54 protein-coding genes and 1 pseudogene (1 of these 55 running past the window's edge) are annotated in these 56,744 nt (G+C 61.5%); 24 read left to right on the forward strand and 31 right to left on the reverse strand.

Features of this window, described 5'->3' with window-relative positions; genetic code table 11:
* Positions 1-165: 165 nt before the first annotated feature.
* Entirely contained in the window at positions 166-570 is a 405-nt protein-coding gene (locus ACODTY_RS13730) for an ACT domain-containing protein (protein WP_488994813.1), read from the reverse strand.
* Between the two features lie 6 nt (positions 571-576).
* Complete coding sequence (locus tag ACODTY_RS13735; protein WP_488994814.1) at positions 577-1,005, reverse strand: Lrp/AsnC family transcriptional regulator; 429 nt, start codon at positions 1,003-1,005, stop codon at positions 577-579.
* Between the two features lie 108 nt (positions 1,006-1,113).
* Between ACODTY_RS13735 and ACODTY_RS13740 the strand changes: the two genes are divergently transcribed.
* The gene (locus ACODTY_RS13740; RefSeq protein WP_488994904.1) at positions 1,114-2,232 is read left to right on the forward strand and encodes a saccharopine dehydrogenase family protein; all 1,119 of its coding nucleotides are present in this window, start codon (positions 1,114-1,116) and stop codon (positions 2,230-2,232) included.
* Between the two features lie 76 nt (positions 2,233-2,308).
* Here ACODTY_RS13740 and lpdA read toward each other — a convergent pair whose 3' ends face one another.
* The 4 genes from lpdA to ACODTY_RS13760 form a co-directional block, all read right to left on the reverse strand.
* Positions 2,309-3,706, reverse strand: a complete 1,398-nt coding sequence (gene lpdA, locus ACODTY_RS13745; RefSeq protein WP_488994815.1) for a dihydrolipoyl dehydrogenase — start codon at positions 3,704-3,706, stop codon at positions 2,309-2,311.
* Positions 3,707-3,770: 64 nt separating this feature from the next.
* Entirely contained in the window at positions 3,771-5,087 is a 1,317-nt protein-coding gene (locus ACODTY_RS13750) for a dihydrolipoamide acetyltransferase family protein (protein ID WP_488994816.1), read from the reverse strand.
* Position 5,088: 1 nt separating this feature from the next.
* Positions 5,089-6,102: an alpha-ketoacid dehydrogenase subunit beta gene (locus ACODTY_RS13755; RefSeq protein ID WP_488994817.1), complete on the reverse strand. Its 1,014-nt coding sequence runs from the start codon at positions 6,100-6,102 to the stop codon at positions 5,089-5,091.
* Between the two features lie 2 nt (positions 6,103-6,104).
* A complete protein-coding gene (locus ACODTY_RS13760) occupies positions 6,105-7,337 on the reverse strand; it encodes a 3-methyl-2-oxobutanoate dehydrogenase (2-methylpropanoyl-transferring) subunit alpha (RefSeq protein ID WP_488994818.1) in 1,233 nt (410 codons plus the stop codon).
* A 273-nt stretch (positions 7,338-7,610) separates the two neighbouring features.
* Here ACODTY_RS13760 and holA point away from each other — a divergent pair, with 273 nt between their 5' ends.
* On the forward strand, positions 7,611-8,654 hold the full coding sequence (gene holA / locus ACODTY_RS13765) for a DNA polymerase III subunit delta (RefSeq protein ID WP_488994819.1): 1,044 nt from the start codon (positions 7,611-7,613) through the stop codon (positions 8,652-8,654).
* Between the two features lie 37 nt (positions 8,655-8,691).
* Here holA and ACODTY_RS13770 read toward each other — a convergent pair whose 3' ends face one another.
* The 5 genes from ACODTY_RS13770 to mnmE form a co-directional block, all read right to left on the reverse strand.
* Positions 8,692-9,567 carry a ParB/RepB/Spo0J family partition protein gene (locus ACODTY_RS13770; RefSeq protein WP_488994820.1) on the reverse strand — a complete coding sequence of 292 codons (876 nt, stop codon included), beginning with the start codon at positions 9,565-9,567 and terminating at the stop codon, positions 8,692-8,694.
* Positions 9,568-9,600: 33 nt separating this feature from the next.
* A complete protein-coding gene (locus ACODTY_RS13775) occupies positions 9,601-10,401 on the reverse strand; it encodes a ParA family protein (RefSeq protein ID WP_488994821.1) in 801 nt (266 codons plus the stop codon).
* 39 nt (positions 10,402-10,440) lie between these two features.
* Positions 10,441-11,070, reverse strand: a complete 630-nt coding sequence (gene rsmG, locus ACODTY_RS13780) for a 16S rRNA (guanine(527)-N(7))-methyltransferase RsmG (protein WP_488994822.1) — start codon at positions 11,068-11,070, stop codon at positions 10,441-10,443.
* Positions 11,067-12,941 (reverse strand): tRNA uridine-5-carboxymethylaminomethyl(34) synthesis enzyme MnmG, encoded by a 1,875-nt coding sequence (mnmG, locus tag ACODTY_RS13785; protein WP_488994823.1) that lies wholly within the window; start codon positions 12,939-12,941, stop codon positions 11,067-11,069. Before mnmG ends, rsmG begins: the two co-directional genes overlap by 4 nt.
* Positions 12,942-13,104: 163 nt before the next feature.
* Complete coding sequence (mnmE, locus tag ACODTY_RS13790) at positions 13,105-14,427, reverse strand: tRNA uridine-5-carboxymethylaminomethyl(34) synthesis GTPase MnmE (protein WP_488994824.1); 1,323 nt, start codon at positions 14,425-14,427, stop codon at positions 13,105-13,107.
* Between the two features lie 82 nt (positions 14,428-14,509).
* On the opposite strand from mnmE, the gene ACODTY_RS13795 reads away from it, so the two are divergent.
* On the forward strand, positions 14,510-16,522 hold the full coding sequence (locus ACODTY_RS13795; protein ID WP_488994825.1) for a thioredoxin domain-containing protein: 2,013 nt from the start codon (positions 14,510-14,512) through the stop codon (positions 16,520-16,522).
* A 28-nt stretch (positions 16,523-16,550) separates the two neighbouring features.
* On the opposite strand, the gene rho is transcribed toward ACODTY_RS13795, so the two are convergent.
* The 3 genes from rho to hemE all read right to left on the reverse strand — a co-directional run bounded on the left by rho (position 16,551) and on the right by hemE (position 19,529).
* Positions 16,551-17,816, reverse strand: a complete 1,266-nt coding sequence (gene rho / locus ACODTY_RS13800; protein ID WP_488994826.1) for a transcription termination factor Rho — start codon at positions 17,814-17,816, stop codon at positions 16,551-16,553.
* Positions 17,817-17,967: 151 nt separating this feature from the next.
* Positions 17,968-18,504, reverse strand: coding sequence for a protoporphyrinogen oxidase HemJ (hemJ, locus tag ACODTY_RS13805; RefSeq protein WP_488994827.1), 537 nt, complete (start codon positions 18,502-18,504; stop codon positions 17,968-17,970).
* A complete protein-coding gene (gene hemE / locus ACODTY_RS13810) occupies positions 18,504-19,529 on the reverse strand; it encodes a uroporphyrinogen decarboxylase (protein WP_488994828.1) in 1,026 nt (341 codons plus the stop codon). Before hemE ends, hemJ begins: the two co-directional genes overlap by 1 nt.
* 400 nt (positions 19,530-19,929) lie before the next feature.
* Here hemE and ACODTY_RS13815 point away from each other — a divergent pair, with 400 nt between their 5' ends.
* The 5 genes from ACODTY_RS13815 to dnaQ are packed head-to-tail and all read left to right on the forward strand — an operon-like array spanning position 19,930 to position 23,583.
* Complete coding sequence (locus ACODTY_RS13815; protein ID WP_488994829.1) at positions 19,930-20,751, forward strand: pyruvate, water dikinase regulatory protein; 822 nt, start codon at positions 19,930-19,932, stop codon at positions 20,749-20,751.
* A gap of 40 nt (positions 20,752-20,791) precedes the next feature.
* Positions 20,792-21,391, forward strand: coding sequence for a Maf-like protein (locus tag ACODTY_RS13820; protein ID WP_488994830.1), 600 nt, complete (start codon positions 20,792-20,794; stop codon positions 21,389-21,391).
* The gene (locus ACODTY_RS13825) at positions 21,384-22,223 is read left to right on the forward strand and encodes a shikimate dehydrogenase (protein ID WP_488994831.1); all 840 of its coding nucleotides are present in this window, start codon (positions 21,384-21,386) and stop codon (positions 22,221-22,223) included. Before ACODTY_RS13820 ends, ACODTY_RS13825 begins: the two co-directional genes overlap by 8 nt.
* Complete coding sequence (gene coaE, locus ACODTY_RS13830) at positions 22,223-22,828, forward strand: dephospho-CoA kinase (protein ID WP_488994832.1); 606 nt, start codon at positions 22,223-22,225, stop codon at positions 22,826-22,828. Before ACODTY_RS13825 ends, coaE begins: the two co-directional genes overlap by 1 nt.
* Before the next feature lie 50 nt (positions 22,829-22,878).
* Positions 22,879-23,583, forward strand: coding sequence for a DNA polymerase III subunit epsilon (gene dnaQ, locus ACODTY_RS13835; protein WP_488994833.1), 705 nt, complete (start codon positions 22,879-22,881; stop codon positions 23,581-23,583).
* Between the two features lie 49 nt (positions 23,584-23,632).
* Here dnaQ and secB read toward each other — a convergent pair whose 3' ends face one another.
* Positions 23,633-24,130, reverse strand: coding sequence for a protein-export chaperone SecB (gene secB, locus ACODTY_RS13840; protein ID WP_488994834.1), 498 nt, complete (start codon positions 24,128-24,130; stop codon positions 23,633-23,635).
* A 96-nt stretch (positions 24,131-24,226) separates the two neighbouring features.
* The gene (locus ACODTY_RS13845) at positions 24,227-24,712 is read right to left on the reverse strand and encodes an FxsA family protein (RefSeq protein WP_488994835.1); all 486 of its coding nucleotides are present in this window, start codon (positions 24,710-24,712) and stop codon (positions 24,227-24,229) included.
* Positions 24,713-24,913: 201 nt separating this feature from the next.
* On the opposite strand from ACODTY_RS13845, the gene ACODTY_RS13850 reads away from it, so the two are divergent.
* From ACODTY_RS13850 to ACODTY_RS13870, 5 genes are all read left to right on the forward strand, one after another.
* Positions 24,914-25,621, forward strand: a complete 708-nt coding sequence (locus ACODTY_RS13850; protein WP_488994836.1) for a Tim44/TimA family putative adaptor protein — start codon at positions 24,914-24,916, stop codon at positions 25,619-25,621.
* A 20-nt stretch (positions 25,622-25,641) separates the two neighbouring features.
* Positions 25,642-26,778, forward strand: a complete 1,137-nt coding sequence (gene mltA, locus ACODTY_RS13855; protein ID WP_488994837.1) for a murein transglycosylase A — start codon at positions 25,642-25,644, stop codon at positions 26,776-26,778.
* Positions 26,775-27,302, forward strand: a complete 528-nt coding sequence (locus ACODTY_RS13860; protein ID WP_488994838.1) for a Smr/MutS family protein — start codon at positions 26,775-26,777, stop codon at positions 27,300-27,302. Before mltA ends, ACODTY_RS13860 begins: the two co-directional genes overlap by 4 nt.
* Positions 27,299-27,679 carry a helix-turn-helix domain-containing protein gene (locus ACODTY_RS13865; protein ID WP_488994839.1) on the forward strand — a complete coding sequence of 127 codons (381 nt, stop codon included), beginning with the start codon at positions 27,299-27,301 and terminating at the stop codon, positions 27,677-27,679. The genes ACODTY_RS13860 and ACODTY_RS13865 overlap by 4 nt, the downstream gene beginning before the upstream one ends.
* A 97-nt stretch (positions 27,680-27,776) precedes the next feature.
* Complete coding sequence (locus ACODTY_RS13870) at positions 27,777-28,403, forward strand: glutathione S-transferase family protein (RefSeq protein ID WP_488994840.1); 627 nt, start codon at positions 27,777-27,779, stop codon at positions 28,401-28,403.
* A 4-nt stretch (positions 28,404-28,407) separates the two neighbouring features.
* Here ACODTY_RS13870 and ACODTY_RS13875 read toward each other — a convergent pair whose 3' ends face one another.
* The 3 genes from ACODTY_RS13875 to ACODTY_RS13885 all read right to left on the reverse strand — a co-directional run bounded on the left by ACODTY_RS13875 (position 28,408) and on the right by ACODTY_RS13885 (position 31,131).
* Entirely contained in the window at positions 28,408-29,997 is a 1,590-nt protein-coding gene (locus ACODTY_RS13875) for a peptide chain release factor 3 (RefSeq protein ID WP_488994841.1), read from the reverse strand.
* Between the two features lie 68 nt (positions 29,998-30,065).
* A complete protein-coding gene (locus tag ACODTY_RS13880) occupies positions 30,066-30,860 on the reverse strand; it encodes a class II glutamine amidotransferase (protein ID WP_488994842.1) in 795 nt (264 codons plus the stop codon).
* Between the two features lie 13 nt (positions 30,861-30,873).
* Positions 30,874-31,131 carry a DUF6356 family protein gene (locus ACODTY_RS13885; protein WP_488994843.1) on the reverse strand — a complete coding sequence of 86 codons (258 nt, stop codon included), beginning with the start codon at positions 31,129-31,131 and terminating at the stop codon, positions 30,874-30,876.
* Positions 31,132-31,242: 111 nt separating this feature from the next.
* Between ACODTY_RS13885 and ACODTY_RS13890 the strand changes: the two genes are divergently transcribed.
* From ACODTY_RS13890 to ACODTY_RS13900, 3 genes are all read left to right on the forward strand, one after another.
* A complete protein-coding gene (locus ACODTY_RS13890; protein WP_488994844.1) occupies positions 31,243-31,710 on the forward strand; it encodes an Lrp/AsnC family transcriptional regulator in 468 nt (155 codons plus the stop codon).
* A 136-nt stretch (positions 31,711-31,846) separates the two neighbouring features.
* On the forward strand, positions 31,847-32,332 hold the full coding sequence (gene dut / locus ACODTY_RS13895) for a dUTP diphosphatase (protein WP_488994845.1): 486 nt from the start codon (positions 31,847-31,849) through the stop codon (positions 32,330-32,332).
* Entirely contained in the window at positions 32,329-32,991 is a 663-nt protein-coding gene (locus ACODTY_RS13900) for an HAD family hydrolase (protein ID WP_488994846.1), read from the forward strand. Before dut ends, ACODTY_RS13900 begins: the two co-directional genes overlap by 4 nt.
* A gap of 118 nt (positions 32,992-33,109) precedes the next feature.
* Here ACODTY_RS13900 and ACODTY_RS13905 read toward each other — a convergent pair whose 3' ends face one another.
* Positions 33,110-33,604, reverse strand: coding sequence for a universal stress protein (locus ACODTY_RS13905; protein ID WP_488994847.1), 495 nt, complete (start codon positions 33,602-33,604; stop codon positions 33,110-33,112).
* Between the two features lie 12 nt (positions 33,605-33,616).
* Positions 33,617-35,131, reverse strand: a complete 1,515-nt coding sequence (locus tag ACODTY_RS13910) for an APC family permease (RefSeq protein WP_488994848.1) — start codon at positions 35,129-35,131, stop codon at positions 33,617-33,619.
* Positions 35,132-36,130: 999 nt separating this feature from the next.
* Here ACODTY_RS13910 and ACODTY_RS13915 point away from each other — a divergent pair.
* From ACODTY_RS13915 to ACODTY_RS13925, 3 genes are all read left to right on the forward strand, one after another.
* Positions 36,131-36,934: an isocitrate lyase/PEP mutase family protein gene (locus ACODTY_RS13915; protein ID WP_488994849.1), complete on the forward strand. Its 804-nt coding sequence runs from the start codon at positions 36,131-36,133 to the stop codon at positions 36,932-36,934.
* A gap of 30 nt (positions 36,935-36,964) precedes the next feature.
* The gene (locus tag ACODTY_RS13920; RefSeq protein WP_488994905.1) at positions 36,965-37,942 is read left to right on the forward strand and encodes a proline racemase family protein; all 978 of its coding nucleotides are present in this window, start codon (positions 36,965-36,967) and stop codon (positions 37,940-37,942) included.
* Between the two features lie 146 nt (positions 37,943-38,088).
* On the forward strand, positions 38,089-39,081 hold the full coding sequence (locus ACODTY_RS13925) for an adenosine kinase (RefSeq protein WP_488994850.1): 993 nt from the start codon (positions 38,089-38,091) through the stop codon (positions 39,079-39,081).
* 281 nt (positions 39,082-39,362) lie between these two features.
* Here ACODTY_RS13925 and ACODTY_RS13930 read toward each other — a convergent pair whose 3' ends face one another.
* The 4 genes and pseudogenes from ACODTY_RS13930 to ACODTY_RS13945 all read right to left on the reverse strand — a co-directional run bounded on the left by ACODTY_RS13930 (position 39,363) and on the right by ACODTY_RS13945 (position 42,160).
* The gene (locus ACODTY_RS13930; RefSeq protein ID WP_488994851.1) at positions 39,363-39,602 is read right to left on the reverse strand and encodes a hypothetical protein; all 240 of its coding nucleotides are present in this window, start codon (positions 39,600-39,602) and stop codon (positions 39,363-39,365) included.
* A 405-nt stretch (positions 39,603-40,007) separates the two neighbouring features.
* A complete protein-coding gene (locus ACODTY_RS13935; protein ID WP_488994852.1) occupies positions 40,008-41,045 on the reverse strand; it encodes a hypothetical protein in 1,038 nt (345 codons plus the stop codon).
* A gap of 120 nt (positions 41,046-41,165) precedes the next feature.
* Positions 41,166-41,438 (reverse strand): annotated as a pseudogene (locus ACODTY_RS13940) (putative quinol monooxygenase); the annotation flags it as partial.
* Between the two features lie 191 nt (positions 41,439-41,629).
* The gene (locus ACODTY_RS13945; RefSeq protein WP_488994853.1) at positions 41,630-42,160 is read right to left on the reverse strand and encodes a dihydrofolate reductase family protein; all 531 of its coding nucleotides are present in this window, start codon (positions 42,158-42,160) and stop codon (positions 41,630-41,632) included.
* Positions 42,161-42,275: 115 nt separating this feature from the next.
* Between ACODTY_RS13945 and ACODTY_RS13950 the strand changes: the two genes are divergently transcribed.
* Both ACODTY_RS13950 and ACODTY_RS13955 read left to right on the forward strand, forming a co-directional pair.
* Positions 42,276-42,992: a CPBP family glutamic-type intramembrane protease gene (locus ACODTY_RS13950; RefSeq protein WP_488994854.1), complete on the forward strand. Its 717-nt coding sequence runs from the start codon at positions 42,276-42,278 to the stop codon at positions 42,990-42,992.
* Positions 42,993-43,081: 89 nt separating this feature from the next.
* Positions 43,082-44,449 carry an HD-GYP domain-containing protein gene (locus ACODTY_RS13955; protein ID WP_488994855.1) on the forward strand — a complete coding sequence of 456 codons (1,368 nt, stop codon included), beginning with the start codon at positions 43,082-43,084 and terminating at the stop codon, positions 44,447-44,449.
* A gap of 16 nt (positions 44,450-44,465) precedes the next feature.
* Here the strand turns inward: ACODTY_RS13955 and ACODTY_RS13960 are convergent, their stop codons facing one another.
* Together ACODTY_RS13960 and ACODTY_RS13965 are read right to left on the reverse strand one after the other, a co-directional pair.
* Positions 44,466-45,674, reverse strand: a complete 1,209-nt coding sequence (locus ACODTY_RS13960; protein ID WP_488994856.1) for an MFS transporter — start codon at positions 45,672-45,674, stop codon at positions 44,466-44,468.
* Between the two features lie 121 nt (positions 45,675-45,795).
* On the reverse strand, positions 45,796-48,075 hold the full coding sequence (locus ACODTY_RS13965; RefSeq protein ID WP_488994857.1) for an NADP-dependent malic enzyme: 2,280 nt from the start codon (positions 48,073-48,075) through the stop codon (positions 45,796-45,798).
* Between the two features lie 167 nt (positions 48,076-48,242).
* Here ACODTY_RS13965 and ACODTY_RS13970 point away from each other — a divergent pair, with 167 nt between their 5' ends.
* Positions 48,243-49,163 carry a DMT family transporter gene (locus ACODTY_RS13970; RefSeq protein ID WP_488994858.1) on the forward strand — a complete coding sequence of 307 codons (921 nt, stop codon included), beginning with the start codon at positions 48,243-48,245 and terminating at the stop codon, positions 49,161-49,163.
* Positions 49,164-49,197: 34 nt separating this feature from the next.
* Complete coding sequence (mutS, locus tag ACODTY_RS13975; protein WP_488994906.1) at positions 49,198-51,912, forward strand: DNA mismatch repair protein MutS; 2,715 nt, start codon at positions 49,198-49,200, stop codon at positions 51,910-51,912.
* A gap of 135 nt (positions 51,913-52,047) precedes the next feature.
* On the opposite strand, the gene ACODTY_RS13980 is transcribed toward mutS, so the two are convergent.
* Positions 52,048-52,917 carry a methylenetetrahydrofolate reductase gene (locus ACODTY_RS13980; protein WP_488994859.1) on the reverse strand — a complete coding sequence of 290 codons (870 nt, stop codon included), beginning with the start codon at positions 52,915-52,917 and terminating at the stop codon, positions 52,048-52,050.
* Positions 52,918-53,145: 228 nt separating this feature from the next.
* Here ACODTY_RS13980 and ACODTY_RS13985 point away from each other — a divergent pair, with 228 nt between their 5' ends.
* Entirely contained in the window at positions 53,146-54,099 is a 954-nt protein-coding gene (locus ACODTY_RS13985) for a ring-cleaving dioxygenase (RefSeq protein ID WP_488994860.1), read from the forward strand.
* A 128-nt stretch (positions 54,100-54,227) separates the two neighbouring features.
* Here ACODTY_RS13985 and ACODTY_RS13990 read toward each other — a convergent pair whose 3' ends face one another.
* The 3 genes from ACODTY_RS13990 to ACODTY_RS14000 form a co-directional block, all read right to left on the reverse strand.
* Complete coding sequence (locus ACODTY_RS13990) at positions 54,228-55,061, reverse strand: aldo/keto reductase (RefSeq protein WP_488994861.1); 834 nt, start codon at positions 55,059-55,061, stop codon at positions 54,228-54,230.
* An 86-nt stretch (positions 55,062-55,147) separates the two neighbouring features.
* Entirely contained in the window at positions 55,148-55,534 is a 387-nt protein-coding gene (gene copM, locus ACODTY_RS13995) for a CopM family metallochaperone (protein WP_488994862.1), read from the reverse strand.
* Positions 55,535-55,576: 42 nt separating this feature from the next.
* Positions 55,577-56,744, reverse strand: the 3' end of a protein-coding gene (locus ACODTY_RS14000; RefSeq protein ID WP_488994863.1) for a heavy metal translocating P-type ATPase. It continues 1,370 nt past the right edge of the window; the window shows 1,168 of its 2,538 coding nt (coding positions 1,371-2,538); the start codon falls outside the window, past its right edge — the gene reads right to left on this strand; its stop codon occupies positions 55,577-55,579.

Here is a 56,744-nt window from a genome sequence, read left to right on the forward strand (position 1 = left end):
GACGCCCTTCCCTGATACCCGGTGCGCACCAGGTCTCCCGCAAGGGCGATGGGAGGGATTATGAGGGAGATGGCGAGGGTGTGGATAAGTGGGGCCGAAGATTTTTGCAGAAATGAGCAGGATCAAGGGGTTGGGCGGAAGCAGGCCTATATCCGATCCACGTTTTCACACGCTTTCCGCCGAAAGCTCGTGCAAGACACGCAGCGCATCGTCCACCCTGTCGGCGGGGACGAAAAGGTGGTCGTGGTAGAATGCCGAAACCGGATTGGACCCGATGCCGGCGACCGAAAGCCGTGCGGTGATCGCGGCGAGGAAGCCGACCCCTTCCAGCGCCGAATGGACGGTGAGCGTGATCATGCGGCAGCGGAACGTGCCGGCGAGGCCTGCAGAATGTGCCTGATCCTCGCGCAGGATCAGCGTCGTACCCTCCCGTTCGCGAAAGATCATGACAGGTTCGATGTCTGTCGGCTGCGGAGACCCGTCTGGCACGGTGACGAAGACATGCACATGCGGCTGGAGTTCCGGCCGCATCGAGGCAAGCAGTTTGCCGAGGTCGGTTTCGCCGCTCATGTTTTTCTACCTGTCGATGCGCGTTGAAAGGATAATCGACGACAAGGTGCGTTCAACGCCCTCCATCGCACCGATGCGGTCCAGCAGTCCGTCGAGATCGGCAATGGACAGCGATTCGACGATAACGATCATGTCGAAGCTGCCGCTGACAGAATGCAGCGTGCGCACGGCAGGCAGGGCCTTCAGGCTGCGCACCACCGTATCGGCCAGCTTTGGCGTGACGGTCAAAAGTACATGCGCCCGGACCAGCCCCTGCTCATAGTCGGGCGAAAGCCTCACACCATAGCCGGCGATGACGCCGCGCGCCTCAAGCCGGTCGATGCGGCTTTGCACGGTGGTGCGCGACACGCCGAGCTTGCGCGCCAGTTCGGCTGTGGAAGCACGCGCGTTCTCACGCAGCAGGGAGATAAGGGCCTGATCGGCAGGGCTTGTCATATCGCCAGACACTATCGTCGTTTCGCCTAAACTATCATATCGATCCGACGAAATGTATCCTTTCTTTCGTCACCCATCCTGCGATGCTTCCGCCAAGCATTTTTCAAGATCGAGGGTATCGCCATGAAGGAAGTCGTTGTCATCGGAGCCGGCAAGATCGGTTCGACCATTGCCGAGATGCTGGCCGCCACAGGCGACTACCGCGTGACCGTGGTGGACCGCTCCGCGGAGCAGCTTGCCGCGATGGGGCTTTCCGGCCAGGTCGCGACGCTCGAACTCGATATCGGCGCCAAGGGCGAGCTTGAAAAGGCGCTTGCCGGCAAGTTTGCCGTGCTGAGTGCCGCTCCCTTCCACCTCACCACGCGCATCGCGGAAGCGGCCGCTGCAACCGGCGTTCACTATCTCGACCTTACCGAGGATGTCGCTTCGACCCGCCGCGTCAAGGAACTGGCCCGCGGCTCCAAGACCGCCTTCATTCCGCAGTGTGGGCTGGCGCCCGGCTTCATCTCCATCGTCGCCAACGACCTCGCCAGCCGCTTCGACACGCTGGAAAGCGTTCGCATGCGCGTCGGCGCGCTGCCGCAGTATCCCTCCAACGCGTTGAACTACAACCTGACCTGGAGCACGGACGGCGTCATCAACGAATATTGCGAGCCTTGCGAGGCAATCGTCGAGGGTGAACTGGTAGAAGTGCCGCCGCTTGAGGAGCGCGAGGAGTTTTCGCTCGATGGCGTGACCTACGAGGCTTTCAACACCTCCGGCGGGCTGGGCACGCTGGCCGAGACGCTGAAAGGCAAGGTGCGCACGCTGAACTATCGCACCATCCGCTATCCCGGCCATGCCGCGATCATGAAGGCGCTGCTCAACGATCTCGGCCTGCGCCATCGCCGCGACGTTTTGAAGGATATTTTCGAAAGCGCCCTGCCGGCGACGATGCAGGATGTGGTCATCGTTTTCGTGACGGTGAGCGGCCGCAAGAACGGACGCCTGCTGCAGGAAACCTACGCCAACAAGATCTACAGCCAGCGCGTTGGTGCGGCCGTCCATTCGGCAATCCAGATCACCACCGCTTCGGGCATCTGCGCCGTGCTCGACATGCTGGCCGACGGCAGCCTGCCGGCCAAGGGTTTCGTCAGGCAGGAAGACATCGCGCTCGACACCTTCCTAGCTAACCGTTTCGGTCGCGCCTATGCGCAGCATGAAATGGCAAGCCGCCTGGCAAGCTGACAAGAATCAACAGTTCTGGGGAGGAGAAGGGCTCGCGACGGCAACGGCGCGAGCTCTTTTTTGATAGGGTCAGGATCTAGATGTGCAGCGCGTGGCCGAGGCCCTTGAGCGCGGCTTCCTGGAAAGCTTCGCCTTGGGTAGGGTGGGCATGGATCGTGCCGGCGATGTCTTCCAGCCGCGCGCCCATTTCAAGCGCCAGCCCGAATGCGGCGGACAGTTCCGATACGCCCTGCCCAACCGCCTGGATGCCGAGGACAAGATGGTTGTCGGCGCGCGCGACGACCCGAACGAAGCCGTCTTCGCCCTGTTTGGTCATGGCTCGGCCATTGGCGCTGAACGGGAACTGGCCGATCTTGAGCTCACCGCCGAGCTTCTTGGCTTCGTCCGGCGATAGGCCCGCCGTTACCAGTTCAGGATCGGTGAAGCAGATGGCAGGGATGGCGCGCTTGTCCCAGCTGCGCTTGTGGCCGGCAACGATCTCGGCCACCATCTCGCCCTGCGCCATTGCGCGATGCGCCAGCATCGGCTCGCCGGTGACGTCGCCAATGGCATAGACACCACGCATCGAAGTGCGGCACTGGTCGTCGATGCGGACAAAACGCCCGCTCATGTCGAGATCGATCTCCTCCAGGCCCCAGCCATCGGTGACAGGCTTGCGGCCAACGGTGACAAGGATCTTGTCGGCCGCGATCTTGCGGTCCTTGCCGTCGGCAGTCTCGACAAGCAGGGCGTCGCCCTTGCTGGAGACACCCTTGGCCTTGGCTCCGGTCAGAACCTCGATGCCAAGGTCGGCAAGCCGTTTCAGGACCGGCTTGGTCAGTTCCGCATCGTATTGCTGCAAAAGGCGCGGCAACGCCTCGACCACCGTGACCTTGGCGCCCAGTTTGGCGAAGGCGGTGCCGAGTTCGAGCCCGATATAGCCGCCGCCGACAACCGCCAGCCGCTCCGGCACTTCGGCAAGCGACAATGCTTCGGTGGACGAAATGACATTGCCGCCGAAAGGCAGGAAGGGAAGCTCGACCGGTGCGGAGCCAGTGGCGATGACCACGTTTTCGGCACGGATCACTTGCGTTCCTGTCTCGGTCTCCACCTCGACCGTCTTGCCGTCGCGGAATGTTGCCCAGCCCTGGACGTACTTCACCTTGGCCTTTTTCAGCAAGCCGGCAACGCCGCTGTTCAGTCGGCTAACGATGCCGTCTTTCCAGGCGACGGTTTTGCCGAAATTCAGCTTTGGCGACTCCACTGAAATTCCGAGTGGACCGGGTTTCCCGGACCAGTGAACGGCCTTTTCGAACTCCTCGGCGGCATGGATCAGCGCCTTGGAAGGGATGCAGCCGACATTGAGGCAGGTGCCGCCGGGCTTGCCGGCCTCGATGACGACCGTATCAACGCCGAGCTGGCCGGCGCGGATGGCGCAGACATAGCCGCCGGGACCGGCACCGATGACAAGCAGCTTGCAGGTAATGTCTTTCATCACCGGCTTCCTTCCTGGGTCGTGAACCTGCCGGCAAGCCGGCTGTCGCTTGGCGAGATCATCGTCATCCCTCCACGAAAATCAGCGCGGGGGTTTCGAGCAGCGCCTTGATGCGCTGAACGAAGACGGCCGCATCCCAACCGTCGATGACGCGATGATCGAAGCTGGAGGAGAGGTTCATCATCTTGCGGGGCACGAACTGGCTGCCGTCCCACATCGGACGGACCATCATCTTGTTGACGCCGACGATCGCCACTTCCGGATGGTTTATGACCGGGGTGGTGACGACGCCGCCCATTGCACCGAGCGAGGTAATCGTGATGGTCGAGCCCGAAAGCTCCTCGCGCGTCGCCGTACCGGCCTTTGCAGCCTCTGCAAGCCGGTTGACTTCAGCAGCGCAATCCCAGAGGTCGCGCGCCTCTGCGTGCTTGACCACCGGCACGACCAGGCCGCCGGGTGTCTGCGCCGCAATACCGATATGGACGCCGCCATATTGATGGACAATGCCCGCCTCGTCGTCGAACAGGGCATTGAGTTGCGATTGCTCGGCGATGGCCTTGACCATCGCCCGCATCAGGAACGGCAGCAGGGTCAGCTTGGGGCGATCCGCGCGCTTTTCCTTGTTGAGGTTGGCGCGCAACTCTTCGAGCGCTGTCACATCGATCTCTTCGACATAGGTGATGTGCGGAATGCGCGACTTGGCGAGCTTCATCTTCTCGGCGATCTTGCGCCGCAGCCCGACAATCTTGATTTCCTCGACCGCATCGTTGCGGACAAGGCCGGAAGCCTTGCCCGTTTGCGGACCACGCTGGATGAATGCCTCGAGATCTTCGTGGCTTATGCGGCCGGCCGGACCGCTGCCCGCAACCTGCCGCAGGTCGATACCGGCTTCCTTGGCCCTCAAGCGAACCGCAGGAGATGCCAGCGGCTTGTCGCCTTCGGCTCGGGGTGCCCCGCGCTGAACGGCTGCAGACGCTGGCTTTGCACTTGAAGCCGCCGGCTTCGCTGGCACCGGGGCTGCTTCGGCGCGTATTGGCTGTGGCGTTGGTTCTGCAGGGACGCTTTGAGCCTTGCCATCATCGCGGGCTGGCGGTTTCGGCGGGGCCGCTGTTTCGGTCCCCGCACCGACATTGCCTTCGCCGGCAACCTTTAGCCGCACAATCGGCGAGCCGATGGCGACAGTGTCGCCGATCTCGGCGCCGAGCCACAGGATCTCGCCATCGACCGGCGAAGGGATTTCCACGGTTGCCTTGTCGGTCATGACGGCGGCAAGCACGGTGTCTTCGCGCACCATGTCGCCGATCTTGACGTTCCATTCGACCAGTTCAGCCTCGGCGACGCCTTCGCCGACATCAGGAAGCTTGATGACGTATTCGCCCATCTCAGGCCTCCATTGTCGAAATCAAGGCGCGGCCAACCCGCGAAGGCCCGGGGAAATAGTCCCACTCCTGCGCGTGCGGATAGGGCGTGTCCCAACCGGCAACGCGCGCCACCGGCGCTTCGAGATTGTAGAAGCAGTTTTCCTGGACGAGGCTGGTCAATTCCGCGCCAAAGCCTGAGGTAAGCGTCGCTTCATGCACGACGACGCAACGGCCGGTTTTCTTCACCGACGCGACGATGGTGTCGAGGTCGAGCGGCAGGAGCGTCCTGAGGTCGATGATCTCGGCGTCTATGCCGGTTTCTTCCACGGCGGCTTCCGCAACATAGACCATGGTGCCGTAGGCAAGCACGGTAAGCGAGGAGCCCTGGCGACGGATAGCGGCCTTGCCCAATGGAACCGTGTAGTGACCATCGGCGACTTCGCCGAGTTCATGCTTCGACCACGGCGTCACCGGGCGCTCATGATGGCCGTCGAAGGGGCCGTTGTAGAGCCGTTTCGGTTCGAGGAAGATCACCGGATCGGGGTCCTCGATAGCCGAGATCAACAAGCCCTTGGCATCGTGGGGATTGGAGGGAACAACCACCTTGAGCCCGGACACATGCGTGAACAGCGCCTCAGGGCTCTGGCTATGCGTCTGGCCACCGAAAATGCCGCCGCCGGTCGGCATGCGCACCACCAGCGGACAGGTGAAATCACCATTCGAGCGATAGCGCAGCCGCGCCGCCTCCGAGACAATCTGGTCGTAGGCCGGATACACATAGTCGGCAAACTGGACTTCGACGCAAGGGCGCAGGCCGTAGGCCGCCATGCCGATGGCCGCTCCGACGATACCCGATTCATTGATCGGGGCATCGAAGCAGCGGCTGGTGCCGTACTTGGCCTGAAGGCCCTGCGTGCAGCGGAACACGCCGCCGAAAAAGCCCACATCCTCGCCGAACACGACGACCCGTTCATCGCGCCCCATGGAAACGTCCATGGCATCGCGAATGGCTTCGATCATGGTTTTGCGCGGCATGTTCAGACTCCCGCCTGCTGGCGTTGATGCCTCAGATGCGGCGGCATCTGCTCATAGACCCCTTCGAACATGTCGCGCATCGATGGCTTGTTGCCGGAATGCAGCGTGCCATGCTGTTCGGCCTCTTTTTGTGCCGCGATCACCGTATCGAGGATTTCCGCTTCCGCTTGTGCATGACGCTCGTCCGACCAAACACCCTTCTGGATGAGGTGGTTCTTGAGCCTTATCACCGGATCGCCAAGCGGCCACGCGTCCGACTCGGCTTTTGGACGATAGGCCGAAGGGTCGTCAGACGTGGAGTGGGCTCCAGCGCGGTAGGTGACGTATTCGACCAGCGTCGGCCCGAGATTGCGCCGCGCGCGTTCAACCGCCCATTTGGCGACGGCATGAACAGCGAGGTAGTCGTTGCCGTCGACGCGCAGAGCCGGAATGCCGAAGCCGAGGCCACGTGCTGCAAAGGTGCCGGACCCGCCACGCGCAATGCCCTGAAAGGTCGAAATGGCCCACTGGTTGTTGACGACGTTGAGGACGATCGGTGCCTTGTAGGTCGAGGCGAAGACCAGCGCCGCATGGAAATCCGACTCTGCCGTGGAGCCGTCGCCGATCCAGCCGGCTGCGATGCGCGTGTCGCCACTGATGGCTGATGCCATCGCCCAGCCCACGGCCTGGATGTACTGCGTCGCCAGATTGCCCGAGATCGAGAAGAAGCCGTGATCCTTGGAGGAATACATGATCGGCAGTTGCCGACCCTTCAGCGGATCGGCCTCGTTGGAATAGATCTGGTTCATCATGGTGACCATCGGGTAGCCACCGGCAATCAGCAGGCCTGCCTGCCGATAGGTCGGAAAATTCATGTCGCCTGGCGAAAGCGCCTTGCGGAAAGCACAGCTTACCGCTTCCTCGCCGAGGTGCTGCATGTAGAACGAGGTCTTGCCCTGCCGCTGCGCCATCTGCATGCGCGCGTCGAAGGTCCGCAACGTCACCATGTGACGAAGACCCTCCAGAAGCTCCTCATCGCTGAGCGATCCGGCCCATGGGCCTACGGCTTCGCCTGATCGGTTCAGCACCCGGATGATGGAAAAGGCAAGGTCGCGAATGGTACGCGGATCGACATCCACTTCGGGCCGAGGCACGGACCCTGCCTTGGGGATCGACACATTCGAGAAATCCGGCGCGCCGCCCGGTCTCACCTCAGGTTCAGGAACGTGAAATCGCAACATCCCAGCATCGGTCATGACCAGTCCTCCAATGTCGCTGCCGCCGATAGTTGCACATTTGCACACACATGATCAGCGCCAATTTCCGCTGCCTTTGGAAGGCCTCGGTGGGTTGCGGGCAACGATCTGGCGATTGTGACAGGAAAACGAAGCAATTTCCCATTTTTCAAGGTCGCTGGCCGGCAACAAACGGAATGGCGAAGTGGCGGGCGGTGGATGAATGCTGCGTATGGGCACGACGGTGCAAATTGAGCCGTTCGCGCGTCGATCCGGCTATGCTAGGAGACGGGTATGGCGCAGAAGAAAGCATTTGAGGTCGAGAACTGGCTCGGCCGCCCCGATCCAAAGATTGTAATCGTGCTGCTTTACGGCCCCGACCGCGGCCTGGTGGCTGAAAGGGGTAAGGCGTTTGCCGAGCGGACCGGCCTTCCGCTCGACGATCCGTTTTCCGTAGTGAAAATGGATGGCGCCGAGGTCGAGCGCGGTGACGGTCGCTTGCTCGATGAGGCTCGCACCGTTCCGATGTTTTCGGACCGCCGCCTTTTGTGGGTGCGCAATGCGGCCGGCCAGAAGGGGCTGGCGGACGACGTCAAGGCGTTGATTGCCGAGCCGCCTCGCGATGCAATCATCCTGATCGAGGCAGGCGACCTCAAGAAGGGCGCGGCGTTGCGTTCAGTGGTGGAAGCAGCGGACGCCGCCATGGCGCTGCCTTGCTACGCCGATGAAGGTCGCGACATCGACGCTGTCATCGACGATGAGTTGCGCAAGGCTGGGATGACCATGCCACTGGAAGCGCGACAGGCGCTGCGTCGTAATCTTGGCGGTGATCGCCTCGCTTCACGCGGCGAGATCCAGAAGCTGGCGCTCTATGCGCAGGGACAGGCCGAAATCACCTTGGACGACGTGAAGGCCATGACGGGCGATGTGTCGGGGCAATCCTTCGACGATGCCGTCGATGCCGTGCTCGAAGGTCGTATCGCGGATTTCGACGCCGCCTTTACCCGTCAGGCGCAGGGTGGCGGACAGGCACTCCTCGCGCTCGCCGGCGCCATGCGCCAGTTCCAGACGATCCACGCCATGCGCGGTGCGATGGAAGAAAGCGGGCGCAATGCCGCTTCCATCGTCGCGAGCCATCGCCCGCCGGTGTTCTTCGCCAAGCGCAAGCTGGTGGAGAAGACGCTGGAAAGATGGAACAGCCAAGCCATCGAACGTGCGCTGGCGCGGCTACAAGCCGCTGTCCTGCAGACAAGAAGGCGGCCCGAGCTTGCGCCGGCACTGGCGCGGCAGGCGCTGCTTGGAATTGCGCTGGAAAGCGCGAGACTCAACCAACGCTAGTTGGTCGCAAAAGCTGTAATAAGCCGGCAAAATATAGCTAGTGCTTGAGACGCCTGCACAGATCGTCGAGCTGCTCCAGGGTACGGTAGGAGATACGAACTTCGCCGCCGCGATCCTTATGCGCGATTGATACCTTCATGCCGACGGTGTCAGACAACAGCTTCTCAAGCGCCTGCGTGTCGGCATCTTTCTCGGCTGGAGCCGGGCGTTTCGTTTCATGATGCGTGGATGCCGGCATCTGGGCCAAAGCCTCGGCCTGACGCACGGACAGTCCCTCTTCCACGATACGCTTTGCGAGACCCGCCGGATCGGCTGCAGTGACAAGCGTGCGCGCATGGCCTGCCGAGAGCGCGCCATCAACCAACATGTCGCGGATAACATCCGGAAGTTTCAACAATCTCAATGTGTTGGCGACATGGCTACGGCTTTTGCCGATGACCTGACCAAGGTCCGCCTGGCTGTAATTGTGCTCGTCGATCAGCTGCTGGTAGCCCAGCGCCTCCTCGACCGGGTTTAAGTCCGCGCGCTGAACGTTTTCGATGATGGCAAGCTCGAGCGCCGTGCGATCATTGACGTCGCGAACGATGATCGGGATCTCGGCAAGACCCGCGCGCTGCGCCGCGCGCCAGCGACGCTCGCCGGCGATGATTTCGAAGCGCCCCTGCTGGGCCGGCGACGGCCTGACGACCACCGGCTGGACAACACCGTGCTCACGGATCGACTGGGCAAGATCGGTCAGCTCGGCATCACCAAAGTGCCGGCGCGGATTGCGGGGGTTGGGCGACACGAACTCAATTGGAGCCTTGCCGTCGGCCCGGGGAGCGTCCTTCTCCGTCGCGGCCGGGCGATCCATCTCGCCGATCAGCGCCGCCAATCCTCGTCCCAGCCGCTTTCTCGATAGGTCTTCGCTCATCGTTTACCCGGATTGTTTCGTTTTCGAATCGACTTATGCGGCGCGGAGCCTGCGCTCCCGCCTGATGACTTCCGAAGCGAGTTGAAGATAAGCCTGGCTGCCGGTGCACTTCAGATCATAGAGAATTGCAGGCTTGCCATAAGATGGAGCCTCCGAGACGCGCACATTCCTCGGGATCACGGTTTCATAAACCTTGTCGCCCATATGCGCGCGCACGTCCTGCACCACCTGGTTCGCCAGATTGTTTCGGCCATCATACATGGTGAGGACGATGCCCTGTATTTCGAGTTCCGGATTGATCGACCCGCGCACCTGCTCGACCGTTTCAAGGAGCTGGCTGAGGCCTTCAAGCGCAAAAAACTCGCATTGCAGCGGCACCAGCACGGAATCTGCCGCAGCCATGGAGTTCAACGTCAAAAGATTGAGCGAAGGTGGGCAATCGATCAGAACGTAGCTGAACAGCGCGGAACGTTCGGCCGAGGCACGCAAAGCATTGCGCAGACGCAACACCCGATCCGGCGCAGAGGCAATTTCCATCTCGATGCCAAGAAGATCCAGCGTAGATGGTACGATCGACAGCCCTGGAACCGCCGTTGGCAACGCCGCCGCTTCGAGATCGAGTTCTCCAATCAGCACATCATAAGACGAAACCGTGCGATCACGCCGATCGATGCCGAGTCCAGTGCTGGCGTTACCCTGCGGGTCAAGATCGACGATCAGTACCCGCTCACCGATGGCGGCGAGCGCGGTTGCGAGATTGATCGCCGTCGTCGTCTTTCCCACGCCGCCCTTCTGGTTGGCGACAGTGATGATTCTCGGGCCAGTCTTGGTCATGCTTTTCTGCCAGAAATTCATTCCGATAACCGAACGCGTTCACATTTTGCGTAGATTGCGGATGTCAAGCACAACGCCTTGTGGGTCGATTGTGCTGGCATGTTCTACCAGATCGAAAATCCAGTGGTGAGCGCTTTCTTCGACTTCCGCCCGATAATCCCGGCCTTTGTGAAAAAGGCCACGGGCTCCATTCGTCAACCAAGGTGCTGCAAGGTCGAGCAGCAGCGGCAACGACGCAAGCGCTCTGGCAGTAACGACCTGCGGCTGGCGCACCAGTTTATGGACATCCTCGATCCGTCGCGCATGAATACGCGCCGGCAGATCGAATTCGCCTACTATCGCCTGTAGGAACCCGGTTTTCTTACGATTGCTTTCGACGAGATCAATCGAGCCGCCGCGCTCGCGTAGCAAGAACGCGACGACGAGCCCTGGAAATCCGCCGCCTGAACCGATGTCCAGCCATTGCCTGGCTTGAGGTTCAAGAGCAAGAAGCTGCGCGCTGTCCAATATATGTCTTTGCCAAGTCTGCCCAAGCGTGGAGGGTGCCGAGAGATTGATGCGCTGATTCCATTTCAGGAATGTGTTCTCGAAGCGCAGCAACATCTCATATGTTTCACGTGAAACCGGCCCCGCAATCGAGCAAAGCTCGTCAAATCGCTGGTTACTCACGCGGCGCCCTTCTGCACCGATGATTCGCTGTTGCGAACATGCGCGACGATGATCGCCAGCGCCGCAGGCGTCATTCCATCAACACGTTGCGCCTCTGCGATAGAGCGCGGTGTACGCTGCTTCATCTTTTGCTTTAACTCATTCGACAGGCCGGGCACCTGCGAAAAGTCGATATCGGCAGGGATGAGACGAGCCTCCTCATGACGCATTCTCTCGACATCAGCTCTTTGCCTGTCGAGATAGACAGCGTATTTGGATTCTGTCTCCAGTGCTTCCGCGGTCTTGTAGTCAATGGATGCAAACTCGTGGCTCACCCGAGTCAACCACGCCACATCGATTCCTGCATAGGCGAGCAGGTCATAGGCCGAGCGTCGAACGCCATCCTTGTTGACATCCAACCCGTGTCGAGCCGCCTCGCTGGGCGTAAGCGTCACGCTGCGCGCCAGTTCGCGCGCCCGATCCAGCGACAGCCTCGATCGCGCAAAGCGTTCGGTCCTCTCGGTCGATGCCACACCCAACCGCATGGCCAGGGGCGTCAATCTCTCGTCGGCGTTGTCTGCTCGCAACGAAAGACGAAACTCTGCTCTGGACGTAAACATCCGATAGGGTTCACTGATGCCTCGGCTCGTCAGATCGTCCACAAGCACGCCGATATAGGCGTCAGCGCGGCTGATTGTGACAGGGTCACCACCGGACGCTGACCGGGCGGCGTTCAAGCCCGCAAGCAAGCCCTGGGCGGCCGCTTCTTCATATCCGGTCGTGCCGTTGATTTGTCCAGCCAAAAACAAGCCTTTGACACGCCTCATTTCAAGCGTTGGATCAAGCTCACGCGGATCGATATGGTCATACTCGATCGCGTAACCGGGTTGCAGCATAGAAGCTCGTTCCAAGCCTGGAATGGTCTTCAAGATCTCAAGCTGGACGTCTTCTGGAAGTGAAGTGGAGATACCATTCGGGTAGACCGTATCGTCATCCAAGCCTTCCGGCTCAAGGAAAATCTGGTGGCCGTCGCGTTCGCCGAACTTGACGATCTTGTCCTCGATGGACGGGCAATAGCGCGGACCTATTCCTTCTATCGATCCGGAATACATAGCCGATTTGCCGAGATTCTGCCTGATAACCTCGTGCGTCGCCGGAGTTGTGCGGGTTATCCCGCACTCGATCTGAGGTGTCGTTATCGCGTCCGTCATCGCCGAAAACGGCACTGCCACATCGTCAGCCGCCTGCATTTCCAACGGGGCCCAATCGATGGTTTTCCCGTCAAGGCGGGGCGGCGTGCCAGTCTTCAATCTGCCTAGCGCAAAGCCCACTCGTCTCATTGTTTCAGACAAGCCGACCGAAGCCTGTTCATTCATGCGGCCGGCAACGATCTTCCGGTCGCCGATATGAATGAGACCGCGCAAAAAAGTACCAGTCGTGAGAACAACCGCGCCGCAGCGGAGCCGACGCCCGTCGGCCAACACAACCTCACTGATTCTATTGTTCTCGAGTGAGAGATCGAACACCTCCCCTTCGATGACCGTCAGGTTTTGCTGCTCTTCGATAGCCGCCTGCATCGCCAGGCGATAAAGCTTCCGATCGGCCTGTGTACGTGGACCCCGGACAGCAGGCCCCTTGCGTCGATTGAGCATACGAAACTGAATGCCGGCCTGATCGGCAATGCGACCCATAAGGCCATCCAGGGCGTCCACTTCCCGAACAAGGTGGCCCTTGCCAAGCCCGCCAATAGCCGGGTTACACGACATCACCCCTATCGTATCGGCGCGAAGTGTAACAAGCGCTGTACGAGCACCTGAACGTGCGGATGCGCTGGCCGCCTCGCAACCCGCGTGGCCGCCTCCAACGACAATGACGTCGAAGATTTGATCCATCAATTCTGCCCTTGAACTATCGCACGACAAATGTGCCGCGGCGTCCGGTCTGTCAATACACGGTTTGGAATTGATGTTTCACGTGAAACACAGATTCCATCTGCCAGCCTCGGCGTCCGCCTGTTTCACGTGAATCATTTATTTCCAACTGCCGCGCGCAACGTCATTTACCGATACAAAACTGCGCAAAGATGACATCGAGCAGATCCTCGACATCCACGGCTCCTACAATTCGGCCCAGCTGATCTGCAGCCAGGCGCAGTTCTTCTGCCCGCAGCTCCACCGCTTCAAGTTCCGCCCTCGCGGCAGATCGCAAATGCCCAAGCGCCTTTTCCAACAACTCAACATGACGCAACTTAGACGGCAGCACGTCACTGCTCACCGCAATCCTCTCCTGCGCATGACGACCTATCGCAGCCAGAAGATCGGCCAACCCGGCACCATTTTGCGTCGAGATACAAAGCTCATATCCCTGCGTTCGAACTGGATCGATATTGAGGTCAAGCTTCGTACCGATATGCATCACCGGGCACGATAACCATCCGGTATCGACTGTGCGAGGATCAGCCAAATCCTCGAGAACCAGCGCCAAATCAGCCTTTCGGCCCTTGGCGCGCGCGCGCTCAATACCAATCGTCTCGACCCTTCCAGCGCCTTCCCTCAGACCTGCTGTATCGGTAACTCGAATCTTAAGCCCATCGACGTCAAGCATGACTTCGAGCAGGTCCCGGGTGGTGCCCGGTTCGTCACTGACGATAGCAGCTTCCCTTTGCGCCAAGGCATTGAACAGGCTCGACTTCCCGGCATTCGGCGCACCCAGGATAACGACCTCAAAACCATCCTGTATGATTTCGGCAGTCGCAAAGCCTTGGATATGTTCAGTAATCTCCTCAATCAGGTTGGAAACCCCGGACCAGACGGAAGCCGCTACCGATCCGGGAACATCTTCTTCGTCGGCAAAATCGATATCCGCCTCAACCATAGCCCGGGCATGGATCAACCTGGTCCGCCAACTCGAATACAGGACACCCTGAACGCCGTCGGCATTCCTGAGCGCGAAACGCCGCTGCGCCTCGGTCTCGGCATTGACGAGGTCTGCCAGCGCCTCGGTCTGTGCGAGATCCATTTTGCCGTTCAGAAATGCCCGGCGTGTGAATTCACCCGGCTCAGCGTGCCGAATTCCCGGTAGAGACGTGATCCTCTTCAGAACCGCAGAAACAACCGCAGGACCTCCGTGCACTTGCAATTCGGCAATATCTTCGCCGGTGAAGCTGTTTGGGCCCGCAAAGAAGATCACAAGAGCCCGATCAATGATCTCGCCGTCGCTCCCAACCAACTTGCGGAAAGCTGCAGTGCGTTCGGCTGGGAACGGTCCGGCAATCGTTTCGACTACGAATCGACTATGCGGGCCGGAGATGCGAATAACCGCCACTCCCGCCGGCAACCGGCCACTCGACAGCGCAACGATAGAATCAGTGAATATCATTTGCTCCGTCCGGCGAACCGCCCTAGCCTCACCCTTCATCCAGCTATCAGGCCGAAAACACGTGACTTTACCGCCACAAAACATGCTTGCAGATGAAGCAAGCCCCTATCTCCAACAACATGCCGGCAATCCTGTCCACTGGCGAGGCTGGTCACCAAAGTCACTCGCCGAAGCCAAACAGCTCGATAAGCCGATCCTGCTTTCGATTGGCTACGCCGCCTGTCACTGGTGCCACGTCATGGCGCATGAAAGCTTCGAAAACCCCGATATAGCCGGCGTCATGAACCGTCTTTTCGTGAATATCAAGGTCGATCGCGAAGAACGGCCGGATATAGACCAGGTCTTCATGGCCGCCCTTTCAGCGATGGGGGAACAAGGAGGCTGGCCATTGACGATGTTCCTGACACCGGACGGGAAGCCGTTCTGGGGTGGAACCTATTTCCCGCCGCAGCCACGCTATGGCCGGCCGGGATTCGTCCAGGTCATGGAGGCCGTGAACAAGGCCTGGAACGAGAAACGCGACAACCTTGTCGACAGCGCCAACGGCCTGACCTCGCACGTAGGCGCGCGGCTAAGCGGCACCGGCTCAAGGGGCCGGCTTACCGGCGATACGCTCATCACGCTCGCAGACGGCATCCACGGCATGATCGACCTGCAGAACGGTGGGCTGAAAGGAGCGCCAAAATTTCCCAATGCGCCGTTCATGCAAGCGCTGTGGCTATCCTGGCTCAGGACTGGAAGCATCCAGTATCGGGACGCCGTCATTCTCAGCCTCGAGAAAATGCTCAGTGGTGGCATCTACGATCATATTGGTGGCGGGCTCAGCCGCTATTCCACCGATGCCCTGTGGCTGGTCCCGCATTTTGAAAAAATGCTCTACGACAATGCCCAGTTGCTGCGGTTCTGCAATTGGGCCTACGCCGAAACCGGCAACCGATTGTTCCGGATACGAATCGAAGAAACCGTCGACTGGATTCTGCGCGAACTGCGCGTTGAGAACGGCGCTTTTGCGTCCAGTCTGGACGCCGATAGCGACGGCGAAGAAGGGTTGTTCTATTGCTGGGACAAGGATGAGATCGACGAGGCTCTAGGCGCAGACGCCCGCCAATTCTTCGATTTGTTCACCCTCGCCGAACCAGCGGGATGGGAAGGCAAGCCGGTGATTTGCCAGACTGATGCACAACGCATCAAGTCCACCGCCGACGCGGAAACCGCTGCCAAGTTGAAGGCCCAGCTACTTTCCGTCCGAGAAAAGCGCGTCCGCCCAGGCCGCGACGGCAAAATCCTTACCGACTGGAACGGGTTGGCAATCGCGGCCCTCGCTGAATGCGGCCGGGCCTTACAAAAACCGGAGTGGATTTCAGCGGCAGTCGCGGCCTTCGATCAGATCGCCAGATCCGCCCTAGATAACCGCCTGCCCCATTCAGCGCTTGGTTCGAAAAAGCTGTTTCCGGCTCTTTCAAGCGACTACGCAGCGATGACCAACGCTGCCATTGCTCTGTTCGAGGCAACCGCCGATCGCATCTACATCGACCATGCGCAAAACTTCGTCACCCAACTCGATCTTTGGCACGGCGACGAGCAAGGCAACGGCTACTATCTGACAGCTTCAGACAGCAAGGATGTGCCTATTCGCATCAGAGGCGACGTAGACGAAGCCATTCCGTCGGCAACCAGTCAGGTCATCGAGGCATTGGTCAAACTGGCGACTGTCACAGGAGAGATTGCGCTGCAGGAAAAGGCCTGGAGCGTTGCCGAACACGCCGCGGGTCGGGCCGAAAAACAGACTTATGGACAGGTCGGGATTCTCAATGCCTGCGAACTGGCCATGGAGCCACGCAAACTGATCCTGGTCGATCAGGCGGCAAATCCAAGCCTCGTTCCGGTAGCGAATCGGAATCTGGACCCGCGCCGTGTCGACATCCTCGTACCTGTCGGAATGGAAAACCAGCTTGCCAATCTGCCCGGTGGCACAGCCCCGCCAACCGATACGGTTGCCGCATTCCTATGCACAGGGCAAATCTGCCTGCCCGTGATCAAGGACCCCGGCGAACTGGAAACCGCTCTGCGAGTAAAGACAGCATCTACAATCTGAGATTGTAGATGCTTCAGCCATCCTTCGATCAGGTATTCATCGAATCGAAGAAATCGCCGTTCGTTTTTGTCTGCTTGAGTTTGTCGATCAGGAACTCGATCGCGTCGGTCGTTCCCATCGGCGCCAGGATACGGCGCAGTACGAAGATCTTCTGAAGATCCGCCTTCTGTACCAGCAGGTCTTCCTTGCGGGTACCGGACTTGAGAATATCCATGGCGGGGTAGATGCGCTTGTCGGCGACCTTGCGGTCGAGCACGATTTCCGAGTTACCGGTGCCCTTGAACTCTTCGAAGATGACTTCGTCCATGCGGCTGCCGGTGTCGATCAGCGCAGTGGCGATGATGGTCAACGACCCGCCTTCCTCGATATTGCGGGCTGCGCCGAAGAACCGCTTCGGACGCTGGAGCGCATTGGCGTCGACGCCGCCGGTCAAGACCTTGCCGGATGACGGAACGACGGTGTTGTAGGCGCGGCCCAGACGGGTGATCGAATCGAGCAGGATGACGACATCGCGACCATGTTCGACCAGTCGCTTGGCCTTCTCGATCACCATTTCAGCGACCTGAACGTGACGCGCTGCCGGTTCATCGAAGGTCGAGGAAACCACCTCGCCTTTCACCGAACGCTGCATGTCGGTAACTTCTTCCGGGCGCTCGTCGATCAGAAGCACGATCAGATAGCACTCGGGGTGATTGGTGGTGATGGAGTGGGCAATGTTCTGCAACAGCACCGTTTTGCCGGTGCGCGGTTGGGCCACGATCAGGGCACGCTGGCCTTTGCCGAGCGGGGCCACCAGATCGATGACGCGCGGCGAAATGTCCTTCGAGGTCGGATGCTCCATCTCCATCTTCAACCGCGAGGTCGGATAGAGCGGCGTCAAATTGTCGAAATGGATCTTGTGGCGGATCTTTTCCGGATCGTCGAAATTGATCGTGTTGACCTTCAGCAGAGCAAAATAGCGCTCGCCCTCTTTCGGGCTGCGAATTGGCCCTTCGACCGTATCGCCCGTCTTCAGCGAAAAGCGTCGGATCTGCGAGGGGGAAATGTAGATATCGTCGGGACCCGGCAGATAGTTGGCATTGGCTGAACGCAAGAATCCGAAACCGTCCTGCAGCACTTCGACCACACCGTCACCGATTATCTCGATGTCTTGCGCGGCCAACTTCTTCAGGATGGCAAACATCAGCTCCTGCTTGCGCATGACGCTGGCGTTTTCCACCTCGAGCGATTCGGCGTAAGCGATCAGCTCCGGGGGCTTCTTGTTCTTGAACTCTGCGAGTTTCATTTCCTGCATGGACGGACTCTGGACGTATTCGGGGGAGATTCGACTGGTGCGAAGATTGCCGGGCGCGGTCATTGACAGACAGTTTGCGCTGGCGGGAAGGAAGAACTGCCTTTTATCGCCAGCCTGCCAAAAGAGCAAGCGGGGTTTTGCAGCCCTTCCGCTAGAACGGCTTCACGATGACAAGGACCACAATCGCGATCATCAGCAATGTGGGGATCTCATTGACGATGCGCCAGTGCCGCACCGTCTTTTCGTTGCGATCTTCCGCGAATTTCCGTACCGCAGCCGACAAGTAGCCATGCACTCCGGACATGACCAGGACCGCCGCGAGCTTCGCGTGCAGCCAGCCACCGGCAAAACCAAACCCCTTCCAGGCAAGCCATAGGCCGAACACCCAGGCCACCGTCATTGCGGGGTTGATGATGGCGCGCAATAGGCGCCTCTCCATCACCTTGAACGTCTCCGACTGGGTTGAGCCCTTCTCGGCAGCGACGTGATAGACAAACAGCCGCGGCAGATAGAGCATGCCGGCCATCCACGAGATCACGGCGATAACGTGGATGGCCTTTGCCCAAAGGTAAAAGCCATCGGGCGCCAGCCAGAACAGCGCAGCCGTCAGTATGGCAAGAATGCCGATCGACACTCCTGCCCGCAGCGCGGCATTGGCACCGCTGGCGCGTTCACTGCCCAGACCCATCACCCGTTCCTGACTTGATTGATCATCGCCCAGACATGTTCGATGGGGGTTTCAGGCACGATGCCATGGCCAAGATTGAACACGAATGGCCCGCCGCGCACGGCTTTCAGGATATTGCCGACACCTTCCGCCAGCGCCTGCCCGCCGGCAACCAACCTCAAGGGGTCCAGGTTGCCCTGCACAGCCCCGCCACGCTGCATTACCTTGACTTCGGACAAGGGCACTGTCCAATCCAGTCCAAGTGCCGTGACACCCGTTTTCTGCCGATAGGTTGCATAGTTGATGCCGGCACCTTTCGGAAAACCGATGATCGGAACAGTGGGATGTGCCGACCGCACCTGCCGGACGATCTCGGCGACCGGCTTGACGCAGAAAGCTTCGAATGACGCATCGTCGAGCACGCCCGACCATGAATCGAAAATCTGCACGACATCCGCCCCCGCCTCGATCTGCCTGATCAGATAGGCAGCCGATTGATCAGCCAGAACCTTCAGCAGGTGACGAAACGCTTCGGATTCACGGTAGGAAAACAGCCTTGCCGGCGCCTGGTCGGGCGTACCGCGTCCGGCGATCATGTAGGTCGCGACCGTCCACGGCGCTCCACAGAAGCCGATCAGGGTCGTCTCAGATGGCAGTTGTTTGCGCAAGCGCCGCACCGTCTCGTAGACCGGTGCCAGATTCACGTGAAACGTTTCAGGATTGAGCTCGGCAATTCCGGCAGCCGTAATAGGCGTCATCAACGGTCCGTGCCCTTCCTCGAAGCGAAGGTCTCGGCCGAGAGCATGCGGAACCACCAGGATGTCGGAAAACAGGATCGAGGCATCAAAGCCAAAGCGCTCGATCGGCTGCAAGGTCACCTCGACCGCTTTGTCTGGATCATAGCAAAGATCGAGAAAAGACCCCGCTTTCTTACGCGTCTCGCGGTACTCCGGCAGATAGCGTCCTGCCTGGCGCATCATCCATAGCGGTGGCGGATAGGCAGCCTCGCCATTCAACACGTCGACTACAATCCGCTTCACGCTCATTACACTCGCCTTCAAGGCCTAATCTAAAATCAAATATCTATATGAAAGATATTTCTGATTCTAAGAGTCTGTTGGTTGTGGTGATTATCATCTTTCCAGATTGGCCGCTTCAAAAGCCATTCATCATTTTGTCGCGACTTGTTTTTGCCATGTGGGAAAACCTTGGGGGCAATCGGGAATCCCGGTTTTGAATCAAGGAGATTGAGGATTGGCAAAATCAGCCGTTTATGGGGACAACAAATGTCATGTAGAGCCTGTTCCCGCTTTTGTCCCCAGGGCGCTTGCTAACTTCACCGCACAACGAATTGTGGACAAGCCGCCATCTGATACAGTCACCCATAACCCAAGGGTGGATTTGTCCCACTCTATCCACACAAGCCCCCAGACCCGGATGTAATGTGTGAACAAGCCGCAAAGTTTCTTCCATCTTCATCTGATTTCTGACGCTACCGGCGAAACGCTTCTGGCGGCGGGCCGGGCCGCGTCGGCGCAATACAAGGATGCGCGCGCCATCGAGCACATCTACCCGCTGATTCGCACCGAAAAGCAGCTCCTGAAAGTGTTCGAGGACATCGAGCAGGAGCCGGGCATCATTCTCTATACGGTGGTCGACCAGAATCTGGCCCGCATCATCGACGAACATTGCGCGACCATGGGCCTGCCCTGCGTTTCAGTACTGGAACCGGTGCTGACCGTTTTCCAGTCTTACCTCGGAACGCCGGCCGGCCGTCGTGTCGGCGCGCAGCATGTGCTGGACGCAGATTACTTCCGCCGCATCGATGCACTCAATTTCACCATGGAGCATGACGACGGCCAGTTGCCGATCGACATGGACGATGCCGATATCGTCCTGATCGGAATTTCCCGGACGTCGAAAACGCCGACGAGCATCTATCTGGCCAATCGCGGCATCAAGACGGCCAACATTCCGATCGTGCTTGGGGTGCCGGTACCGGAAAGTCTGGTCAACGCAAAGAAACCGCTGATTGTCGGCCTGATCGCGACGGCCGAGCGCATCTCGCATGTTCGTCAAAACAGGGTTCTGGGCAATACGAGCGGCTATGAAGGCAACCATTACATTGATCGTTCCGCAATCACCGAAGAGCTTGCCTATGCGCGCCAGATCTGTACGCGCTATAACTGGCCGATGATCGACGTCAGCCGCCGCTCGATCGAGGAAACGGCTGCCGCTATCGTTGCCCTGCGCAATAAGACGCGTTAGGTCGGGAACTGACTTAATCGGCGCAACAGAAGACATATCCATGACTGAGAAGCTCATTCTCGCCTCCGGCAGCCCGTTCCGCAAGGCGATGCTCGTCAATGCCGGCCTTGATATCGAGGCGGTACCGGCCGACGTCGACGAACGCGCGCTTGAGGCTCCCTTGCAGGACAGCGGTGTCTCGCCGGAGGACGTGGCATTGGTTCTGGCCGAAGCCAAGGCTGTCGAGGTCAGCGAACGCTATCCAGGTGCCCTGGTGCTTGGCTGCGACCAGACATTGTCGCTGGGCGATGAAGTGTTCCACAAGCCCGCGGACATGGAAGGCGCGCGCCGGCATTTGCTGGCATTGTCCGGAAAGACCCATCAGCTCAACAGCGCGGCAGTTTTGGTGCGCGATGGCAACGTGCTCTGGCGTCACGTCGGCATTGCCAATCTGACGATGCGCCATCTCGATCCGGCCTTCATCGGCCGTCATCTTGCCCATGTTGGTAAAAAGGCGCTGGCCAGCGTCGGTGCCTATCAGGTCGAAGGCGAAGGCATTCAACTGTTCGAGAAGATCGAGGGCGACTACTTCACGATCGTTGGCTTGCCGCTGTTGGCCGTACTTGCCGAATTGCGCAGCCTGGGCGCCATCGATGGCTGATCCATTGGCAAGGGCTTTCGTCATCGGCCATCCGATTGCCCATTCGCGGTCGCCGAAGATCCATCGCCATTGGCTCGAGGCGAGCGGCATTTCAGGCAGCTATGACGCGATTGATGTCGCGCCGGCTGACTTGGCCGAGTTCATCCGCGGCTTGAGGGAACGCGGTTTTCGTGGTGGCAACGTCACCATTCCGCACAAGGAAGCGGTATTCGGTCTTGTGAAGCGGCGAGACGAGGCGGCCGAGGAAATCGGCGCCGTCAATACGCTTTGGTTCGAAGACGGTGTCCTTTGGGGCGGCAACACCGACGCCCATGGCTTTGCCGCCAATCTCGACGAATATGCGCCGGACTGGTTTCGCAACGGCCCCGCAGTGGTGTTGGGAGCCGGAGGTGCGGCGCGGGCGATCATTTATGCCCTGAAGCAGCGCGGCGTGAAGGATATCCGTATCGTCAATCGAACCTTGTCGAGGGCGCAAGAGCTTGCCGACCGGTTCGGCCGGGGCGTCAGCGCACATGCGTCCGCAGCAACGGATGAACTGTTGGTTGATACGGGGCTGCTTATAAACACCACAGCGCTCGGCATGCATGGCAATGAAGGCTTGCCTGCGGACCCGGCACGGCTTCCCGGCACTGCGATCGTGACCGATATCGTCTATGTGCCGCTGCAAACGCCACTTTTGGCAGCCGCTGCAAGATGCGGGCTGAAGACGGTGGATGGCCTCGGCATGTTGCTTCATCAGGCTGTACCGGGTTTCGAACACTGGTTCGCAAAACGCCCGGTGGTGACGCCGGCCCTGCGCGCCGCCATCGTGGCCGACCTTGGGGCGACTTGATGATCGTCCTTGGCCTCACCGGTTCAATCGGCATGGGCAAATCGACCGCTGCCAAGATGTTTGCCGATGCCGGAGTGCCTGTGCATGATTCCGACGAAGCCGTGCATCGCCTCTATGCGGGCGCGGCAGTTCCGTTGGTTGAATCGGCTTTTCCTGGTACGACGCGCGACGGCAGCGTCGACCGCGCGTTGCTTGGCCAACGCGTGCTGGGCGATCCGGCTGCATTGAAGACGCTGGAAGGGATCATCCACCCGTTGGTTCGCGCCGACGCCGATGCCTTTCTGGCCCGTCACCGTTCTGCCGGAGCGCCGTTGGCCGTGCTCGATATTCCCTTGCTGTTCGAGACGGGGGGACGGGATCGCGTCGACAAGGTCATTGTCGTTTCCGCTCCAGCCGACGTTCAACGGTCCAGGGTCCTCGCCCGGCCCGGAATGACGGAAGAAAAGTTCGAGGCGATCCTGCGCAGACAGGTGCCTGACGCCGAAAAGCGCCGGTTGGCCGACATTGTTATCGACACTGCGCATAGCTTCGATGCGACACGCGGCGCCATCCAAGCTATAATCGATGAGTTGACGGGGGAAAAACCGAGCCAGCCTGGAAGCTGAAACTTGCCGACCCTGCCGCCCATGGCCATGTTGGGCGATGGAGCGATTCGATGCGTGAAATCATTTTCGATACTGAAACCACCGGCCTTGATTCCCGGGAAGACCGCATCATCGAGCTGGGCGGCGTCGAAATGGTCAACCGCTTCCCGACCGGCCGCACCTTTCATTTCTTCATCAATCCGCAGGGCCGGCAGATCCACGCGGATGCACAGGCGGTACATGGCATCTCTGCGGACCAGTTGGCCGACAAGCCGATATTCGGCGCCATCGTCGACGAATTCATCGAGCTCATCGATGGAGCCAAGCTGGTGGCCCACAACGCGAACTTCGATATCGGCTTCATCAATGCCGAGTTCGCGCGTATCGGTCGTCCGCCGGTTGCACCGGAAATGGTCATTGACACGCTGGCGCTCGCCAAGCGCAAACATCCGATGGGACCCAATTCGCTCGACGCATTGTGCCGCCGCTATGGTATCGACAACAGCCATCGCACCAAGCACGGGGCGTTGCTGGACTCGGAGCTTCTGGCGGAAGTCTACATCGAGCTTATTGGTGGAAAGCAGGCCGCGCTCACCCTGGACAACGTCGCGGTGGCAGCCGCGAGCGCCGTCCTCGTGGAACAGACCGATGTTGTGGTCGCTCCTCGCCCGGCACCCTTGCCGTCGCGCCTAAGTGATGCCGAGCGCGCAGCGCACGCGGCCCTGGTCGAGACGCTCGGTGAAAAGGCCGTTTGGCTCAGCATTACCGGCCAATAAAAAACCCGGCCGAAGCCGGGTTCTTGTTCTGGAAAGTAAGCGACCGCGATCAGCTTACCTTGACCTTGGCGGCAGCCTGATCCTCGGCAATCTTCTGCTGGAACATCTGCGCAAAGTCGATCGGGTCGAGCATCAGCGGCGGGAAGCCGCCATTGCGTGTCGCCTCGGCGATGATCTGGCGCGCAAACGGGAACAGGAGCCGCGGGCATTCGATGAACAGAAGCGGCAGCATGTGCTCCTGCGGGAAGCCGCTGATATTGAAAACGCCGCCATAGACGAGTTCGACATTGAACAGCACATCCTTGTCGACGGTGGCCTTGGCATTCAGCGCCAGATTGACGTCGAACTGCTGTTCGGACAGCGGATTGGCGTTGACGTTGACGTTGATGGCAATGCCGGGAGCCTTGTCGCGGGCACGCAGCGAGTTGGGCGCGCCGGGGCTTTCGAAGGAAAGATCCTTCACATATTGCGCCAGCACGTTGAGCGTCGGCTGCGTTCCATTGCCGTTCGTAGCGGCACCCTTCTGCGTCTCGTCGTTTTCGGCCATGAGCCCATTTCCTTTTTCGGGCCTAGCGGCCCCGATTGAAGTCGAGCGGTGAGCTATCATTTCCGGCATGACAAGACAAGGTTTGCCGGGGGTCGCCTATTCGTCGGATAGCTGACGCCACGGCGATGAAGTGTTGGGAGTGTTGTCACTGCGCTTGTAGTCGTCGTCATCCAGATCGATGGTCTTGTCGCGCTGGCGAAACCCGCTCGTACCGAATTCGGTTACGACCGAGACGCGTTTCTTCAGGTGCCGCCAAGCCATGTCGCGCACCGGCGGCAGCAGGAACAGCAGTCCGATGATGGAGGTGATGAAACCCGGCACGATGAGAAGGATGGCGGCAAACACCATCATCGCTCCATGCGCCAGCTGGGCGCTGGGATCTCGCCCGGCATCCATTTCGGTGCGCACCTTGGTCATGACGCCGAAGCCCTGATGTCTGATGAGCAGGCTGCCGGTGATCGTCGAGGCAAGCACGAGGCCGATTGTTGCCAGCGCACCGATTTTGCTTCCGACGACGACGAAACCGGCGATTTCGGCGAGCGGAAGCGCAAGTATGAGCAGGGGAAGGAAAGAAATTCGCAAATTGAAGCCGTTCGACCGTTGTTTTGAGCTCTTGCAGCATTTGCCGCTGGCCCTGGTTCCCTCAGATAGGTATGCCTGCCATTGATTTGAATGATTGTGTCTCACGTTCTATATGCTTTGATGGCCGGATGCCAAGATGAGGGCAAAACCGGCTCGGTGAATCCGAAACAGAGGCCGAAACAGGGATTGAGTGGCGCAAGCATGGAATTCTTCGACTTCGGCACGATTTTCTTTCTCGTCGCGGCAGTGGTGATCTTCTTCCAGCTGCGCAACGTGCTCGGTCGGCGTACCGGCAGCGAGCGGCCGCCGTTTGACCCCTATTCCGCATCCCGCAAGCCAGCGGCTGAAGATGCAGAGGCTTCCGACAATGTGGTGGCGCTGCCGCGCAAGCGGGCGCAGGGTGAGCCGGCGGCGGATGTCTATGCCGACATCGATGCCTTCGCCAAGCCTGATACCGATTTGAACAAGGGCCTTCGCACCATCAAGGACAACGACGCCAGCTTCGAGCCGAAGGGTTTCGTCGACGGCGCCAAGATGGCCTACGAGATGATTGTCATGGCCTATGCCGACGGCGACAGGAAAACGTTGAAGAACCTGTTGTCGCGCGAGGTTTTCGACGGTTTCGTCGCCGCGATTTCCGAGCGCGAGGCCAAGTCGGAAAAAATCCAGTCGTCCTTTGTCGGCATCGACAAGGCCGACATCGTATCGGCCGAAATGAAGGGCTCGGAAGCCCATGTCACGCTGCGTATCGTCAGCGAGCTGATCTCGGCGACGCGCGACAAGGCTGGCACCGTTATCGATGGCGACCCCGAGACCGTGGCTGAGGTCAAGGACGTATGGACCTTTGCCCGCGACACGCGCTCTCGCGACCCGAACTGGAAGCTAGTTGCTACCGAAGAAGAAGACTGAGCCCAAGGCGGCGGTCGCCCGTGTCGCAACCATTTCCATTGACGGAACGCCGCTTTGACGAGTTGCCCGGGTGGCAGGACGACGACCAGCTTGCCGCTTTCGATGCGTTCCGCCGCAGTGCCGAACACGTATTGACCAAGCCGTATCGCACCGGCGCGCTCGGTATCGAATGCGCGTCGTTTGCGGAGGCTTATGAAGAAGCGCGGGCTTTGGCACCGACGGATCGTGCTGAGGCAAGGGCGTTTTTCGAGCGTCATTTCGTTCCGCTGCAGGTGCACCAGGAGATTGGCCAAGCTGGTTTGGTGACCGGGTTTTACGAGCCTGAGGTCGAGGCCTCATCGGTTTGCACCGAGCGATTTTCCGTCCCGCTTCTCTCTCGACCGCAGGATCTCATCGATATCGACGACGATAACCGCCCCAATGGCATGGACCCATATCTGGCCTTCGCCCGGGCAACTGCCGACGGTCCGGTCGAGTATTTTGACCGCCGCGAAATCGAGAGCGGCGCGCTTGTCGGGCAAGGTCTGGAAATCGCCTGGCTCGCCGACAAGGTCGATGCGTTTTTCATCCATGTGCAAGGAGCGGCCCGTCTAGCGATGACAGATGGCAGCCTGATGCGCGTGACCTACGCTGCCAAGTCGGGACAACGGTTCTCCGGACCCGGCAAGGCTCTGGCCGACCTCGGTGAAATTCCGTTGCAGGACGTCACCATGCAATCGATCCGAGCCTGGTTCAAATGCCATCCGGATCGCATCGACGAAATCCTGTGGCGCAATCGCTCTTACATATTTTTCAGGCAAGCCGATGTAAGCGACCCGGACCTTGATCCCATCGCCGCCGCCAAGGTGCCTCTGACACCTGGTCGCTCGATTGCCGTTGATCGTTTGCTGCATACATTTGGTACGCCGTTCTTTATCGACGCGCCGGCGCTGACCGCCTTTGACGGTCGCCCTTTTCGACGCCTGATGATTGCGCAGGACACGGGATCCGCGATTACCGGTCCGGCGCGCGGTGACCTTTTTGCCGGCTCCGGCAATGCCGCGGGCGAAATCGCCGGCGTCGTGCGCCATACCGCCGACTTCTTCGCGCTTGTCCCGCGCAAGCTCGCACCCTTATTGCTTGGCACCGAAAAGAGAGTTTCGGGTGTGAATAGATGACCAGGCGTGTGGAGAAGAAGCTGAGCGAGGAGGACCGGGTGCTGTGGAGCCTGGTTGCCCGCAGCGCCAAGCCGCTGAAGGGCAAGGCCGCAGTTGAGCTTCCCGTCGCTGAAGTCCTGCCAAAACCAGAGCCAAGCCCACCCTTGCCCGCTCCCTCCTCTGGCATCGTCAAGCCGAAGTCCCATCCGGTGCCGCACCATCTTGATGAGCCGACGTTGGACAAGCTCTCGAAGGGCCGCCTGCCGATCGAAGGCCGGGTGGACCTGCACGGCATGACGCAGGAAGAGGCTTATTCGCTGCTCCATTCCTTCCTGCATCGCGCCCATGCCGGCGGTATACGCTACGTGTTGATCATCACCGGCAAGGGCTCGTCCTCCGGCGGTGACGGCGTCTTGCGCCGCTCCGTTCCCGCCTGGCTATCGACGCCGGCATTCCGGCATCTTGTGTCCAGCCACGACCATGCCGCGCGCCATCATGGTGGATCAGGCGCACTCTATGTGCGCTTGCGCCGGGTGCGGGCATGACACCGCTGGGTGAAAAAATCCGCCAGCTCCGGCAACAACGCGGTGCAAGCCAGAAGGACATGGCTGCCGCGATAGGCGTGAGTGCCGCCTATTTGTCCGCGCTTGAACACGGTCGAAGGGGTGTGCCAAGCTGGACGCTGCTCCAGAAGATCATTGGCTACTTCAACATTATCTGGGACGAGGCCGAAGAGTTCCAGCGCCTTGCCGAGACATCGCGCCCACGGGTCAAGGTAGACACGTCGGGGCTTTCGCCAGCCGCAACCGAACTCGCCAACCTTTTGGCGGAAGGCATCGACAGGCTGGACGAGGCAGAAATCCGTCATATCACTGCATCGGTCCGCCAGATGCTCGAACGTGCGAAACGCGCGGACTCCTGACATCCTTGCGTCAGCAGGACCCTCAACGGGGCTTGCCGAAAGATCGCCAACTGGCCAATCTCGCCACACGTTCCCTGTGTATTCCTGAAGGCACGCCATGATCCTGATCGGACAGTATGATTCACCTTTTGTCCGCCGCGTTGGTATCGCGCTGACCCTCTACGGAATTCCCTTCGAACATCGGCCGTGGGGCGTGTTCGGCGATACCGACAAGATACGCGAGTACAATCCGCTTGTGCGGGTGCCGACGCTGGTCCTCGACGATGGGGATGTGCTGATCGAGAGCCACTTGATGCTCGATTACATCGACAGTCTCGTGCCGGCAGAGCAGGCGATGTTTCCGAAGGTTGAACCGGCCCGGCATCAGGCGCTCAAGGTCGCCGCGCTTGCCACCGGCATGGCCGACAAGGTCGTCAGCCTGTTCTACGAAAAGCGCCTTCACACGGAAGTATCGCAAGTCTGGGTCGAACGCTGTCGCTCGCAAATTTCCGGCGTGCTTGCGGTGCTGGAGGCCGACCGCGCCAGCCGAGGCAGCGCCTATTGGTTCGGCGACAGGATCGGCCACGCCGACATTGCCGTGGCTGCCGTACTGCGGTCATTGGCCGAGGCGCATCCCGGCCTGATCGCAATTGCCGACTACCCGGCGCTGGCCGCCCATTCCGAAAAGCTCGAGGCCATGCCAGTCTTCCAGACCATCATGCAGCCGTTCATTCCGCCGGCCTGAAACTTCAGGCAGCGTCGCGCACCTGATAATCCTTGACCGCAGCAAAGCGGATGGCCTTCCAGCGTTCGGCCTCGTAGTTAAGCGAGAATTCATGCTGAGCGAGGAACACCGGGTCGTTGTCGAGGTCGCGGGCGATGTCGCCGCGATGCGCCTCGATGAAGCGGGTAAGCTCGGTACGCTCGTCGGCGGCGATCCAGCGGCAGACTGAAAAGCGCGACATCTCGAAATCGACCGGCAACGAATACTCGATGTTGAGCCGTTCCTTCAGCACGTCGAGCTGCAGGGCGCCGACCACGCCGACAATCGCCGGCGATCCGTCTTCCGGCGAGAACAGTTGCACGACGCCCTCCTCGGCCATTTGATGCAGCGCTTCCTTCAGCTTCTTGGCCTTCATCGCATCACCCAGCCTGACTCGGCGCAGGATTTCGGGTGCGAAGTTGGGCACGCCGCGAAACAGGATTTCCTCGCCTTCCGTGAGCGTATCGCCAATGCGCAACGTGCCGTGATTGGGAATGCCGACGACATCGCCGGCGTAAGCTTCGTCGGCGGTGATGCGCGAGCGGGCGAAGAAGAACTGGGGCGCTGAAAGGCTCATCGGCTTGCCGGTGCGCACCAGCTTGGCCTTCATGCCTCTCTCCAGCGTTCCCGAGCAGACCCGCACGAAGGCGATGCGATCGCGATGATTGGGATCCATGTTGGCCTGGATCTTGAAGACGAAGGACGTCATCTTCTCTTCGGTCGCCTCGACCTTGCGCGTGTCGGCGTCCTGCGCGCGCGGCGGTGGCGCCCAGTTGCCCAATGCTTCGATCAGGTCGCGCACGCCAAAATTGCGCAAGGCCGAGCCGAAGAAGACCGGCGTCAGATGGCCCTGCCGGAAAGCCTCGAGATCAAAGGGGCGGCAGGCCTCGCGGGCCAGTTCCAGTTCCTCGATGAAAGCCGGGCGATCGTTCTCGGGCAGAAGCCCGGCGGCGCGATTGGAATCCGGGCCGTGGACCGGCGTGCGGTCCTTTTCCTCGTCATGGCGGCGAACGGCATTTTCGGCAAGATGATAGGTTCCGGCAAAAGTCTTGCCCTGCCCGATAGGCCATGTGACCGGGGCGGTATCGAGCGCCAGCTTCTGTTCGATCTCATCGAGAATCTCGAACGTGTCGCGCGCCTCGCGGTCCATCTTGTTGACGAAGGTGACGATGGGAATGTCGCGCAGTCGGCAGACCTCGAACAGTTTCAGCGTGCGCGGCTCGATGCCTTTGGCGGCATCGATGACCATGACGGCGGAATCGACGGCCGACAGCGTGCGATAGGTGTCGTCGGCGAAGTCTTCGTGGCCGGGCGTGTCGAGCAGGTTGAAGACGTTGTCGCCATATTCGAAGGTCATCACCGAGGTGACGACCGAAATACCGCGCTCGCGCTCGATCTTCATCCAGTCCGAGCGGGTCTGGATACGGTCCTTCTTGGCCTTGACCTCGCCGGCGAGCTGGATCGCTCCGCCGAAAAGCAGCAGCTTCTCGGTCAGCGTCGTCTTGCCGGCATCCGGGTGCGCGATAATCGCAAAGGTGCGGCGGCGCGCGACCGCCTGTTCGATAATCTCGGCCAATATCTGAAATCCCGTTAGGTGGCGGGCTTCTAACAGCCGGGAAAGAAACTGTCGAACGGAAATGCCGTTCAGGCGGTCAGCGCAAGCTCGACCTTTTCCGGCGCGAAGGGACGCACGCTGATGCCCTGGCGGCTGACGGCGACATAGCTGGACGGAGGTACCGACTGCCAACCGCTGCCGTCATGGTCGAAAGGCTCGGACACCACGCAACGGCCGCTGCCGAGCGTTCGGGTGTAGAGTGTCGGCGCGTTGCCATGGGTCGTGTAGCGCACTGCGTGAAGCGTCTCGCCGTCGGCGAAAGCGGCGGTGAGCTTGAGGTTTGCCTCCACGCCGCAGGCGCGCTGCATCGAGATGACGCTGGCAGCGGCACGCGTGGCCGCGCCGAACGGATCGTGAGCCAGTCCGTTTTCGACCATCAAAAGGAAAAACAGTTCCGAATCCGTGGTGCCTTCGATCTGGTCGTAGAGTTGGTCGCCGAGATTGGCTTCGAGCTTGCGGCGGATTCTGTCGAAATCGCCGATCTGGCCATTATGCATGAACGACCAGCGGCCGTTGATGAAGGGGTGGCAATTGACCCGGCTGGTCGCCCCGCCTGTCGAGGCGCGCACATGGGCAAGAAAAAGACTCGACCTGATCTGCCGGCACAGGCTTTTCAGGTTCGGATCGGACCAGGCCGGCAGGATGTCGCGAAAGAAGCCGGGTTCCGGGCGCTCGCCATACCAGGCAAGGCCGAAGCCATCGGCGTTGGTCGCGGTCTTTGCCTCGGTGGCGCAGTGGCTCTGGGCAATGAGCGAGTGGCAGGGCGCCGAGACGATGTCCTCGAGGAAGACCGCATCACCGATATAGGCTGCCCAACGACACATGCCCTGTTCGCTCCTAGGCGCGGTCCCCGATCATCGTGCGATCGTCTGGAACCGCATGTCCGCCACGATTATGCGTCCGCTCGTAAAGTTCGCGGATGATCCGGCTGGCCGTAGTCTCGAACAAAAACGGCAAGAAAGCGTGAATGACGGCGGCAAATGCGGCCATGAACAGGCGCGAGGAAAACCATGCGGCAAAGGCCATATGGCCGAAATAGGTCTCTCCGACCGAAGCCGGATGATCGATGAACATCTTGGTGATGTGGGTCGGCATGGCGGTTCTCCTGCGGCTCGGTCGATGGTGGCAGGATCGCATGGCAGCCTCGATGACATATCCCATTTTATCCTTGAACTTGCACATATCTTGGGACAAATATCCCGATATATGACCGATCTGGATGAAATTGACCGAAGAATCTTGGCTGAACTGCAACGCGACGGCACCTTGTCGGTGGACCAGTTGTCCGAGCGCGTGGCCTTGTCGCGCAATGCCTGCTGGCGCAGGGTCAAGCGACTGGAGGAAGACAAGGTAATTACCGGGCGCGTCGCGCTTGTTGATGCCGACAAGCTCGGGCTCGGCCTTTCGGTGTTTATCCTGGTGCGCACCTCCAATCATGACCCCGCATGGCTGAAGACGTTTCGTTCCGCGGTAACCAGCTTTCCCGAAATCACCGGCGTCTATCGCATGTCCGGCGATCTCGACTACGTGCTCCGCGCCCGCGTGGCCGACGTGAAGGCCTATGACAGGCTCTACCAGCGCCTCATCGCCAAGGTGCCGCTTACCGATGTCTCGGCCTCTTTCGTCATGGAGGAAATCAGGGAGACGACAGTGATCCCGGTGGAAGTGCGTTGACATCATCGTTCGGGGCCACATCTGTTCTGGCCACGTCGCCCCCCGTGCTGTAAGCGGAACCGCCTGGAGAGGAAGTCGTTCTACGCGGTACTCCGGGATTGACCATTCAGGCCAGCGCCTCAACAGGATCATCGCCATGTCCGCCACCCGCCAATCGCCTTCAGTCATCGGCCCGACAGTCGGTTTCGTCAGGTTGCCGCACGGAGAGGGCCTGCCCCTGCCCGCATATGAAAGCGCTGGCGCAGCCGGCATGGACCTGCGCGCGGCTATCGCCGACGATCGCTCGATCTTGATATTGCCGGGCAAGCGCGCTCTCGTGCCAACGGGGCTGGTACTTGAGATACCGCAAGGCATGGAAGGCCAGATTCGCCCCCGCTCGGGGCTGGCTCTCAAGCACGGCATTACCTGTCTCAATACGCCGGGAACCATCGACAGCGACTACCGTGGCGAGGTGAGCGTGCTGCTCGTCAATCTGGGCGACGAGGATTTTTCCGTTACGCGCGGCATGCGCATTGCCCAGATCATATTCGCACCCGTGGTGCAGGTTGCAGCCGAGGAGCGTACGCTGGCGGGAGATACGTCGCGCGGCTCCGGCGGCTTTGGTTCGACGGGTACGGCGTGAGCATTCAGCCCAAACTCGTCATCTTCGATTGCGACGGCGTGCTGGTCGATACCGAAGGTCCTGCCAATCGCCGGTTGGCTGAGTGGATCACCGCGGCCGGTCATCCCATCGCCTATGAGCAATGCCGGCGCCGGTTCAGCGGGCGCAGCCTGTCGTCGGTGCGCAGCGAACTCATAGAAACGGCGGGCATCGACCTCGGAGCCGACCTCATCGACCGCTGGTATACGGAAATACAGACCTTGTTTGCCGACGGTCTGGAGGTGATACCGCATGTTGAGAGTTTTATTGATGCTGTCGAACGCGCCGGCATTGTCCACTGCGTTGCATCGTCGGCGCGTGTCGAGAAGATGCATCTGACGCTTGGCCGGACCGGCCTGCTGCCGCATTTCAAGGACGTGCTGTTCAGCGCTTCCATGGTTGAGCGCGGCAAGCCCGCACCTGACCTCTTCCTGCACGCCGCAAGAACCATGGGGTTCGAACCCCAGGATTGCATCGTCATCGAAGACAGCGTTCCCGGAACACAGGCGGGCGTGGCCGCTGGCATGCGTGTCTTTTCCTACCATGGCGACGCAATGACCGATGTTGAAGGTTTGCGCGCGGCGGGTGGCATACTGTTCGACGACATGCGCGAGCTGGCCGGGCTTGTTCCTGTCGCTTGATGCGGGCGGATCCCGACAGCCTGAGCCGCCAAGATTAGGGGTCGCCTTGTAAAAAGCCGGCCTCGATTTGCATCGAGACCGGCCAAATCGCCCCAAAGCCAGGATTATTTTGTCTGAGTTAAGTCTGCCCGGCTGGACAGACGAGATGGACTGGAATGGGTGTGCGTGCATGGACCCGATAGGGTTCCTGGCTCCACATAAGATTGCGGATAAACCAGGGGCGCCGTGGGTCTGCTCCCATGATAATGGCATCGCAATTGTGACGCTTTGCCTCGTTCAGGATACTTTTGCTCGGATTGCGGGTGGTTACGATATGTCCACCTGCCGAGACGCCGGCATCCTCCAGTTGGCCGAGAGCCCAAAAGACGTTCTCTTGCTGCTCTTCCATCTCGCGCTTGCTGGGACGCAAGCCCGGATTGGGCAACCCAAGACCTGTGCCCCACAACCTAGCCACGCTGAGTACCCTGGCGTGGCCGTCATGTGGAAGCAGCATCCGCACCGCCAGGTCGATCACATCCTGGTTGAAACGTCTGCCCTCAGAAGCAATCAGCACATTTTGCGCGGCTTTCGATTCGCCGGCGGGTCGTGACTGTCCGAACAGGTTCCGGATCATCTGCCCAACCTCCTAGTTGCTGGTTGTCGCTACCGCACCGGCAGGGACGCCGTCACGGCGATCCTCCCATTTGCGGTACCAGTACAGAGGCAGGTACATGAACGTCGCGGCGATGCCGAGGAAGTAGTAGATCGCCTGGCCGCCGATATACGAGTAGATGACGCCGCCGACCAACCACACGAAGAAATACAGCGCCGCCAGCGCCAGCGCGACGTACTTGAAGTACTCCGGCAGGCGGAACGGACGATGGACGTTCGGGCGGTCCTTGCGCAGCAGGTAGTAGCCGATGAGCACCGGCACGAAGGAACCGAGATATCCCACGTTGGAGAAGGAATAGATCTCGATCGCTCCGCCCATGAACGCAATGAGCAGGCTGGCCCCGACATTGGTCATCATTGCCCGGTCGGGAACGTGGTTCTTGTTGAGGTGCTGGTAGAAGCGCGGGAACTGGCCGTCGAGCGACATCTGGTAGAGCGAACGCGAGCAACCCATCAGCGAGTTCAGCGCCGACAGCACCAACGCGATGATCAGCATGATCGCCATCAGCCATTCCATTACGGCCCCTGCCACGCCGGGGAAGATGTTGCTGGCGAAGGTGACGAACATCGTCTTCGGATCGACCAAAGCCGGGTCCGAGATGGCCTGCGCACCAAGCACGACCACGAACGAAATCGGCAGCATGGTGTAGACGAAGACGCCGTAGCCGCCCTCGAGCGTCATGGCGATCTTGGCGTCGCGGCCCGGATGCTTGCACTCGCCGATGTAGCAGGCTGCCGCTTCATAGGCGATGACCGTCCATAGCAGCGGGAACGCATAGGCCACATACATGACCCAGGCAGGGTAGCCGTTGATGTCGCTGAAGAAGCTCGACCCGTCGAGTTGCGGGAAGTTGGCGATCTCGCTCCAGTTCGCGGCATCGGGATTGAAGACGAAGCCGATCGACAGGAACGTCAGCGGGATCATCGACAGCACCGCCAGTATGGTGGCCATCGACGTGCCGAAACGGATGCCGAGATAGGCGGGCACCGACAGGACCAGAAGGCCGACCGCGGTAATCGCCAGCGTCCACCAGGGGATGAAGGTGCTGATCGGCGTAATGCCGACAGTCGCGTCCAGCCCGAACAGGTGGGTGATATAGAACGACGCCAGGATCATGTTGAGCGGAGCGACAGGCATCCAGCCCACCCAATACATCCAAGCCGTGACCCCGTTGACGTGCGGCGCCAGCCGCGGCCATCGGTCCTTGTAGGCAGGGTAGGCATAGGATGGAGAACCGCCCGTTCGCCCGGGCATCATTGCCGACAGTTCTGCCAGCAAGAGGCATAACACAACGCCTGTGAGCGTGAAGAATGCGATGAAGGGAATGTAGGAAGCGCCGAAAACCGTAAGAAAGGCTGGCGCTGCGCCGGTTACGAGAATGGTTCCGGCCAGACCGATGACAAAGGCACCCCACCAATTTGTGCCGGTCTGAAGATTGCCTTGTTCGTAGTCCAGTACGTCGATTGTGTCCCCGTGATTGGTGCTCATTTCATTCCCCCTTTCACCTTTGCGGTGATCGGATTTTCGCGGCATGTGCAGCCAATCGGCTCCGTGTAGAAAGTGCGTTTGCGCTTGTCAGTCATGGGGTTTCCTCCTCCTTATGACCTTGGTTGGCAAAATCGGGTCTGCGTACCTGTCTGTTCGGCCCCTCGCCGATCAATGTGCTTGAGGTCGCACGAAGTACCCACGGGCCACCGAAAGACGGCTCGCGGCTTTTGCTCTTCGACGTGAAATTACCGGCGCGTACGCAAAACCCGACGCGCCTGTCTCTGCATCTTTTGTGTGAAGGTCGGTTGGTAGCCGGCCACTGGCCCGGCACCGCCGCTGCGCGCGGCCATGCCGAGGTCGAAAATTGCGCTATTTGATTTGCTGGGCTTTGCCAGATGCACCAATACCGACACGACAGAAACGGCACACGCTACCGTAGCGGTGCAATTCTTCCCGTATCGCTTTTATGATGTCATGATGGCTAAGCTACAGCCGCTCAATTTTCACACGTTATGGATGCTTGTTGTTGTTATTTTTCCACCCATCCGTCTCCTCCGATTACCAAATCCGATGAATCAAAGAGCTGTTCTTCATTGGGCAAAAATTCCAGTTCAATGCGATTCACATTGAGAAAGAAAATTTCACCAAATGCAATGAGGCCACAAGCTCTCTTACCTGTCAACAAGATAATATATTGCGGCTGGTGGGCGGGCTGGTTTTTCGATCAAGATTTGTAACTCTTTGAACTGGTTCGATAAATTTCGATTTTTTACGACGTGCGGCAAAAATCGCCAACTCGACGGAATAGCGCCGCGGCGGAGCACGAAAGGCAAACGCGTTGCGGAGCGGCAGGACCGCGCATTCTCCTGACACCACCCTGTCATGTTCCTGACGCGGAATCTGGAAAAACAGGGTTGTGAGCCAATCGCATCCGTTTGCCCGCGACGGTGGCCAGGGATAGGATCGCGTCATGATTTCAACACTGACAGGGCAGACGCCATGGACAAGGGCAAGGTTTTTCGCGAGCTTCACGCTTCCACATTCGTCATTCCGAACCCGTGGGACATCGGCACCGCCAAGCTTTTGCAGTCCTTCGGCTTCAAGGCGCTGGCGACGACCAGCGCCGGCTTTGCCTTTTCGCGCGGCCTGCCGGATGGCGGGGTGAATTTCGAGACGATGATTGCCCACTGCAAGGAACTTGCCGCGGCAACCGACCTGCCGGTGTCGGCGGATCTGGAGAAGGGCAAGGGCGATAGCCCGGAGCGCGCCGCGGAAACCATTTTCGCCGCCGAGGCGGCAGGCCTGGCCGGTTGCTCGATCGAAGACTTTTCCGGCGACGACGATCGTCCGATCTATGAATTCTCTCATGCGGTCGAACGTGTGGCGGCGGCTGTCGAGGCGGCGCGGGCCTTGAAGAACGACTTCGTCTTCACGGCGCGTGCGGAAAACTTCCTGCATGGCATCAACGATCTCGACGACACCATCAGGCGCTTGCAGGCTTTCGAGAAGGCAGGCGCCGACGTGCTCTATGCACCGGGCATCACGGATATCGATGCGGTGCGCACCATCTGTTCCTCCGTTTCCAAGCCGGTCAACATTCTCGCCGTCCCCGCCTTCACCGTGGCTGAACTGGCCAAGGCCGGAGCAAAGCGCATTTCGCTTGGCTCCAAGCTGACCAACTATACGTTCGGTGCGTTGGAGCGTGCGTCGAAGGAAATTCTTGAAGGCGGTTCGTTCACCTTCAGCCGGGACGCCATGGCCTATGACCGGCTGCAGAAGATGTTTTCGACTTCGGAAGGCTGAGCCGTGAACGCAGCTTTGACCGTGACCGACATGCACACCGGCGGCGAGCCGGTGCGCATCGTTACCGGCGGCTATCCGGCGATCCCCAAGGGCACGATCCTGGAAAAGCGGGCTTATGTTCGCGACCATCTCGACCATCTGCGCAAGCTCCTGATGTTCGAACCGCGCGGCCACTACGACATGTATGGCGCGCTTCTGGTCGAGCCGGACCTGCCCGGGGCCGACCTCGCCGTTCTGTTCATGCACAATGAGGGCTACTCGACCATGTGCGGCCACGCCGTGATCGCGCTTGGCCGCTATGCGGTGGACACCGGCATCGTTGCAGTCCGCGAGCCGGTGACCGTCGTCAACATCGAGGCGCCGTGCGGGCTGGTCGTCGCCTCGGTCGAGGTCAAGGACGGCAAGGCGGGTGCGGTCTCGTTCGAAAGCGTGCCGGCGTTTTTGTTCGCCCGCGAGGAAAGCACTGAGCTTGCCGGTTTCGGCACAATCCGCTTCGACCTTTCCTATGGCGGCGCGTTTTACGCGCTCGCGGACTGCCGCCAGTTCAACCTGGAATTCGGCCGCAACCGGGCGCGCGATTTCATCGACGCTGCAACTGCGCTGACCGAAAAGCTAAAAGTCACCCTCCCCTTGTCCCATCCCGACCATGACGACCTCGCCTTTCTCTATGGTACGATCCTGACCGATGGCGTGGACAGGTTTTGCGACCGTCCGACGAAAAATGTCTGCGTCTTCGCCGAGGCGGAAGTGGACCGTTCGCCGACCGGGTCGGGCGTGACGGCCAGGCTGGCGGCGATGCACGCCAAGGGCGAGATAGCTATCGGGCAGACGCGCATCTTCGAAAGCATCGTCGGCTCGCACTTTACCGGCGCGGTCGCCCGCAGCACGAAAGCGGGCAGGCATGAGGCGATCGTTGCCCGCGTCGGCGGCCGCGCCTTCTATTCGGGCAAGACGCAGTATTGCCTCGAAGAGGACGATGAGCTCGGTCGCGGCTTCCTCCTGCGTTAGATCAGGTGCGGGCGGCCTGCAAATGCCGCCTCGCCCCAAACGCCTTCCCCGGGCTTTGCAAAGCGGTCCCGATGCTCTAGACCCCGCTCGGCTGGTGCGCGTGGATTGCGGCGCAGGCCCGGAAACGTTGCGGCGGAGTGGGATGAATGCCCGAATATGACGTCCTGTGCATCGGCAACGCCATTGTCGATATCATCGCCCAGTGCGACGAGGCGTTCCTCACCGACAACGGCATCATCAAGGGGGCGATGAACCTGATCGACGCCGAGCGCGCCGAGCTGCTTTACAGGCGCATGGGCCCGGCCATCGAGGCGTCCGGCGGTTCGGCCGGCAACACGGCGGCGGGCATTGCCAGCTTCGGCGGTCGCGCCGCCTTTTTCGGCAAGGTCAACGCGGATCATCTCGGCGAAATCTACGCCCATGACATCAAGGCGCTGGGCGTCGCCTTCGACACCGCCCCGCTGAAGGGCGAGCCGCCGACGGCGCGCTCGATGATCTTCGTCACGCCCGATGGCGAGCGCTCGATGAACACCTATCTCGGCGCCTGCGTCGAGCTTGGCCCGGAGGACGTCGAGGCCGACAAGGCAAGCGGCGCGAAGGTCACCTATTTCGAGGGCTATCTGTGGGATCCGCCGCGCGCCAAGGAGGCGATCCGCCAGGCCGCGCGACTGGCGCACGCCGCCGGGCGCGAAGTGGCGATGACGCTGTCGGACTCGTTCTGCGTCGACCGCTACCGCGACGAGTTCCTCGACCTGATGCGCTCGGGCACGGTCGATATCGTGTTCGCCAACAGCCATGAGATCAAGTCGCTCTACCAGACCGCCTCTTTTGATGAGGCGCTGGCGGCGATCCGCAAGGACTGCCGGCTGGCCGCCGTGACCCGCTCCGAAAAGGGCTCGGTGATCGTGCGCGGCGACGAGACGGTGGTGATCGCGGCAACCGCCATTGCCGAGCTGGTCGACACCACCGGCGCCGGCGACCTCTATGCCGCCGGCTTCCTGCACGGCTACACGCAAGGCCGCGATCTCAAGACGTGCGGCGATCTCGGTTCGCTGGCGGCGGGGCTGGTGATCCAGCAGATCGGCCCGCGCCCGCGCCAGAATCTGCGCCTCGAGGCCGAACAGGCAGGGTTGCTGTAGCGCGCTCTTTACCTCGCCCCTTGTGGGAGAGGTCGGATTGCCCCGAAGCCGCTTTGCGGCGCGGTTGGCAATCCGGGTGAGGGGTGTGTAGCTGCATTCCAACGGCCCAAGCGGCGCTCCTTCCATCACCCCTCATCCGTCTTGGCGCTGCGCGCCAATCCACCACCCGGCCCTCCGCTATGGCTCCGGGCGTTCATCGCTCGAAAAGCCCATTGAGAGACTTTTCGTGCGCTTCGCGCACCGCTCTTCACCCCACAAGGGGAGAAGGCAGAGCTCCCCCCTCACTCATCGAGCCTGAAGGCCAGCATAAGAGCTGCTTCGGCGGCGACGTGGCCGGGGATCGGGCCGCCGCCGCAAGCGCCGGGACCATTGTCGCCCATCGGCAGATGGCAATGGCCCGAAAAGCGGCAGGCCCGTCTCGGGCAGCGTTGGGGTGCGCCGTCGGCTTCGAGCGCGAGGCTCAGTGCGGACATGCAAAGCCGCTTGAAGCCCTGCGGGATGTTGTCCTGTCTCTCCGTCATGTCTGGTCCTTTCTGGTTGGATGTTTCAGGCATGCGGAAGTCTCTTCCCGCCGTAAACGGATCGGGAAGCGGACGCAGGAACCGCGCCTTTGGAATTTATTTTACGGCGCGGTGTCCTGCGTCCGCCGGCGTTCTTGCCTTACCGGGGGCAGCACTTTTTGCCGAAAGCCCCGATCAAGGCCCGGACCTGGGGGATCATCTCCCAGCCGCGCTACCGTAGCGCGACCGATCCGGCGCCGCCGCCCTCGCCTGATGCCCGGTGCGCAGCCAGGCTTCCCGTGAGAACGGTGCAAGGATTATGCGGCGGGCCGGGAAAGCGTGGACAAAAAATATTTGAAAGTATGAAGAATCAAGGAGTTGTAACAAGGGAAAGGTTGGTTCATCCTCGTCAACGCACGGAAATTTTCAGAGGCCTCGCAATATTGGCCGCCAATAGGCCTTCAACATCTCGCAGCAGGTCATATCGGCTAGTTCTATAGACTGCACAGTTCCAGAAGCCGGACCCATTGCGTTGATGATGTCGCGCTCAATGACCTTCTTGTTAGGCTCAGAGATTCCAAGGCTGGTGCCAAACACTGCACGCTCCTCCGCTTGATCGAGTGAGAGCAACCGCATATTCATGTCGCCGTAAGAAAATCCCAAATACACAACAACTTCTGCCTCAGCGATCAGCCTCTTAGCCCTGTTGATCATATCGCCATCTTCAACCTGCTCGGTGAAGGTGCGAATTTGAGATGCAATCTGTGGGAGGTCACGAGCGTGAACGTCTTTACCAAATCCCGTTAATCCCTGTCGGTCTTGCCACGGTAATTGTCCAACTTGGCCATATGGATGTTCAATCCGTAGTTGGTTGACGAGATGCTCTGCCTCCCTGTCGTCCATGCGGAAATAGTTGGCCAGAGCATGGACGAGAAAGTGTTCTATGCATCTGTCATAGTTGAAGGCAACGAATGAAACTCTCTCGAAGAGAGCTCTAACTTTGCCCGCCTGTACTCCCTCCGTCAGCATTTGAAAGAAAGGATGATACCAACTACTAGCCACTGTGCTTAAATCTAAGGTCTGCCGCTCACGATTGATGGCTAGTCGACAGTCGCGCTCCGCCTCTAAAATGCTCGCTGCGATGCCTAGCTTCCCCATCCAGGTCAAGCGGTCATCATCGGCATGGGCGTGAAGATAGTTGTCGATTGAGATCGCTTGCCGCATACCAGCAGCGATATCTCTTCCGACATGATAATATGGGTTGGGATCTTGTTCGCCTTTTTCCCTGATATGTAAACGGACTGCTTCAGCGATGATCCGATCACCGCTGGATTGGTTCCATCCGTCGCCAAAGCCGATATGTAGCTTTTTGGCGATGATCCGGGTTAAGTCAGACCCTATGGGAAAGTTAATCTCGCTACTGGCCCCGGCGCCTACAATGAAAACCGTATTTCGCTCGAACATCGACTTTGCCCATCCAAAACCGAATCAATACTTGCAATTCGGTAGTTGTCCTCCAGCTTATATCTGGATGCGCGAAACGAACCGAGATAAATTGACCGAAATCAACCTTTCATCAAATCTGCTCAACCACCTAACCTCATACTCCCGCACAATCGCTGCCGTCGCCGCGAACCATTCGGAAGCGCGGGTGCGTTTCTGGTGAAAATCGAAGGCGGCCTGGTCGGCGAAAAGTTCTTCGACGCGCCAGACAAGGGGATCGTCGGTCTGCGAAACCTCAAAGGAGATGCAGCCGGGTTCCGCCCGCGTCAGGCGCATGTGTTCGGGCAGGTGGCGTTGGACGGTCTCGACCTCCGCCACCGACGCGCAGCGCAGGAAGCCTGACAGCCGCACCATGGTCGGTGGTTTCCCCGCCGCATCGTCGTGGCTCATAGGTAATAGTCTCCGGTTTGGCTTGCCAACTTAAGCGAGCGGCTGACGTTGTGGGCCTGTTTTATCCCCCAAGAGTCAGAAAATCGGAATCCGGCGCACAAAAGAAGTGAGCCGGCAAATGTCGAGGACTGTGGAGCGTTGTGTGCGCATCGGCGCTAGGCCGGAACGTAGGTGAGGCGGATGACGTTCTCGCCGATGCGGTCGCTTGCCGTCAGGCGAAGCGGCGGTCGCGGGCCGGAAAAGAACGGCTTGCCGCCGCCAAGCACATAGGGGTGAAAGTAAATCCGGTATTCGTCGATGAGGCCTGTTTGCGACAGGCTGCCGGCCAGTTCCGGTCCGGCAATTTCAATGTTGCCATCGAGGCTGGCTTTCAGGGCACGTAAAGCCTGCTCGACATCGTGGCTGATGAGCGTGGCGTTCGGGCCAACCGACTGCAAGGTGCGCGACACCACCCATTTGTGCTGGCCGCGCCATGCCTCGGCGTAGGCGCGCCGCGCGTCGTCCCACTCGGCACGGTCTTCGTCCCAGTAGCGCATGACCTCGTACATGCGCCGGCCGTAGACGATGCCGGCAAGGCCGCGCACATCGTCGATGAAGTGCCGAAATAAGACGGCATCGGGCGCGAAGGCCATGTGGTCGACATAGCCGTCGAGCGAGGCGTTGAGTGCAAAGACCAGCTTCGCCATGCTACGAAATCTCCCACGCGCCTAGGGTGTTCGCGAACATCTGCTATCGCGAAGCAGTCGGATCGCGCCATGTTGCGAACCGGAACGCGGACATCAAGCCAGAAAGCAGGCCAGAATGACAGCAGGAACCGGGCGCACGGCAAGCCGCGTCGATGAGATGCCGTTGCCAGCCGGACCGCAGGCTGAGCCCGGTTGGCCCGAAATCGTGGTTGCGCTGGTGGTGTACCTGGTGCTTGTCGCGGCGCTCGGCTTGTGGATGGTGAACACCAGTGACGAGCAGGCAGCGGTGCGCGGCATCGTCGGCATGGCGGCGAACGGCGCGATTGGTTGCATCGCGCTTCTGGCGGCGGTTTTCCTGCGCATTCGCGATTTCCGGGCATTCGGCTTTCGCGCGGTCGAGCTGAAGTGGATTGCGGTTGGCGTGGCGCTCGGCGTCGTCGCCTTTGGCCTCAGCTTCATCGTCGAAGGCGTGTATTTCCACTTCATCACCGAGCCGAACACGCAGGCCGATTTCCAGGCGGCGGCCTCGGGCGGGACGCTATCGCTTCTGGTGCTGTTGGTGGCGGGCGCGCTGATGACGCCGTTCGGCGAGGAGGTGGTGTTCCGGGGCGTGATAGCCACTGCGCTGAACCGCCATGGCGCGTGGGCGGGCGTGCTTGGCAGCGCGGTGATCTTCGCTGCTGCCCACGGCCCGAGCGTCATCTTCTTCGACGCGCTGATGGTCGGCATCCTGGTCGGCGTGTTGTACCGCAAGACCGGGTCGCTATGGCCCGCCTTGGCGGTCCATGTCGTCTATAACGGGCTGCATCTCGTCACTTATTCGATGTTGTGACGACGCTCTCCCGGCAGCGTGGGCAAGAGGACCAAAATTTAACCCGCATAGGCGAAACTACCCCGACAAACAGAGGTCGGGGTGGCCGAATGAAAACCGAGGCGCAGCAGAGCGTACGCCTGGCCGAACTGCTCGGCGCGCTGAGCTACGCGCTCGACCTTACCGAGGGCCAGCCGGTTGGCCATTGTGTCCGCAGCACCTGGATCGGCACGCAGATCGGCCGCCATATGGGGCTGCCGGAAACGGAGCTGTGGGAACTCTACTACACGATCCTGCTCAAGGATCTCGGCTGTTCCAGCAATGCCGCCCGCATCTGCGAACTTTACCTGTCCGACGATATCGGCTTCAAGCGCGACTTCAAGACGATGGGCTCCAGCCTGCCGAAGGTGCTCGGCTTCGTGCTGACGCATACCGGGCGGCGTTCCTCGCTGGGCGATCGGCTGCGGTCGATCCTCAACATCATGCAAAATGGCGGCGATATCGTGAACGATCTGATCCAGACCCGCTGCCATCGCGGCGCGGAGATCGCGGCGACGCTCAGGTTTCCCACCAGCGTCTCGGACGGCATTCATTCGCTGGACGAGCATTGGGACGGGCAGGGCAGGCCCGACCGTCTCGCCGGCGAAGCGATCCCGGTCTATTCGCGCATCGCGCTGCTTGCGCAGGTGGTCGACGTTTTCCACACCGCAGCCGGCCGCGATGCGGCAATTGCGGAAGTTCGCGCGCGCCGGGGTAGCTGGTTCGACCCGGCCTGCGTTGACGGTCTCGAGGCGGCCATGGCCGAAGCCGGGTTCTGGCAGGCGCTGGAATCCGGCGGCATCGCCGATGCCGTGTTCGACCTGGCGCCGGCGCGGCGGCATGTCGATGTCGACGATGACTATCTGGACGACATCGCCCGCGCCTTTGCGCAGATCGTCGATTCCAAGAGCCCGTTCACGGCAGGTCATTCGGAACGGGTGGCGGTCTATGCCGATCTCGTTGCCGGCGAAATGGGTTATCCGGCCAGCCGCCGGCGCTGGCTGCGGCGCGCGGCGCTCTTGCACGATATCGGCAAGCTCGGCGTCTCCAATTCCATTCTCGACAAGAACGGCAAGCTGGATGACGAGGAGTGGGTCAAGATGCGCGACCACTCCGCCATGTCGGAGAGCATTCTGTCGCGCGTGCCGGCCTTCAGCGAGATGGCGCGCATCGGCGGCGCACATCACGAGCGGCTGGACGGCAGGGGCTACCCGCGCGGGCTCAAGGGCGACGAGATCGAGGAGGAGACGCGGATCGTCACCGTCGCCGACGTGTTCGACGCCTTGACCGCCGACCGGCCCTATCGCGCGGCCATCCCCGTGGCCGAGGCGCTTGGCATCATGCGGGCCGACATTGGCGCGGCGTTCGACGCCGACTGCTTCGCCGCGCTCGAACGCGCCATCTCGGCGGCTGAAGGCAACCTCGCGCTGGTCGCATAAGCCAGTACTGCCCGGTTCAGGACTTCGCCCAATAGGCGGCGAACCAGAATCCGGCGCACAAAGTCAGTGAGCCGGCAAAGATTGCGGCGAGAACCGCGCCGTAGCCACCGCTCGCCTGCCACAGAAGTGCTGCTCCGAACGGTGACAGCGCGGTGACGATGTTCATCGGCGCGACCAGCGAGCCGGAAATCGCGCCATAGGCTTCGCGGCTGATCATTTCGGGCACGGCGACGCCGCGCACGATTGTGATCATGCCGTTGGCCGCGCCGTAGAAGGCGGCGATGGCCGCGATCAAAAATGTTTGGGGTGGCGCGAAGGCAAAGCCCAGCACCGCCAGCGGAAAGACCACGACGATGACGGAGCCGAGCTTGCGCACAGGCGCTTCCGCCGCCAGCCAGCGTATGGCGATGCGCCCGGCCACCTGCGCCGGGCCGATGACGGTGAGCACGGCGACCGCGCCCTTGGAATCGAGGCCGTGTTCGAGGAACAGCGGGAAGAAGTGATAGGTCAGCGTCGAAAACGCCAGCGCGTAGGACGACCACGCCAGCATGAGGCCCCAATAGGCCGGCTTGCGCATCGCCGCCGCAACCGCCGCGCGCCCGGCCGTGGGGGCAGGGCCGTCATGCGGGTTGGCCGGGCGCGGCGCGTCCCTGGCCGGGTCGATGGCAAGCGCATAGAGGCTGCCGCAGATGACGATGTTGACGGCGGCCATGACCAGCAGCGCCTCGCGCCAGCCGCGTATTTCGATGACGAACTGGATGATCGGGATGAAGACGGTGCTGGCAAAGCCGCCCCACAGTGTAAGCGTGGTGATGCCGTTGCGGGCCTTGAGCGCACCGACGCGCCGCGCGATGACGGCGAACGCCGGTTCGTAGAGCGTGGCCGCCTGCATGCAGCCGATGCCGGCAAGAACGAGGTAGAAGGCGGCGATGCTCTCGACCTGCGACCACGCCGCGAACAACAGCCCGGCGATGACGGATGCGCCGGCCATGATGAGGCGTCCATGACCGCGGTCGATCGCCGAGCCGGTCGGGTAGGCGGCAATGCCGGCCAGCAGGACGCCGATGGTGGCGGCGCCGTAGAGCTCCGTCTTCGACCAGCCGAGATCAGCGCGCATTGCTTCGGCAATCAGCGGGAAGCCGTAGAAGACGGTGCCCCACGAGCAGATCTGCGCCGCGCCGAGCAGGTGGATGAACCGGCCGGTGCCGCTTTTGTCAGTCTTCATGCGCGCCCCGGCAGGAGGTAGATGACTGTCACCCATGATTGGCGATGGGTGACAGACTTTTTAGCCGGAGACGATGGTCCAACACGCGCCTACCGCATGGGCAGCAGGCACGGGTCGAGCGTCAGGCGCCGGCCGAATAGGCGGCGATGGCGGCCATGTTGACGATGTCGCTGTCCTTGGCGTTGAGCGGCACGATCTGCACCGGCTTGTTGAGGCCGACGAGCAGCGGGCCGATGACGGTTGAGCCGCCGAGTTCCTGCAGCATCTTGGTCGAGATCGAGGCCGAGTGGAAGGCCGGCATGACCAGCACATTGGCCGGGCCGTTGAGGCGGCAGAACGGGTAGAGCCGCATGCCGTTGGGGTTGAGCGCGACATCGGCGGCCATCTCGCCGTCATATTCGAAATCGACGCGGCGCTTGTCGAGGATCTTGACCGCTTCCTGGATGCGCTCGGAGCGTTCGCCCTGCGGGTGGCCGAAGGTCGAGTAGGCGAGCATGGCCACGCGCGGTTCGTAGCCCATGCGGCGCGCGAAGTTGGCGGCTTCCTCAGCGATGTCGGCGATCTGCTCGGCGTTCGGCATGTCGTGGACGGCGGTGTCGGCGACGATGACGGTGCGGCCGCGCGCGAGCACGATCGATGCGCCGATGACGCAATGGCCGGGGCGGGCGTCGATGACGCGGCGCACGTCTTCAAGCGCCGTCGAATAGTTGCGGGTGACGCCGGTGACCACGCCGTCGGCATCGCCCAGCGCCACCATGCAGGCTGCGAAGTGATTGCGGTCGTTGTTGATGAGGCGCTGGCAGTCGCGCAGCAAATGGCCCTTGCGCTGCAGGCGCTCGTAGAGGAAGTCGGCATAGATGGTGTTGCGGCGCGACAGGCGGGCGTTGATGATCTCGATGCCCGGCTTGTCGAGGTTGATGCCGGCGTTGCGGGCGTTTTCCTTGATGACGTCGTCGCGACCGAGCAGGATGGCGGTGCCGAGGTTCTGGTTCACGTAGGAAACGGCGGCGCGCATCATCTGCTCTTCCTCGCCCTCGGCGAAGACGATGCGCTTGGGCTGGCGGCGCACGCGGTCATAGATGCGCTGCAAGGTCGAGGCGATCGGGTCGCGGCGCGCGGAGAGCTCGTTGACATATTTGTCGAGGTCGATGATCGGGCGGCGCGCCACGCCGGTTTCCATCGCGGCCTTTGCGACGGCGACGGGAATTGCCGAGATCAGGCGCGGGTCGAACGGCACCGGGATGATGTAGCTGGGGCCGAACTTCGGCCGGTTGCCCTGGTAGGCGGCGGCGACGTCGTCGGGCACGTCCTTGCGGGCCAGGTCGGCCAGCGCGCGGGCGGCTGCGATCTTCATCGCGTCGTTGATCGTGGTCGCGCGGACATCGAGCGCGCCGCGGAAGATGTAGGGGAAGCCGAGCACGTTGTTGACCTGGTTCGGATAGTCCGAACGGCCCGTGGCCATGATGGCGTCGGTGCGGATTTCGGCCACTTCTTCCGGCGTGATCTCGGGGTCTGGATTGGCCATGGCGAAGATGATCGGGTTCTTGGCCATCGACTGCACCATGGCGGTGGTGAGCGCGCCCTTGGCGGAGAGGCCGAAGAACACGTCTGCGCCATCCATGGCGTCGGCCAGCGAGCGCGCCTCGGTCTTGACCGCATGCGCCGACTTCCACTGGTTCATGCCTTCGGTGCGGCCCTGGTAGACAACGCCCTTGGTGTCGCACAGGATGATGTTTTCAGGCGTGAAGCCCATCGCCTTGATGAGTTCGATGCAGGCGATGCCGGCTGAGCCTGCGCCATTGCAGACCAGCTTCGTCGTCTTCATGTCGCGCCCGGTCACTTCCAGTGCGTTGATGAGGCCGGCGGCGGAGATGATCGCCGTGCCGTGCTGGTCGTCGTGGAAAACCGGGATGTCCATCAGTTCGCGCAGGCGCTGCTCGATGACGAAGCACTCGGGCGCCTTGATGTCCTCAAGGTTGATGCCGCCGAAGGAGGGGCCGAGATAGCGCACGCAGTTGATGAAGGCGTCGGCGTCCTCGGTATCGACCTCGAGGTCGATGGAATCGACGTCGGCGAAGCGCTTGAACAGCACCGCCTTGCCTTCCATGACCGGCTTCGACGCCAGCGCGCCCAGATTGCCGAGGCCGAGGATGGCGGTGCCGTTGGAGATGACGGCGACCATGTTGCCGCGGCTGGTGTAGTCGAAGGCGCGCGAGGCATCTTCGGCGATCGCCTTCACCGGCACGGCGACGCCCGGCGAATAGGCCAGCGAGAGGTCGCGCTGCGTCGCCATCGGCTTGGTCGGCACCACTTCCAGCTTGCCCGGACGCCCCATGGCATGGAACTCCAGCGCCTCCTCTGCGCTGACGGAGGGGCCGTTGCTATCGCTCATTTTTGCCATAGGGACTTCCTTGGGTCTCACTGCGCGTTGGCCGCGCAAATATTTGTGGAACATTTCCGATTAAGGCTACGCTTGCCGGACGTAAAGCGCCAAGCAGATGAGCTTGCAAAAATTAGAAAGTATTTCTTGAACAATAGCGCTTCCCTTTTCCGACCTTCGCCATGCTGATGTCTGAAAGCCTGGCGCTGGCCGCCTCCGTGTGCATCGCGCTGTCCGGCATGTTGATCGCCGAGCTGAAGGGCCGCGTCGATATCGTGCGCCTCGCCCGCTGGCAGATGGTGGCAGCCTTTGCGATCACCGGTACGGCTGCGCTGGTGGTTGGCGGTTGGCGAAGTATCGGTTCGCACGAGGCCGGACTGCTGGTCATTTCGGGCATCTGCGGCATCTTCATCGCCAGCACGACCTACTTTGCGGCCATCTACATCATCGGGCCACGCAACACGGCGCTTTTGTTTGCGCTCGCCTCTCCCTTCTCGTTGGTGCTCGGCTATTTTTTCCTTGGCGAGACCATCGTGCTGCAGCAGATGGTTGGCATCGTACTCGTGCTTGCCGGCATCGTTCTGGCGGTGGGCGTGCGTCGCCGCGACCCGGTGCCGGCGGTGGAGGTTCCGGCCGTAGGCGCCGGACCCGCCGCGATAGGGCATAGCGCGCCGCAATGGCTGGGCATGCTGCTGGGTATCGTGACGGCGCTTGGCCAGGCGCTGGGCAGCCTGTTTGCAAGGCCCGCCATGGAGGCGGGCGTCGATCCGTTCGCGGCGATGGCGGTGCGCTCGGGTGTGTCGGCGCTGCTCTTCGTGCTGATCTCATTCCTGCCGCTGGCGATCGTGAGAAGGCCCTACAGTTTCCGCAGGGTCGATCTCGGTCTCGCGGTAGCCTCGGCCTTCGTCGGCACCGGTCTCGGCATGTCGCTGTTGCTGGCGGCGCTCGCCACTGGCAATGTCGGCATCGTGACGACGCTCTCTTCAATGACCCCGATCATGATACTGCCGATGGTGTGGCTGCGCTCCGGCGTCGCGCCGCGGCGCGAGGCATGGCTGGGCGCGGCACTTGCCGTTGCCGGCACTGCCGCGATCAGCCTGGCTGGGTGAGGCTCGTATGAACGAAGAGCCGAACACCCAGACAATGGCGGCCTCCGTGGAAGAGGCCACGCCCGCCTCCGCCGTGGCCGGCCCGACGCCGATGATGGAGCAGTATATCGAGATCAAGGGTGCGAACCCGGACTCGCTTTTGTTCTACCGCATGGGCGATTTCTACGAGCTCTTCTTCGACGACGCCGAAAAGGCGAGCAAGGCGCTGGGGATCGTCTTGACCAAGCGCGGCAAGCACCAGGGCGCGGACATTCCGATGTGCGGCGTGCCGGTGCATGCGGCGGACGACTATCTGCAGAAGCTGATCGCGCAAGGTTTTCGCGTTGCCGTGTGCGAGCAGATCGAGGACCCGGCGGAAGCCAAGAAGCGCGGCTCAAAGTCGGTAGTGCGCCGCGACGTGATCCGGCTGGTGACACCCGGCACCATCACCGAGGACAAGCTGCTTGCGCCGTCCGAATCGAGCTTCCTGATGGCGATGGGGCGCGTGAAGGGCGCGGCGGCAAGCGAGGCCGCCTGCGCGCTGGCCTGGATCGATATTTCGACCGGCGCATTCCGCGTGGCGGAAACGTCGACGGAGCGGCTTCTGGCCGACATCTTCCGCGTCGATCCGCGCGAACTGATCGTGGCCGAGCCGGTGTTTCATGATGCCGAGTTCAGGCCGGCCTTCGACGTGCTTGGCCGCATCGTCAATCCGCAGCCTGCGCCGCTGTTCGATTCGGCAACCGCCGCGGGCCGCATCGCCCGCTTCTTCGAAGTGGCGACGCCGGACGCCTTCGGCACCTTCAGCCGCGCCGAGCTGTCGGCGATCTGCGGTATCATCGCCTATGTCGAGAAGACGCAGAAAGCCGAGCGTCCGCCGCTGTCGCGGCCCGAACGCGAGGAAGCCGGCTCGACGCTGTTCATCGACCCGGCGACGCGCGCCAACCTGGAACTTTTGCGCACGCTTTCCGGCAGCCGCGACGGTTCACTGGTCAAGGCCATCGACCGCACCGTGACCGGCGGCGGCGCAAGGCTTTTGGCCGACCGGCTGATGGCTCCGTTGACCGATCCGGCGGCGATTGCGGCGCGGCTCGATTCGGTGTCCTTCTTCCGCAGCGAGCAGCATGTGGCCGAAGCGGTGCGGCTTTCGCTGAAAGGCGTTGCCGACATGCCAAGGGCGCTGTCGCGGTTGGCGCTGAACCGCGGCGGCCCGCGCGACCTGGGCGCGCTGCGGGCAGGGTTCGCGGCGGCGGTCGCTATCGCGGATATCTTTGCCGGCGCGGCGCCGCCGGTGGAAATCACGGAAGGGCTGAAGGCGATTGCCGCCCTGCCCAAGGCGCTGGCTAAGCATCTGGATGCGGCGCTCGCCGACGAGTTGCCACTGCTGAAGCGCGATGGCGGCTTCGTGCGCGAGGGCTATGATGCGGAGCTCGACGAGATGCGGGCGTTGCGCGACGGCACGCGCCGCGTCATCGCCGCGATGGAGCGCGACCTTGCCGAGGAGACCGGCATCCGCAGCTTGAAGATCCGGCACAACAATGTGCTGGGCTACTATATCGAGGTGACGGCCAACAATTCAGCCGCGATGACCGGCACCGACGCGGCGCGGGCAAAATTCATCCACCGCCAGACCATGGCAAGCGCCATGCGCTTCACCACCACGGAACTGGCCGGTCTGGAGACGAAGATCGCCAATGCCGCCGGCCGGGCGCTGTCGATAGAGCTTGCCGCGTTCGACTGGCTGCTGGCGGAGGCGGTCGGATCGGCCGACGCGATCCGCGCCGGCGCGGCAGCCCTTGCAATGCTCGACGTATCGGTGGCGCTGGCGGCACTTTCCGAAAGCGAGAACTGGTGCCGCCCGGAAGTCGATGCCGGCCTTGCGTTTGAAATCGAGGGCGGGCGTCATCCGGTGGTCGAGCAGGCGCTGCGGCGTTCGAGCGAAGGCCCGTTCGTTGCCAATGACTGCAACCTGTCGCCGCAAGGCGACGGCAGGAACGGTGCGATCTGGCTTTTGACCGGGCCGAACATGGGCGGCAAGTCGACCTTCCTGCGCCAGAACGCGCTGATCGCCATCCTTGCCCAGATGGGTTCGTTCGTGCCGGCGGCGAGCGCCCATATCGGCGTAGTGGACCGGCTGTTTTCGCGCGTCGGCGCGTCCGACGATCTGGCGCGCGGACGCTCGACCTTCATGGTCGAGATGGTGGAGACGGCGGCGATCCTCAACCAGGCCGGCGAGCGGGCGCTGGTGATCCTCGACGAGATCGGGCGCGGCACGGCGACTTTCGACGGCCTGTCGATTGCCTGGGCGGCGGTCGAGTACCTGCATGAGAAGAACCGCTGCCGGGCGATCTTCGCCACCCATTTCCACGAGATGACGGCGCTTAGCGAAAAGCTGCCGCGCCTGTCCAACGTCACCATGCGGGTGAAGGAGTGGGAAGGCGAGGTCGTGTTCCTGCACGAGGTGGGCAAGGGCGCCGCCGACCGCAGCTATGGCGTGCAGGTGGCGCGCCTTGCCGGCCTGCCGGAGGCGGTGGTGGCGCGGGCAAAGGAAGTGCTGCACCAGCTTGAGGAAGGCGAAGTCTCCGGCAAGGCCGACCGGCTGATCGACGACTTGCCGCTGTTTTCGGTGGCCGTGAAGCGGGAAGCGCAAAAGCCGGTAGTCAAGCCGGACAAGGTTGGCGAGACGCTTGCCGGCCTCAATCTGGACGAGATGACGCCGCGCGAGGCGCTGGACGCGCTCTATCGGCTGAAGGGCATGATGGAGAAATAGCCGGGGTCGCGGTTACTTTTCTCGCGATTGCCCTAAACTCAGACGCGCTTCGGTTCGAGGGCGGCAATTGCTCAAGACGGATTCAGCTGGAAAGGCGGCGCGCCTGTTATCACCCGCCTTATCGGTGAGGATGCCTCAGGCGAGCGCCGCTGACCGATGCGCCTCGGTCTGGCGGGCGATCCAGTCCACCGTCGGCGCGATGCCGCCGAACGGATAGAAATGCAGGCGGATGACGCCGAGATCGCGGGCCGCCAGCCGCTTGTCGAGCCGGGCCAGAAAACGCTCAGGCCCGACCTTGCTGAGCAGGTTGGCCAGCGAGAAGCCGTATTTGTGCACGATGGTCGCCGAGGTGCCGACGCCGAACTGAACGGCAAAGCGCAGCAGGCGCTTGACGTTGGCAGGGCCGGGGACGCCGATGCGGATCGGCGCGTCGATGCCGAGCGCGCGCACCCGTTCGATCCACGCGATGACGGCTTCGGCGTCGAAGCCGTATTGGCTGGTGATCTCGACCGTGCGCCCGGCCCCGCGCAAAAGCTCGACCTTGCGGGCAAGCGCATCCCACAGTGCCGCATCGGTGATCTTCGGATGACCCTCAGGATAGCCGACGATGCCGACATGGCGGATGCCGAAATCGTCGAGGATGTTGCTGGCGATGAGGTCGAGCGAATCGCGGTAAGGTCCGGCAGGTGATGACGGGTCGCCGCCGACGAGGATGACGCGGTCGGTAGCGGCAGCCCGGACGAGGCCGGAGAGAAGCGTGTCGCGGTCTTCTTTCGACTTCAGCCGCCGCGACGAGATGATCGGCACCGGCAGAAAGCCGCAGGCGCGGATGACGCCGGCGGCGTTGATGCGCTGCTCGTGGCTCTCATTGCCGAGGAAAGCGATGTTGATCGGCGTGGCCGGGGCGATCGCGGACTGCGCCTCGCTGATCTCGGCGATGTCCTTGCCGGTGATTTCCAGCGCGTAGCTGTCGAACAGGGCGTGCGGGGCAAGGCTCTCGGTCATCTGCGGTCCATCGATTTGCCAGCTCGTGCTGCCGCGGCGGCAAGCTTGCGCGGCCGCCTTCATGCTGCGCTTAATGATGCCGACCTTTCGGGCAACGGCAATGCGGCCAACGGCCTCGCCATTGTCTTCATTAAATGAACAAATAGTCCTCGATTGTTTCTATTTATCGAACCGAAGTGAAGTCCGATATTGCAGGTCGAAACGGGCCACGAGCTCAAGGAGGATATCATGACACTGCAACTGACAGGCATTCACCACCTGACCGCGATCACCGCCAATGCTCCGGCAAACCTGCGCTTCTATACCGAGACGCTGGGCCTCAGGCTGGTGAAGAAGACGGTCAACCAGGACGACACCACCGCCTACCATCTGTTTTACGCCGACGGCAAAGCCTCGCCCGGCACCGATCTCACCTTCTTCGACTGGCCGGTTGCACCGGAACGGCGCGGAGCCCATTCGATTGCCCGCACCGGCCTGCGCGTCGCGAGCCATGCCAGTCTCGACTGGTGGCATCAGCGCCTGACAAAGGCGGGCGTGAAGGCGGGCGAGGTGATCGAACTGGACGGGCGCGGCGCGCTCGACTTCGAGGATTTCGAGGGCCAGCGTTTCCGGCTGGTCGATGATGGCGGCGCGGGCGAAACGCATCCATGGGCAAAGAGCCCGGTGCCGGCCGAACATCAGATCCGCGGCCTTGGCCCGATCACCATCTCGGTGCCCGACCTGTCGCGCACTGAGCCGGTGCTGACCAAGGTGATGAACATGCGCGAGACGCGCAGCTACGCTTCGCCGGACGGCGAAGGCACCGTGCATGTGTTCGAGATGGGCGAAGGTGGGGCTGCGGCCGAACTGCATGTCGCCGTACAGCCGGGTCTCGATCCGGCGATGCAAGGGGCGGGGGCCGTGCACCACGTCGCTTTCCGCACGCCGGACGTGGCCAGCATCCATGAATGGACGCAACGGCTGCGCAGTTTCGGCATGCCGTCGAGCGGTGAGGTCGAGCGCTATTATTTCCGCTCGCTCTACTTCCGCGAGCCGAACGGCATCCTGTTCGAGATCGCCACCGACGGACCGGGCTTCGCCGTTGACGAGCCGCTGGAAAGCCTCGGCGAACGGCTATCGCTGCCGCCCTTCCTCGAGGCGAAGCGCGCTTCCATCGAGGCGCGGCTGAAGCCCTTGGCCTGAGCTGCGCTCGGGCAAAAAAGGTGTCGGGCTTTCGCAAGAATCCGACGCTTCAATAAAGGCATGGTCGGGGTGCGATGCCCCTCATCCCCCTGCCGGGACCTTCTCCCCGTGAACGGGGAGAAGGAGACTTAGATCATCTCCAGCGGGCGTCTGCCGCGTGGCGGCGGGAAGGCCTTGTCGAGATCGGCAAGGTCTTCTGCCGTCAGGACAATGTCCAGCGCGGCGATGTTGTCGCGCACATGCTGCGCCCGCACCGCCTTGGGGATGGCGATGACGCCATCCTCGCGCATCGTCCATGCAAGCGCGATCTGCGCCGGGCTCGCACCGTGGCGGGCGGCGATGGCGTCCAGCCTGCCGGTACGGGCAAGCGCGCCCTGCTCGACCGGCGAATAGGCCATGATCGGCATGGAGCGCTTGCGGCTCCACGGCACGAGGTCGAACTCGATGCCGCGCCGGGTGAGGTTGTAGAGAACCTGATTGGCCTGGCAGGCGCGGCCGTTCTGCACGCCGTCGAGTTCGGCCATGTCGTCATTGTCGAAATTGGACACGCCCCAATGGCGGATCTTGCCGGACGCCTTCAGGGCCTCGAAGGCGGCGACGGTTTCGGCAAGCGGCGTGCCGCCGCGCCAGTGCAGGAGGTAAAGGTCGATGCGGTCGGTGCCGAGCCGTTTCAGGCTGCGCTCGCAGGCGGCAATGGTGCCGGCGCGCGTGGCATTCGACGGCAGCACCTTGGAAACCAGGAACAGCCCGTCGCGGCGACCTCTGACAGCTTCGCCCACGACCAGTTCGGCATCGGCATACATTTCGGCGGTGTCGATGAGCGTCGCGCCGAGATCGAGGCCGAGACGAAGTGCTGCGACCTCGTCGGCGAAGCGGCTTTGCGCCTCGCCCATCTTCCATGTGCCGAGCCCGAACACGGGCACGGCTTCGCCGGATGGCAGAGTGGTGGTTCGGATCGTCATCGGCGGCCTCCGGGGACATGGCGGCAGCAACAAGGCCACAAAAGCGGCGAAGTGCCAACCCGCTGCCTTGGGGTGGCCTCAGCCGCTTACTTCGGCGGATTGGCGGCGAGCCATGCCTGCATCTGCTTGATCTCGGCTTCCTGCGCCGAAATCACCGCTTCGGCGAGCTTGCGCATTTCAGGGTTGTCGCCATGCTCGAGCAGCACCTTGGCCATGTCGATCGCGGCCTGGTGGTGCGGGATCATGCCGCGCGCGAAATCGACATCGGCATCGCCCGAATACTCCAGCGCGCCCATGTCGGCATGCATCTTGTCCATCGCCGCCTTGTAGCCGGCGGTGGACGGGCTGTCCGCGCCCATTGCAGCCATGTTGTGCGTGCTATGGTCAGTCTGCGCCGACGCGATGTGGAAGGTCGCCAAGCCGGCCACGAGCGCGGTCGCAACGGCGGCCAATTTCAGTTTGCTGGAAATCATCGATGGTCTCCTTTTGGGTTGCCCGCCCGCATTTTCAAAATCCTAGAGTTTCAGCGTGCGCAGCCTGAGCGCATTGGCGATCACCGAGACCGACGACAGGCTCATTGCCGCCGCAGCGAGCATGGGCGAGAGCAGCGTACCGGTGAGCGGATAGAACACGCCGGCTGCGACCGGCACGCCGAGCGCGTTGTAGAGGAAGGCGAAGAACAGGTTCTGCTTGATGTTGGAAAGCGTGCCTTCCGCCAAATGGCGCGCCCGCACGATGCCGGTGAGGTCGCCTTTCAAGAGCGTGATGCCGGCGCTTTCCAGAGCGACGTCCGCGCCGGTGCCCATGGCGATGCCGACATCGGCGGTGCTGAGCGCGGGCGCATCGTTGATGCCGTCGCCGGCCATCGCCACCACCGCGCCGCGGCCCTTGAGTTCCTCGACCAGCCTGGCCTTGTCGTCCGGCAGAAGGCCGGCGCGCACCCGCTTGATGCCGAGCTGCCTGGCGATGGCCTCGGCGGTGCGCTCGTTGTCGCCGGTGGCCATGACGATGACCATGCCGGTGTCCTGGAGCTTTTTGAGCGCTTCCGCTGCGGTCGGCTTGATCGGGTCGGATACGGCGACGATGCCGGCCGGCTTGCCGTCGATGGCGACGAGTACCGCCGAGCGCCCGTCAGCACGCAGCGCATCGGCTCGCCCGGTAAGCGGCGCGGCATCGATGCCGAGGTCGGCGAAGAAGAGTGCGTTGCCGAGCGCGACCTTGCGTGTGCCGACCGTGCCGGAGACGCCCTTGCCGTTGACCGCCTCGAAACCGGTTGCGGATGCGATAGTTAGCTTGCGCACGTGTGCGCCGTCGACGATGGCGTCGGCCAAGGGATGCTCCGAGCCCTGTTCGATGGCGGCGGCGAGCGCCAGCACCTCGTCTTCGCCGAAGCCGTCGAGCGCGACAATATCCGTAAGTTTAGGCTTACCTTCTGTCAGCGTGCCGGTCTTGTCGACGATCAGCGTATCGACGGCGGCGAGCCTTTCGAGTGCTGCGGCCTCCTTGATCAGCACGCCGGCCTGCGCGCCGCGCCCGGTGGCGGTCATGATCGACATCGGCGTGGCGAGACCCAGCGCACAGGGGCAGGCGATGATCAGCACCGACACCGCCGAGACGATGGCGAAGATCAGGCTGGGTTCGGGACCGGCCAGCAGCCATGCGATGAACGCGGCGATTGCCACC

Source organism: Mesorhizobium sp. FG116 (assembly GCF_057809835.1).

Coding starts and splice junctions, on each gene's coding strand:
- ACODTY_RS13925 (WP_488994850.1), top strand. CDS start 38,089: ATGCCCGAATATGACGTCCTGTGCATCGGCAACGCCATTGTCGATATC.
- ACODTY_RS13775 (WP_488994821.1), bottom strand. CDS start 10,401: ATGACCAAGACTGGCCCGAGAATCATCACTGTCGCCAACCAGAAGGGC.
- ACODTY_RS13870 (WP_488994840.1), top strand. CDS start 27,777: ATGATCCTGATCGGACAGTATGATTCACCTTTTGTCCGCCGCGTTGGT.
- ACODTY_RS13935 (WP_488994852.1), bottom strand. CDS start 41,045: ATGTTCGAGCGAAATACGGTTTTCATTGTAGGCGCCGGGGCCAGTAGC.
- ACODTY_RS13735 (WP_488994814.1), bottom strand. CDS start 1,005: ATGACAAGCCCTGCCGATCAGGCCCTTATCTCCCTGCTGCGTGAGAAC.
- hemE (WP_488994828.1), bottom strand. CDS start 19,529: ATGAGCGTGAAGCGGATTGTAGTCGACGTGTTGAATGGCGAGGCTGCC.
- copM (WP_488994862.1), bottom strand. CDS start 55,534: ATGATTTCCAGCAAACTGAAATTGGCCGCCGTTGCGACCGCGCTCGTG.
- ACODTY_RS13960 (WP_488994856.1), bottom strand. CDS start 45,674: ATGAAGACTGACAAAAGCGGCACCGGCCGGTTCATCCACCTGCTCGGC.
- hemJ (WP_488994827.1), bottom strand. CDS start 18,504: ATGGGTCTGGGCAGTGAACGCGCCAGCGGTGCCAATGCCGCGCTGCGG.
- ACODTY_RS13945 (WP_488994853.1), bottom strand. CDS start 42,160: ATGGCGAAGCTGGTCTTTGCACTCAACGCCTCGCTCGACGGCTATGTC.
- rho (WP_488994826.1), bottom strand. CDS start 17,816: ATGCAGGAAATGAAACTCGCAGAGTTCAAGAACAAGAAGCCCCCGGAG.
- ACODTY_RS13930 (WP_488994851.1), bottom strand. CDS start 39,602: ATGACGGAGAGACAGGACAACATCCCGCAGGGCTTCAAGCGGCTTTGC.
- ACODTY_RS13820 (WP_488994830.1), top strand. CDS start 20,792: ATGACTGAGAAGCTCATTCTCGCCTCCGGCAGCCCGTTCCGCAAGGCG.
- dut (WP_488994845.1), top strand. CDS start 31,847: ATGTCCGCCACCCGCCAATCGCCTTCAGTCATCGGCCCGACAGTCGGT.
- mutS (WP_488994906.1), top strand. CDS start 49,198: ATGGCGGCCTCCGTGGAAGAGGCCACGCCCGCCTCCGCCGTGGCCGGC.
- ACODTY_RS13970 (WP_488994858.1), top strand. CDS start 48,243: ATGTCTGAAAGCCTGGCGCTGGCCGCCTCCGTGTGCATCGCGCTGTCC.
- ACODTY_RS13770 (WP_488994820.1), bottom strand. CDS start 9,567: ATGAGCGAAGACCTATCGAGAAAGCGGCTGGGACGAGGATTGGCGGCG.
- dnaQ (WP_488994833.1), top strand. CDS start 22,879: ATGCGTGAAATCATTTTCGATACTGAAACCACCGGCCTTGATTCCCGG.
- ACODTY_RS13920 (WP_488994905.1), top strand. CDS start 36,965: ATGCACACCGGCGGCGAGCCGGTGCGCATCGTTACCGGCGGCTATCCG.
- mnmG (WP_488994823.1), bottom strand. CDS start 12,941: ATGGATCAAATCTTCGACGTCATTGTCGTTGGAGGCGGCCACGCGGGT.
- ACODTY_RS13915 (WP_488994849.1), top strand. CDS start 36,131: ATGGACAAGGGCAAGGTTTTTCGCGAGCTTCACGCTTCCACATTCGTC.
- mnmE (WP_488994824.1), bottom strand. CDS start 14,427: ATGATATTCACTGATTCTATCGTTGCGCTGTCGAGTGGCCGGTTGCCG.
- ACODTY_RS13990 (WP_488994861.1), bottom strand. CDS start 55,061: ATGACGATCCGAACCACCACTCTGCCATCCGGCGAAGCCGTGCCCGTG.
- ACODTY_RS13910 (WP_488994848.1), bottom strand. CDS start 35,131: ATGAGCACCAATCACGGGGACACAATCGACGTACTGGACTACGAACAA.
- ACODTY_RS13730 (WP_488994813.1), bottom strand. CDS start 570: ATGAGCGGCGAAACCGACCTCGGCAAACTGCTTGCCTCGATGCGGCCG.
- ACODTY_RS13755 (WP_488994817.1), bottom strand. CDS start 6,102: ATGCCGCGCAAAACCATGATCGAAGCCATTCGCGATGCCATGGACGTT.
- ACODTY_RS13850 (WP_488994836.1), top strand. CDS start 24,914: ATGGAATTCTTCGACTTCGGCACGATTTTCTTTCTCGTCGCGGCAGTG.
- ACODTY_RS13885 (WP_488994843.1), bottom strand. CDS start 31,131: ATGCCGACCCACATCACCAAGATGTTCATCGATCATCCGGCTTCGGTC.
- ACODTY_RS13795 (WP_488994825.1), top strand. CDS start 14,510: ATGCTTGCAGATGAAGCAAGCCCCTATCTCCAACAACATGCCGGCAAT.
- ACODTY_RS13880 (WP_488994842.1), bottom strand. CDS start 30,860: ATGTGTCGTTGGGCAGCCTATATCGGTGATGCGGTCTTCCTCGAGGAC.
- holA (WP_488994819.1), top strand. CDS start 7,611: ATGGCGCAGAAGAAAGCATTTGAGGTCGAGAACTGGCTCGGCCGCCCC.
- ACODTY_RS13750 (WP_488994816.1), bottom strand. CDS start 5,087: ATGGGCGAATACGTCATCAAGCTTCCTGATGTCGGCGAAGGCGTCGCC.
- ACODTY_RS13825 (WP_488994831.1), top strand. CDS start 21,384: ATGGCTGATCCATTGGCAAGGGCTTTCGTCATCGGCCATCCGATTGCC.
- ACODTY_RS13890 (WP_488994844.1), top strand. CDS start 31,243: ATGACCGATCTGGATGAAATTGACCGAAGAATCTTGGCTGAACTGCAA.
- ACODTY_RS13955 (WP_488994855.1), top strand. CDS start 43,082: ATGAAAACCGAGGCGCAGCAGAGCGTACGCCTGGCCGAACTGCTCGGC.
- ACODTY_RS13950 (WP_488994854.1), top strand. CDS start 42,276: ATGACAGCAGGAACCGGGCGCACGGCAAGCCGCGTCGATGAGATGCCG.
- ACODTY_RS13760 (WP_488994818.1), bottom strand. CDS start 7,337: ATGACCGATGCTGGGATGTTGCGATTTCACGTTCCTGAACCTGAGGTG.
- ACODTY_RS13980 (WP_488994859.1), bottom strand. CDS start 52,917: ATGACCGAGAGCCTTGCCCCGCACGCCCTGTTCGACAGCTACGCGCTG.
- ACODTY_RS13905 (WP_488994847.1), bottom strand. CDS start 33,604: ATGATCCGGAACCTGTTCGGACAGTCACGACCCGCCGGCGAATCGAAA.
- ACODTY_RS13985 (WP_488994860.1), top strand. CDS start 53,146: ATGACACTGCAACTGACAGGCATTCACCACCTGACCGCGATCACCGCC.
- ACODTY_RS13860 (WP_488994838.1), top strand. CDS start 26,775: ATGACCAGGCGTGTGGAGAAGAAGCTGAGCGAGGAGGACCGGGTGCTG.
- lpdA (WP_488994815.1), bottom strand. CDS start 3,706: ATGAAAGACATTACCTGCAAGCTGCTTGTCATCGGTGCCGGTCCCGGC.
- ACODTY_RS13965 (WP_488994857.1), bottom strand. CDS start 48,075: ATGGCAAAAATGAGCGATAGCAACGGCCCCTCCGTCAGCGCAGAGGAG.
- ACODTY_RS13865 (WP_488994839.1), top strand. CDS start 27,299: ATGACACCGCTGGGTGAAAAAATCCGCCAGCTCCGGCAACAACGCGGT.
- secB (WP_488994834.1), bottom strand. CDS start 24,130: ATGGCCGAAAACGACGAGACGCAGAAGGGTGCCGCTACGAACGGCAAT.
- coaE (WP_488994832.1), top strand. CDS start 22,223: ATGATCGTCCTTGGCCTCACCGGTTCAATCGGCATGGGCAAATCGACC.